The 57,671-nt window shown below is 61.0% G+C and carries 45 protein-coding genes and 1 pseudogene (1 of these 46 running past the window's edge); 39 read left to right on the top strand and 7 right to left on the bottom strand.

Annotated features, from left to right (window positions below; all coding sequences use genetic code 11):
* The 23 genes from A6A03_RS10050 to A6A03_RS09940 all read left to right on the top strand — a co-directional run.
* Positions 1–3,363: part of a LamG-like jellyroll fold domain-containing protein coding region (locus tag A6A03_RS10050; RefSeq protein ID WP_066787323.1), annotated on the top strand (this coding region is incomplete at its 5' end). Its footprint begins 5 nt before the window's first position; the window shows 3,363 of its 3,368 annotated nt.
* 103 nt (positions 3,364–3,466) lie between these two features.
* Entirely contained in the window at positions 3,467–4,525 is a 1,059-nt protein-coding gene (locus tag A6A03_RS10045) for a LamG domain-containing protein (protein ID WP_245668940.1), read from the top strand.
* Between the two features lie 7 nt (positions 4,526–4,532).
* Positions 4,533–4,856, top strand: a complete 324-nt coding sequence (locus A6A03_RS10040) for a hypothetical protein (RefSeq protein WP_066787312.1) — start codon at positions 4,533–4,535, stop codon at positions 4,854–4,856.
* Positions 4,849–5,553 (top strand): SDR family NAD(P)-dependent oxidoreductase, encoded by a 705-nt coding sequence (locus A6A03_RS10035; protein WP_066787309.1) that lies wholly within the window; start codon positions 4,849–4,851, stop codon positions 5,551–5,553. Before A6A03_RS10040 ends, A6A03_RS10035 begins: the two co-directional genes overlap by 8 nt.
* A 25-nt stretch (positions 5,554–5,578) precedes the next feature.
* Entirely contained in the window at positions 5,579–6,922 is a 1,344-nt protein-coding gene (locus tag A6A03_RS10030; protein ID WP_066787306.1) for an ANL family adenylate-forming protein, read from the top strand.
* Positions 6,923–6,933: 11 nt separating this feature from the next.
* Positions 6,934–8,391 carry a polysaccharide deacetylase family protein gene (locus A6A03_RS10025; protein WP_066787303.1) on the top strand — a complete coding sequence of 486 codons (1,458 nt, stop codon included), beginning with the start codon at positions 6,934–6,936 and terminating at the stop codon, positions 8,389–8,391.
* 629 nt (positions 8,392–9,020) lie between these two features.
* Positions 9,021–9,980 carry an acyltransferase gene (locus A6A03_RS10020; protein WP_066787300.1) on the top strand — a complete coding sequence of 320 codons (960 nt, stop codon included), beginning with the start codon at positions 9,021–9,023 and terminating at the stop codon, positions 9,978–9,980.
* A 3-nt stretch (positions 9,981–9,983) separates the two neighbouring features.
* Positions 9,984–11,066 (top strand): non-hydrolyzing UDP-N-acetylglucosamine 2-epimerase, encoded by a 1,083-nt coding sequence (gene wecB, locus A6A03_RS10015; protein ID WP_066787298.1) that lies wholly within the window; start codon positions 9,984–9,986, stop codon positions 11,064–11,066.
* A 171-nt stretch (positions 11,067–11,237) separates the two neighbouring features.
* Positions 11,238–11,969 carry an acyltransferase gene (locus tag A6A03_RS10010; protein WP_066787294.1) on the top strand — a complete coding sequence of 244 codons (732 nt, stop codon included), beginning with the start codon at positions 11,238–11,240 and terminating at the stop codon, positions 11,967–11,969.
* Between the two features lie 66 nt (positions 11,970–12,035).
* Complete coding sequence (locus A6A03_RS10005) at positions 12,036–13,271, top strand: glycosyltransferase family 2 protein (RefSeq protein WP_066787291.1); 1,236 nt, start codon at positions 12,036–12,038, stop codon at positions 13,269–13,271.
* Positions 13,272–13,285: 14 nt separating this feature from the next.
* Positions 13,286–13,819 carry a hypothetical protein gene (locus A6A03_RS10000; RefSeq protein ID WP_066787287.1) on the top strand — a complete coding sequence of 178 codons (534 nt, stop codon included), beginning with the start codon at positions 13,286–13,288 and terminating at the stop codon, positions 13,817–13,819.
* Positions 13,767–15,521 (top strand): B12-binding domain-containing radical SAM protein, encoded by a 1,755-nt coding sequence (locus tag A6A03_RS09995; protein ID WP_066787284.1) that lies wholly within the window; start codon positions 13,767–13,769, stop codon positions 15,519–15,521. Before A6A03_RS10000 ends, A6A03_RS09995 begins: the two co-directional genes overlap by 53 nt.
* A 527-nt stretch (positions 15,522–16,048) precedes the next feature.
* Positions 16,049–17,572: an ArnT family glycosyltransferase gene (locus A6A03_RS09990; protein ID WP_066787282.1), complete on the top strand. Its 1,524-nt coding sequence runs from the start codon at positions 16,049–16,051 to the stop codon at positions 17,570–17,572.
* Between the two features lie 18 nt (positions 17,573–17,590).
* Positions 17,591–19,084 (top strand): DUF2339 domain-containing protein, encoded by a 1,494-nt coding sequence (locus A6A03_RS09985; RefSeq protein WP_066787279.1) that lies wholly within the window; start codon positions 17,591–17,593, stop codon positions 19,082–19,084.
* A 4-nt stretch (positions 19,085–19,088) separates the two neighbouring features.
* On the top strand, positions 19,089–20,321 hold the full coding sequence (locus A6A03_RS09980) for a glycosyltransferase family 4 protein (protein ID WP_066787277.1): 1,233 nt from the start codon (positions 19,089–19,091) through the stop codon (positions 20,319–20,321).
* Positions 20,318–21,535 (top strand): glycosyltransferase, encoded by a 1,218-nt coding sequence (locus A6A03_RS09975; RefSeq protein WP_245668939.1) that lies wholly within the window; start codon positions 20,318–20,320, stop codon positions 21,533–21,535. Before A6A03_RS09980 ends, A6A03_RS09975 begins: the two co-directional genes overlap by 4 nt.
* Before the next feature lie 146 nt (positions 21,536–21,681).
* Positions 21,682–22,437 carry a glycosyltransferase family 2 protein gene (locus A6A03_RS09970; RefSeq protein WP_066787273.1) on the top strand — a complete coding sequence of 252 codons (756 nt, stop codon included), beginning with the start codon at positions 21,682–21,684 and terminating at the stop codon, positions 22,435–22,437.
* Between the two features lie 123 nt (positions 22,438–22,560).
* Positions 22,561–22,926: an EamA family transporter gene (locus A6A03_RS09965; RefSeq protein WP_066787329.1), complete on the top strand. Its 366-nt coding sequence runs from the start codon at positions 22,561–22,563 to the stop codon at positions 22,924–22,926.
* A gap of 34 nt (positions 22,927–22,960) precedes the next feature.
* Positions 22,961–23,563 (top strand): D-sedoheptulose-7-phosphate isomerase, encoded by a 603-nt coding sequence (locus A6A03_RS09960; RefSeq protein ID WP_066787271.1) that lies wholly within the window; start codon positions 22,961–22,963, stop codon positions 23,561–23,563.
* A 2-nt stretch (positions 23,564–23,565) separates the two neighbouring features.
* The gene (locus A6A03_RS09955) at positions 23,566–24,660 is read left to right on the top strand and encodes a DegT/DnrJ/EryC1/StrS family aminotransferase (protein ID WP_066787268.1); all 1,095 of its coding nucleotides are present in this window, start codon (positions 23,566–23,568) and stop codon (positions 24,658–24,660) included.
* Positions 24,661–24,743: 83 nt separating this feature from the next.
* Positions 24,744–26,099: an NAD(P)/FAD-dependent oxidoreductase gene (locus tag A6A03_RS09950; RefSeq protein WP_245668938.1), complete on the top strand. Its 1,356-nt coding sequence runs from the start codon at positions 24,744–24,746 to the stop codon at positions 26,097–26,099.
* Between the two features lie 8 nt (positions 26,100–26,107).
* Positions 26,108–27,586 (top strand): sugar transferase, encoded by a 1,479-nt coding sequence (locus tag A6A03_RS09945; protein ID WP_066787262.1) that lies wholly within the window; start codon positions 26,108–26,110, stop codon positions 27,584–27,586.
* A gap of 29 nt (positions 27,587–27,615) precedes the next feature.
* The gene (locus A6A03_RS09940) at positions 27,616–28,650 is read left to right on the top strand and encodes a Gfo/Idh/MocA family protein (RefSeq protein WP_066787259.1); all 1,035 of its coding nucleotides are present in this window, start codon (positions 27,616–27,618) and stop codon (positions 28,648–28,650) included.
* A gap of 45 nt (positions 28,651–28,695) precedes the next feature.
* Here A6A03_RS09940 and A6A03_RS09935 read toward each other — a convergent pair whose 3' ends face one another.
* The 5 genes and pseudogenes from A6A03_RS09935 to A6A03_RS20360 form a co-directional block, all read right to left on the bottom strand.
* Positions 28,696–30,261: an ATP-dependent acyl-CoA ligase gene (locus tag A6A03_RS09935; protein ID WP_066787256.1), complete on the bottom strand. Its 1,566-nt coding sequence runs from the start codon at positions 30,259–30,261 to the stop codon at positions 28,696–28,698.
* Positions 30,262–30,336: 75 nt separating this feature from the next.
* Complete coding sequence (locus A6A03_RS09930) at positions 30,337–30,762, bottom strand: hypothetical protein (RefSeq protein ID WP_066787253.1); 426 nt, start codon at positions 30,760–30,762, stop codon at positions 30,337–30,339.
* A gap of 6 nt (positions 30,763–30,768) precedes the next feature.
* Positions 30,769–32,414 (bottom strand): annotated as a pseudogene (locus A6A03_RS21035) (hypothetical protein).
* Complete coding sequence (locus A6A03_RS20855) at positions 32,407–33,519, bottom strand: HD-GYP domain-containing protein (RefSeq protein WP_245668936.1); 1,113 nt, start codon at positions 33,517–33,519, stop codon at positions 32,407–32,409. Before A6A03_RS20855 ends, A6A03_RS21035 begins: the two are co-directional and overlap by 8 nt.
* A gap of 17 nt (positions 33,520–33,536) precedes the next feature.
* On the bottom strand, positions 33,537–35,303 hold the full coding sequence (locus A6A03_RS20360; protein WP_066787251.1) for a PAS domain S-box protein: 1,767 nt from the start codon (positions 35,301–35,303) through the stop codon (positions 33,537–33,539).
* A 195-nt stretch (positions 35,304–35,498) separates the two neighbouring features.
* Here A6A03_RS20360 and A6A03_RS09910 point away from each other — a divergent pair, with 195 nt between their 5' ends.
* Genes A6A03_RS09910 through A6A03_RS09890 form a run of 6 tightly spaced genes read left to right on the top strand, consistent with a single transcriptional unit; the run spans position 35,499 to position 44,313 of the window.
* The gene (locus A6A03_RS09910; protein WP_066787249.1) at positions 35,499–36,935 is read left to right on the top strand and encodes a sensor histidine kinase; all 1,437 of its coding nucleotides are present in this window, start codon (positions 35,499–35,501) and stop codon (positions 36,933–36,935) included.
* Positions 36,936–36,937: 2 nt separating this feature from the next.
* Positions 36,938–40,570: a PAS domain S-box protein gene (locus tag A6A03_RS09905; protein WP_066787246.1), complete on the top strand. Its 3,633-nt coding sequence runs from the start codon at positions 36,938–36,940 to the stop codon at positions 40,568–40,570.
* Positions 40,571–40,583: 13 nt separating this feature from the next.
* Positions 40,584–40,982 carry a response regulator gene (locus A6A03_RS09900; protein WP_066787245.1) on the top strand — a complete coding sequence of 133 codons (399 nt, stop codon included), beginning with the start codon at positions 40,584–40,586 and terminating at the stop codon, positions 40,980–40,982.
* Positions 40,963–41,478, top strand: a complete 516-nt coding sequence (locus tag A6A03_RS20850) for an Hpt domain-containing protein (RefSeq protein WP_245668935.1) — start codon at positions 40,963–40,965, stop codon at positions 41,476–41,478. The genes A6A03_RS09900 and A6A03_RS20850 overlap by 20 nt, the downstream gene beginning before the upstream one ends.
* Positions 41,468–43,141 carry a GGDEF domain-containing response regulator gene (locus tag A6A03_RS09895; RefSeq protein WP_245668934.1) on the top strand — a complete coding sequence of 558 codons (1,674 nt, stop codon included), beginning with the start codon at positions 41,468–41,470 and terminating at the stop codon, positions 43,139–43,141. Before A6A03_RS20850 ends, A6A03_RS09895 begins: the two co-directional genes overlap by 11 nt.
* On the top strand, positions 43,138–44,313 hold the full coding sequence (locus A6A03_RS09890) for a CpaE/TadZ family protein (protein WP_066787242.1): 1,176 nt from the start codon (positions 43,138–43,140) through the stop codon (positions 44,311–44,313). Before A6A03_RS09895 ends, A6A03_RS09890 begins: the two co-directional genes overlap by 4 nt.
* Before the next feature lie 59 nt (positions 44,314–44,372).
* On the opposite strand, the gene A6A03_RS09885 is transcribed toward A6A03_RS09890, so the two are convergent.
* On the bottom strand, positions 44,373–45,269 hold the full coding sequence (locus A6A03_RS09885; RefSeq protein ID WP_066787239.1) for a hypothetical protein: 897 nt from the start codon (positions 45,267–45,269) through the stop codon (positions 44,373–44,375).
* A 75-nt stretch (positions 45,270–45,344) separates the two neighbouring features.
* On the opposite strand from A6A03_RS09885, the gene A6A03_RS09880 reads away from it, so the two are divergent.
* The 7 genes from A6A03_RS09880 (at position 45,345) to surE (ending at position 54,138) form a co-directional block, all read left to right on the top strand.
* Positions 45,345–46,079, top strand: coding sequence for a metallophosphoesterase family protein (locus tag A6A03_RS09880; protein ID WP_066787236.1), 735 nt, complete (start codon positions 45,345–45,347; stop codon positions 46,077–46,079).
* A gap of 5 nt (positions 46,080–46,084) precedes the next feature.
* Positions 46,085–47,422 (top strand): aspartate aminotransferase family protein, encoded by a 1,338-nt coding sequence (locus tag A6A03_RS09875; RefSeq protein ID WP_066787233.1) that lies wholly within the window; start codon positions 46,085–46,087, stop codon positions 47,420–47,422.
* Between the two features lie 313 nt (positions 47,423–47,735).
* Entirely contained in the window at positions 47,736–48,662 is a 927-nt protein-coding gene (locus A6A03_RS09870) for an undecaprenyl-diphosphate phosphatase (protein ID WP_066787230.1), read from the top strand.
* A 426-nt stretch (positions 48,663–49,088) separates the two neighbouring features.
* The gene (locus tag A6A03_RS09865) at positions 49,089–50,228 is read left to right on the top strand and encodes a tyrosine-type recombinase/integrase (RefSeq protein ID WP_066787223.1); all 1,140 of its coding nucleotides are present in this window, start codon (positions 49,089–49,091) and stop codon (positions 50,226–50,228) included.
* A 140-nt stretch (positions 50,229–50,368) separates the two neighbouring features.
* On the top strand, positions 50,369–51,685 hold the full coding sequence (gene bchY, locus A6A03_RS09860; protein WP_066787220.1) for a chlorophyllide a reductase subunit Y: 1,317 nt from the start codon (positions 50,369–50,371) through the stop codon (positions 51,683–51,685).
* The gene (gene bchZ, locus A6A03_RS09855; RefSeq protein WP_066787216.1) at positions 51,682–53,163 is read left to right on the top strand and encodes a chlorophyllide a reductase subunit Z; all 1,482 of its coding nucleotides are present in this window, start codon (positions 51,682–51,684) and stop codon (positions 53,161–53,163) included. The genes bchY and bchZ overlap by 4 nt, the downstream gene beginning before the upstream one ends.
* A gap of 195 nt (positions 53,164–53,358) precedes the next feature.
* On the top strand, positions 53,359–54,138 hold the full coding sequence (surE, locus tag A6A03_RS09850) for a 5'/3'-nucleotidase SurE (protein ID WP_066787213.1): 780 nt from the start codon (positions 53,359–53,361) through the stop codon (positions 54,136–54,138).
* 114 nt (positions 54,139–54,252) lie between these two features.
* Here the strand turns inward: surE and A6A03_RS09845 are convergent, their stop codons facing one another.
* The gene (locus A6A03_RS09845) at positions 54,253–54,807 is read right to left on the bottom strand and encodes a hypothetical protein (protein WP_156525310.1); all 555 of its coding nucleotides are present in this window, start codon (positions 54,805–54,807) and stop codon (positions 54,253–54,255) included.
* A 207-nt stretch (positions 54,808–55,014) separates the two neighbouring features.
* Here A6A03_RS09845 and def point away from each other — a divergent pair, with 207 nt between their 5' ends.
* The 3 genes from def (at position 55,015) to A6A03_RS09830 (ending at position 57,220) form a co-directional block, all read left to right on the top strand.
* Positions 55,015–55,581, top strand: a complete 567-nt coding sequence (gene def / locus A6A03_RS09840) for a peptide deformylase (protein ID WP_066787208.1) — start codon at positions 55,015–55,017, stop codon at positions 55,579–55,581.
* 537 nt (positions 55,582–56,118) lie between these two features.
* Positions 56,119–56,646, top strand: coding sequence for an HD domain-containing protein (locus tag A6A03_RS09835; protein ID WP_066787205.1), 528 nt, complete (start codon positions 56,119–56,121; stop codon positions 56,644–56,646).
* Positions 56,647–56,776: 130 nt separating this feature from the next.
* Positions 56,777–57,220, top strand: a complete 444-nt coding sequence (locus A6A03_RS09830) for an RpiB/LacA/LacB family sugar-phosphate isomerase (RefSeq protein ID WP_066787202.1) — start codon at positions 56,777–56,779, stop codon at positions 57,218–57,220.
* Positions 57,221–57,671 lie beyond the last annotated feature (451 nt).

The following is a 57,671-nucleotide window of genomic DNA, read 5'->3' as shown; positions in this document are numbered from 1 at the left end:
TCGTTTGCGATTGCCACCCCGCCTGCGGCAGACACCACCGTGCTGGTGCAGACCTTCGACAGCCGCGAGGTATTGGAGTATACCACGGTAACGATTACCGGCAGCGGTATCGTCCCTACTCCAACCCCAACACCAATACCGCCAACAGCGACCCCAACACCGATTAATTCGCCAACCCCGGCGCCAACAAATACTGCTACGCCTACGCCAACCCCGCCGCCAAGCGGCAACAATCAGCCTTGGACCTTCGTCACCGGCTCATGTGCCAGCGGAGCAATCTTCGGCGTCGCAGGCAGTGCCTGCGGCGGCGGCGGCACTAGCTTCGATGTTGACGAAATCTTCCCGCCGAGCGTTGTGTTTGATGAAGCATCGGCGCTCCGTCCCTGCGAGAACGGACGCACGAGCGGCGTCTGCTACCGGATGTGGTATGTCGGTGTCAGTGATGGAATCCGGCGGATTGGCTATGCCGTTTCACCTGATGGCATCGCATGGACACGGGTTCCCGGCCCACTTACTGGTGGAGCAGTTTTCGTGGGATCTGGCGTCCCCGGCAGCTTCGATAACCTTGGCGTGACAACAATGCATGTCATCCGCTATGGCAATGGCTTTCGGATGTACTACAGCGGGTTTGCATCATCGGGTATGATCGATGGCTTAGGCATGGCCGAATCAACCGATGGTATCACGTGGACGCGCGTGTCCGGCCCATTGGCCGGCGGCGCAATGATCCGTGCGTCGGGACAGGCCAATCAATTTGATGCCACGTATGTGGTTGCGCCAGTTGTCCTCGTTGATGAAGCGTCACCGATCGCACCCTGCGAGAATGGTCGCACCAGCGGCGTCTGCCACCGGATGTGGTTTGAGGGTGTGAACAATGTAAGCAGTTATCTTTTCCGCATCGGTTACGCTGTCTCACCAGATGGAATCAACTGGACGCGAATCGCAACTTTCAGCGACGGCTCGGTAGTGCAGCCTGCGCCCTTTGGCAACTTTGACGACAACAACGCCGGCGTGCCAATGGTCATCAAAGACGGCGCGATCTACCGGATGTGGTTCGAGGCCAATGGTTATAGCAGTGGTTACACCACCGGCTATCTGGTCTCAACTGATGGCCGCAACTGGACCCGTGCTGTACCGAACACGCCGGTGTGGACAGGCACAATGGACCCGATCAACGTGGGCTCGCCTGATGAAGTGTGGGCCGTGCGCGCGTTGAAGGAAGGGCCGTCGTACCGGCTCTATTACACAACCAGCACGCGGCCCAATTCGCGCCGCTTCGCGCTGGCCGCTATGACTCCCGGCACACCGCTGAGCATCAGCGTTGCGCAGACCGGTACCAGCTATACGCTGAATTTTACGACGGATGCGATTCCAGTAGGAGGCAGTGTGTTAATCACATTGCCACCGAGCATCCCAACCAATGCGCTGAGCGCCGGCGCAGTGAGCGGCTTTGGCAGTGGGGCTAACCTTGCGGTTGATCCCGCCGCCGTAACTGATGCGCTCGCTGGCGGTGTGGCCCGTGGCGCATTGCTGTTGCGCCTCCCTGCGGGGGCACCAGCGGGGGCGAAGAGTATTACCTTTACCATCACCGGTCTCAGCGCCGATACTAGCGCGCTGGTGCAAGTGTTCAATGCGCGTGAAGTGATGGGATATGCGACCATTACGTTAGCCGCTTCGACAGAACCGACGGCTACAGCGACCATTGGCCCGTCGCCGACGCCGACGGCTACAGCGACCATTGGCCCGTCGCCGACGCCGACGGCAACCAATACACCTGTACCGACAGCAACTCCAAGCCCGACGGCAACCGCCACCAACACGCCTGTCGCTGGCAGCAACTTCGCGCTCAGCTTCGTGAGCAACGACAGAGCGCGCGGCGCGGCGATCCCCGGCCTGAACGCCAGCCATACCCTCGAATTCTGGTTCCGCCCCAGCGCCACGGGCCAAACCGGCGTTATCGCTGCCAGCGATGCTACTGGCAACACCGGTTGGGCCTTGGAACTGGAGAATAACCGCGTGGTCTGGTGGGTCTTGCGCACTAATGGCCAGTGGGTTTCGGCAGCGCATCCCACCACCCTGACGGCCAATACGTGGCATCACATCGCCGTCACCTACGACGCTGCCGGCACGGCTCGCGTCTTCGTCAACGGCGCACCCAGCACCGCCGTCACCGTGGGAACAATTACCGCCGGCCCCGACTTCGTGCTCGGCGGCGTACCCGGCTACGGCTTCATCGCCGGCCAGATCGACGAACTGCGCGTCTCGAATACGATTCGCTACACCGCCGCCTTTACGCCACCCAGCGCCGCCTTCGCGACCGATGCCAACACAGTGGCCTTGTTTAGCTTCAACGAAGGGAGCGGCCAAGTCACCACCGACCGTTCCGGCAATAATCGCACCTTGACCCTTGGCACCACGCCGAACGCTGATGCTGACGATCCCCTCTGGGTGACGTCAACCGCACCAACTGGCGGTGCGCCGGGAGCAACGCCGGCTCCTAGCCCGACGGCAACCAACACACCTAGCCCGACGGCAACCAACACACCTAGCCCAACGGCAACAGCGACTGCCGGCCCGTCGCCGACGCCAACGGCAACAGCGACTGCCGGCCCGTCACCGACGCCGACAGCAACGGCGACTGCCGGCCCGTCGCCAACACCCACCGCTACGAATACACCATCACCAACCGCGACGGCCACCAACACCCCCGTACCAATCAGTAACTTCGCGCTCAGCTTCGTGAGCAACGACAGCGCACGCGGCGCGGCGATCCCCGGCCTGAACGCCAGCCATACCCTCGAATTCTGGTTCCGCCCCAGCGCCACGGGCCAAACCGGCGTTATCGCTGCCAGCGATGCTACTGGCAACACCGGTTGGGCCTTGGAACTGGAGAATAACCGCGTGGTCTGGTGGGTCTTGCGCACTAATGGCCAGTGGGTTTCGGCAGCGCATCCCACCACCCTGACGGCCAATACGTGGCATCACATCGCCGTCACCTACGACGCTGCCGGCACGGCTCGCGTCTTCGTCAACGGCGCACCCAGCACCGCCGTCACCGTGGGAACAATTACCGCCGGCCCCGACTTCGTGCTCGGCGGCGTACCCGGCTACGGCTTCATCGCCGGCCAGATCGACGAACTGCGCGTCTCGAATACGATTCGCTACACCGCCGCCTTTACGCCACCCAGCGCCGCCTTCGCGACCGATGCCAACACAGTGGCCTTGTTTAGCTTCAACGAAGGGAGCGGCCAAGTCACCACCGACCGTTCCGGCAATAATCGCACCTTGACCCTTGGCACCACGCCGAACGCTGATGCTGACGATCCCCTCTGGGTGACGTCAACCGCGCCAGCAGCGCCGTAAAGGAGGAAGGTAAGGGATGCAGCCCTACCACGGATACCATCTCAACCGAGCCACGTTCAAACTCACGTTGGCTGGGCTGCTATGCCTTACGATGTTGTTCGATATGCAGAATCTGGTTAAACCGCTGCAAGCACAGCGAGGGTCATCGCTACGCTTCTACGGAAGTGGCGCTACTGATCACGATCGTGTTAAGATTCCGCTTGGTTCGCTCGACTCTAGTGGCCGTCTGACTACATCATATCCCGTCAATGTAAGCAGCACATTCACGATTGAGTTCTGGATGAAAGCGACGGCTACCAACAACCCTGCCCCGGCCTGTCCCGGCGGTTGGTATACTGGCAACATCCTCATCGACCGCGATGTGTTTGGCGCTGGCGATTACGGCGATTACGGCGTCGCCATCTGCAATCAGCGATTGGTGGTGGGGGTGAGCATCGGCAGCGATGACCGCCTCTTGACCGGCGCCACGATCGTGACCGACGGGCAATGGCATCACATCGCAATCACCCGCGCCGAGAGCGGGCAGGTGCGCTTGTTTGTCGATGGCCAGCCTGATGGCGTTCTTGCCGGCCCAGCCGGACGGATCGATTACCGGCTCAATCGCACCACCGCGTACCCCGCTAGTGACCCTTTCTTGGTGCTGGGAGCCGAAAAGCACGATTACCCCGGCAGCCGGCATTACAACGGCTTGCTCGACGATCTCCGCCTCTCGCGGGTTGTGCGCTATACTGACGCCTTTCTCCGGCCAACCGCACCGCATCCGGTTGATGCGGATACGGTTGCGCTCTACCGGTTTGATGAAGGTGTGGGGACGGTCATCACCGACAGCGCACCGGGAGGGGTCAGCGCTGGTGAGATCAAACCACGCGACGGCGACCCGACCCAACACTGGTCAACCGATACGCCGTTTGGCGGCGGGATCACTCCTACCGCTACCCCGGTGAGCACCGCGACCAACACCCCGGTGAGCACCGCGACCAACACCCCGGTGAGCACCGCGACCAACACCCCGGTGAGCACCGCAACCAACACCCCGGTGAGCACCGCGACCACGACGCCAACAATAGGAAGCGCACCGCCGGAAGGCGACCACGAAACCCGTATCTACCTACCTCTGATTAGCCGTTTGCACAGCGTACAAGCATCATCGATACAGGAGTAACCAGCGTATGACCAGTCTACCCGTGAGCCGAACAAATCTCGCCAACCTCGTCATCACCAGCTTGCGCGACGTGCTCGAACAGAGTGGACGCCCCTTGCCGGCAACGATTGACGAGTCCACGCTCCTCTTCGGCAAGGGAGCACTGCTCGATTCTTTGGCGCTCGTGACCATGGTGGTCGATCTTGAGCAACGGCTCGAAGAGGAGTATGGCTTGGCGTTGACCTTAGCCGATGATCGGGCGATGTCACAGCGCAACAGTCCATTCCGTAGCGTTGGAGCCTTGGTTGATTACCTCGAGCAATTGATCACCGAGGAGCACGGACGTGACTGAGCAGGAAGTGGTGCTGATTACCGGCAGCAGCCGCGGAATCGGGCGCTTTCTGGTTGAGCATTTTCTGCAACGCGGCGCATTGGTTGAAGGATGCGCGCGCAGCGCAGTCGATTGGGAACTGCCCGGCTACACGCACCATCAAGTCGATGTCAGCAACGAGGGGCAGGTCAAAGCGATGTTGAGCGCCATTCAGCGCCGGCATGGCCGGCTTGATATCGCGATCAACAATGCTGGGATTGCGGCAATGAACCATGCCCTACTGACGCCGGGAGAAACGGCCAGCCGTATCTTGAATATTAACGTGTTGGGCAGTTTTCTAGTTTGCCGGGAAGCGGCTAAGCTGATGCGCCGGCGCAACTATGGTCGTATCGTTAACTTTAGCACCATCGCGGTGCCGCTGCGACTTGAGGGAGAGGCGCTCTACGCCGCTGCGAAGAGTGCGGTCGAAATGCTGACCCGCGTGCTGGCGCGTGAATTTGCGCCCTTTGGGATCACGGTCAACGCGATTGGGCCAACGCCGATCGAGACCGATCTGATCCGGGGTGTGCCGCGCGAGAAGTTGCAGCATATCATCGATACGCTTGCGATCCGGCGCTTTGGCACCTTTGCCGATGTGGCCCATGTGATTGACTTTTTTACCAATCCGGCCAGTGATTATATCACCGGCCAAGTGATCTATCTCGGCGGCGGCGGCTGACGCCGGTTACCGCATGGAGGCTGCTATGAGCATCGCATGGCTTCGTGAACGGATGGAACAGTTCGCCGATCATCCGGCCATTGTCTGGAACGACCATCCCTACCCATACCGCGACCTGCTGGCACGCATGCAAGCGTGGCACGCGGCGCTCGACCAACACGATGTCGGCCCCGGCCATGTCGTGACGATCGAAGGCGATTATTCGCCGAACGCGGTGAGTTTGCTCTTGACCCTGATCGAGCACAACACGATTGTCGTGCCGCTGACCCGCAGCGTTGCTGCGCAGCGCGACGAGTTTCTGGCCATCGCCGAAGTGCAGGTCGTGGTCAGTTTCGACGACAATGATCAGTGGCGGATCGAGCGCCGCGCTGTTGCTGTGACCAATCCGCTCACCCGCCAGTTGATCGAACGCGGCCATCCGGGGTTGGTGCTCTTCTCGTCGGGTTCGACTGGCAAGAGCAAGGCTGCCTTGCACGATTTCATCCCGCTGTTAGAGAAGTTCCAAGTGCCGCGCCATCGCCGGGTGACACTGACCTTTTTGCTGCTCGACCATATCGGCGGGATCAATACGCTCTTTTATACGCTGGCCAACGGCGGCACGGTGGTGGCGGTGCAATCGCGCGATCCCGATGTCGTTTGCCGCGCCATCGAGACGCACCGGGTGCAGACCCTGCCAACCTCGCCGACCTTTCTCAATTTGTTGTTGATTTCGGAAGCCTACCGGCGCTATGACCTCTCGTCGCTTGAGCTGATCACTTACGGCACCGAGGTGATGCCAGAGAGCACCTTACACCGGATTCACGACCTCTTCCCCAATGTGCAGCTCTTGCAAACGTATGGTCTCTCGGAGCTCGGCATCTTGCGCTCAAAGTCACGCGATTCCAATTCACTATGGGTCAAAGTCGGCGGCGAAGGCTTCGAGACCAAGATCGTCGATGGCGTGCTGTGGGTGCGGGCCAAATCGGCCATGCTCGGCTACCTCAACGCACCGAGCCCGTTCGACGAAGAGGGTTGGATGAATACGCAGGATGTGGTCGAAGTTGATGGCGAATACATCCGCATTTTGGGCCGGCGGAGCGAGATCATCAACGTCGGCGGGCAGAAGGTCTACCCGGCAGAGGTCGAGAGCGTGCTCTTGCAGATGCCAAATGTGAAAGACGTGGCCGTAGTGGGTGAGAGCAATCCCATCACCGGTCAGATCGTTACCGCTCGCTTCAACCTGTTCGAGCCGGAAGACCCAAACGAGTTTAAGCGACGGGTGCGCGCCTTCTGCCGCGACCGGCTCGCACCGTACAAGATTCCGGTCAAGATCATCATCACCGAGAACGAACAGCACAGCGCCCGGTTTAAGAAGATGCGGAAAGCGTAAGCATCCAGACCATGATTCCAACCATCACGCTGGCCATTGACCCATCACTGGCGGCGCATCGCGCCGAAATCGGCTACATCTGGCGCACCTTGCTCACTGGCATGGGGTACGGTTGGCGCGAACAACCGTGGGACAGCGAGCGGGTGACGATTGCGTACACGGCCGGGCCGGCCCAACCCCCACCGGCCCAGATCGTGATCCACGCGCGACCCGACCGGTGGGCCAACCCGGCCCAAGCGCGCCTGCTCGGTGCGAAGCAGTGGGATGGATATGATCTGCCGTTGCTGGCGGGTGATCAGGCCAATGCCCAGCCGGCAACCAGCAACGGCACCCTGCACATTCCTGATGACCCCATCTTTGCCGCGTTCTGGTTGCTCAGCGGTTACGAAGAGGAGCAATACCCGACGGTCAAACACGGCTACCGCGATCTGACTGGCGCGCCAATGCTCGAACAGGGCCTGCTGCGCCGCGCCTTGGCATCGGCGGTTGGTTGCTGGCTGGCCGATCTGCTCCAGCACTACGGCTTGCCACCCGGCTTGCCGCGCTGGCCAAATGGGGCAGAACTCGCCGCCACCTGCGGCCACGATGTCGACTACCCGGAAGTAGTGCGCTGGCTCGAACCGCTGCGCATTCTGCTGCGGCAAGGTGCGCGCGGCCTCGGCGCGGCGGTTGATGTCATCAGCGGACGCCGCACGCACTGGCACTTTCGTTCATGGATGGAGCTTGAAGAGCGGATCGGGGCGCGCTCGGCGTTCTACTTCGTCGCTCGCCAAGGCTCGTTGTTGGAATACGCGACCGGCCTGCCCGATCCCTTCTACGACGTGCAAGCGCCTCACTTTCGGGCGTTGTTTCACGAACTGAGCGCAGCGGGTTGGGAGATCGGGCTGCACGCGAGTTATCGCGCCTACACCGACCGCACGCTCTTTGCCGCCGAACGCGTCCGTCTCGCTGCGGCCAGCGGGCAGCCGGTCGACGGCAACCGCCACCACTACTGGCACCTCGACCCGCACCAACCCGAACAGACCTTGCTGATGCACGAGCAGGTCGGCTTTCGCTACGACGCCTCGCTGACCCACAACCGTTACCTTGGTTGGCGGCGCAGCAGCGTATGGCCCTTTTTCCCATGGCACCGCGGGTTGCGCCGTGAGATTCGCACCCTGCAACTGCCCACCGGCTGGATGGATGACCATCTGTTTGGGCAGAAACCGTTTAATCCCGGCGATCGCCAGACCTTGCTCGGCGAACTGCGCGAGACGGTGACGCGACAGGGTGGCTTACTGCTCGTTGACGTGCATGATTATGTCTATGACGACCGGCTTTTTCCGGGATGGGCGGCAACTTATCGTGCGTTATGGGAAGACCTAGCAGCACGAGGGAGAGTCTGGTTCGCCACACCGGCAACCATCGCCGAACACTGGCGGCAGCGCGCAGCGCAGATCGCGGCAGCGAGCGAGGGGTTAGGGCCGTGAACGCGCCAATGCCGGCGAAGCGCGGGCGCTTCGCCCGCACCCGGTGCGTACCGGCATGCTTGCCGCTCGCCGCTTGTCATTGCGAGCCGAGCGCAGGGGCAGCCTGCGGGCCGGCGGCCCGCGCCCCGGCACCTAGGTGGAGCACGGGCGACTCGCCCGCACCCGGTGCGTACCGGCAGCGGTTCCGCCAAAGCGGGAGATTGCTTCGGGGGCTGCGCCCCCTCGCAATGACAGACTGGCTTGCCCGCGAGCTAGGCGGGGCGCGGGCGGCTCGCCCGCACCCGGTGCGTACCGGCATGCTTGCCGCTCGCCGCTTGTCATTGCGAGCCGAGCGCAGGGGCAGCCTGCGGGCCGGCGGCCCGCGCCCCGGCACCTAGGTGGAGCACGGGCGACTCGCCCGCACCCGGTGCGTACCGGCAGCGGTTCCGCCAAAGCGGGAGATTGCTTCGGGGGCTGCGCCCCCTCGCAATGATAGACTGGCTTGCCCGCGAGCTAGGCGGAGCGCGGGCGGCTCGCCCGCACCGGAAGGGACATAGGAGGGAGCGCGAGCGGCTCGCCCGCAGACGTGTTCAAGGACACAGCGGCGCTGTGTCCCTGCGCCCCCTCGCAATGACAGATATGGTATCTTTATGAACTTGTATCGCACCATCATCTTCATCGTGCTCTTCATCGCGCCGCCGGCGGCCAAGCCGGCGATCTTGCGCATCTGCTGCGGTGCGCAGATCGGGCGCGGCGTTTCGATCGGCTGGTTCGCCACGGTGATGGGCCGGCATATCAGCATCGGCGACTACAGCGCTATCCGCGCGCTAACGGTGATCAACTGCGGTGGCGACATCAGCATTGGCCGCTACAGCATCATCAGCAGCTTTACGCTGGTGTACGGCGCTGATGGCTTGCGCATCGGCGATCACAGCTATATTGGCCCGCAGTCGCTGATCAACACCGAAGAAGAGGTACGGATCGGTCACTGGAGTGCGCTCGGCGCGCGGTGTATGGTCTATACCCACGGCTCGTTCTTGCCGTACACTGAAGGCTACTGGGTGCGCTTCGCGCCGGTCGTGGTCGGCAACCGGGTTTGGTGCGCTGCTGGGGTCTTTTTGCATCCCGGCGCGACGGTCGGCGATAACAGTTTTGTGAACTCGCGATCGGTGGTGAGTGGCGAGATTCCGCCCAATTCGATCGTGGAAGGCAACCCGGCGCGGGTGGTCAACGCGATGAGCCGCATGCAACGCGCCATCACCCCGCGCCGGCTCGACGCGATCGCCGGGCAGATGGTGCGCCATTTCGTGACGCTGGCGGCTGCGCATGGCGATCTACGGGTGCTGGCCGAACAGCCCCACCCGCTCGTGCAATCCGGACGGCAAATCTACCAACTTGCGATTGCGCCGGCAACCAGTGACGTGCCAGCGGTTGATCCCGCCCACCCTACCATCTGGCTGATTTGCCGGCGCGACTGGCGGCCACCGTCGGATCTGTGGCTCGACCTGACCGCCAACCGGCGCAGCGCGCACCATGCCGCGCCGCTCGATGCGCTCTGCACCTTCTTGCAGCGATACTACGGCATTCAACTCGAATACGAAGAGAGGTAAGCTATGGCTCGTGTCCTCACCGTGCTCGGCACCCGACCTGAGATTATCAAACTCTCACCACTCATTCCGCTGCTGGAAGAGCGGTTCGATCATATTTTGGTGCATTCCGGCCAGCACTACTCCTACGAAGTTGACGCCATCTTCTTCGAGGAGCTGAGCTTGCCGGCGCCGCGTTACACCCTCGGCGTCGGTTCGGCCCAGCACGGCGAACAGACGGCGCGCATTCTGGCCCGGCTCGAGCCGATTTTGCTGCAAGAACGGCCCGATCTGGTGCTGGTGCAAGGCGATACCAACACAACCATGGCTGGCGCGCTCTGCGCGGCGAAACTCGGCTTTCCGGTGGTGCATTTGGAAGCGGGGGGACGGTCGTTCAACCGGGCTATGCCCGAAGAACTCAACCGGATCATTGTCGATCATATCGCCGAGATTCTGTTGGCCGCCGACGAGATTGCCGCCAACAACCTGCGCGCTGAGGGGTTGCCGGAGGAGCGGATTCACGTGATCGGTTCGACTGCGATTGACGCGGCGCTGCTGCACCGTGAGCGGGCCAAACAGAGCGCGATCTTAACCCAATTAGAACTCCAGCCGGGCGAATACCTCGCGCTCACCCTGCACCGGGCCGAGAATACCGAACCGGCGGTGCTGCCCGGCATCGTGCGCGCGCTCAACGAACTCGCCGAAAGCCACCGGATCGTCTTCCCGGTGCATCCGCGCACCGCCGCAGCACTGGAACGGCAAGGGTTGCAACTCTCGCCACGGATCCTGACCACGCGCCCGCTTGGCTACCTCGACACGCTCTGCCTCGTGCAAGCGGCCCAAGCCCTCCTCACCGATTCAGGCGGGTTGCAAGAAGAGGCCGCCGTGCTCGGCACTCCCATCTTGCTGGTGCGCAACGAAACCGAATGGCGCTATCTGGTCGACGCAGGGGTTGCGGTGCTGATCGGCAACCGTTATGAAAGCATCCTCGCCGGCGCCGCGACGTGGCTCAGTCCCGCTGGACTTGATCGCCTGCGCGCGGCGCGATCGCCGATTGTCAGCGGGGCCGCCGAGCGAGCTGTGGCGATTATGGCTGCATACGCGCAGTAATCACCCCGCTTAACCCGCTATTCAGAGCGACGTTGCAATGCAACGTCGCTTTAAGATTCCTCATTACGTTTTTGTCACACTTACGCCTACCGGTAGTTAGTCAAAGTTCAGACCTGCCGGTTATGCTGGCAACACCTAGAATAACGATGTGTGGGTGGATGAGTACAAACCATGACCGATCGATTGCAGCTCTACCTCAGCCGGCAAGCCAATTCTCTGCCACGGTACGTTGCCGAGCAGCTCGTGCAGAGTGTGTTCGGCTGGATACCGAGCGTGATCGGGATTGGCATCCGCGCGATTGCCTACCGCGCCATGATGCCCATGGACGGCATCGCTGCCATTGAAGACGGCGTGCGCATCCGTTTTGCCAGCAATGTGCGGCTAGGAGCGGGAGTGTACCTCGATCATGGCGTCTACCTGCACGCTTGTCCGGGTGGCATCACCATCGGCGCCGAGAGCATGGTGATGAAAAACGCCATTCTCCACGTCTACAACTTTCGCAACCTCCCCCATAGCCATATCACCATCGGACGGCGATCGCTCATCGGCGAGAGCTGCATTCTGCGCGGTCAAGGCGGTATTACCATCGGCGATGATGTCTATCTGGGGACGCTCGTGCAAATACTGGCAGTCAATCACGTCTTCAGCGATACGACTCGCCCGATCAGCGCCCAAGGCATCACCGCCCAAGGGATCAGTATCGGCGACGGCTCGTGGATCGGGAGCGGCGCCATCATTCTCGACGGTGTGCGGATTGGGAAGAATGTCGTGATTGGCGCGGGTGCAGTGGTGACGAAAGACATTCCCGATTACTGTATTGCGGTGGGCAATCCCGCCCGGGTGGTGCGTAATCTGAGCACCGATCCGTTACCGATCGAACAATTGGCAATACCCGTGTATTAAACAGTGAGACGCACGAAGATGCGTCCGGTAGGGTTGCAACTATGCGACCAAAGGGAGGGGGAAGACATGACCACGCTTTCCGTTGTGATACCGGCCTACAATGAAGAGGACGGGATCGCAGCCATTGTCGAACGAGTCTTGGCGATCCGGCCGGCATTGCAAGAGGTTGGCGTTGACGATCTTGAGTGCATTGTGGTTGACGATGGCTCAAAGGATCGCACCGCCGCGATTGTGCAGAGCTTCGGCGACCGGGTGCGGCTGATCCGGCAGCAGAATCGCGGCTATGGCGGCGCCTTGAAGACCGGCTTCAGCCAAGCGCGCGGCGAGCTAATCGGCTTCCTCGACGCCGACAGCACCTACCCGCCTGAATACTTCCCGCAGATGTGCAAAGTCGCGCTAGAAGGCGCCGACATTGTGATCGGCAGCCGCATGGCGGGCGCGCACAGCGAGATGCCGTTGGTGCGCCGGATTGGCAACACGATCTTTGCGACGATGCTCTCGCTGGTGGCCGGCGTGCGGATCAGCGACAGCGCCAGCGGCCAGCGCGTGTTGCGCCGCTCCATCTTGCCGGTCATCTACCCGCTGCCCAACACCCTCGATTTCACCCCGGCGATGAGCACCCGCGCCCTCCACGAAGGGTTGCGAATGGTCGAAGTGCCCATCCCGTACAAAGAGCGGTCGGGTCGCAGCAAGCTCCACGTGATTCGCGATGGTCTGCGCTTTACCAAGTCGATTGTCTGGACGGCGCTGACCTATAACCCGGTGCGGATCTTTGGCGGGGTCGGGCTGGCCTTGCTGGCACTGGCCTTACTGATCACACTGGGGCAAAGCATCGGAATCGGGCTAGGGCTACTCGCCGGCTGGTCATTCCCGCAGCTCTTCGGCGCGCTGGTGCTGGCCGTCGCCGGTGTCACACTCTACACCACCGGCACCTCGTTTAGCTATCTGGTTGCCCTCTTCCACAAGCGCGCCATCCGGCAAGGCTTGTTTGGCCGGCGCGGCAACGGGCGCCGGATCGAGCGCCATTACTGGTGGTTGGGATTGCTGGCCATCCTTGGCGGAATTGCCACCTACATTGCCGCAGTCGCGTTTGATCTGACCAATCCGGCGCTGGCTAATTCGTGGTTTGCACCGGTGGTCAGCGCGATGCTGGTGCTGATGGGAGTACAACTGGTCAGCGCATGGGGACTGGCGCGAGTCTTGGCCGAACTAAGCCGGCGCGAGAGCGAGCAAGCCGCTGATCTCAACTGGACATATACGCCGCTGACAACGCCGGTTGAGCCGGTAGCGCAAACAGCCTAGCGCGAGGAAAGGACGTGGAACAGTTTTACGTATGGAGTGAACAGAACCTCGGCCAGACGCACTATGTGATCGGTTATCTGGTCGTCTTAATCAGCCACAACTGGCCGATTATGGCTGCACTGGCAGCGGCGCTGTTCTTCAGCCTCCAGCTCTACCGGCAACCATCACGGGCTAATGCCGTCTGGCTGTTTAGCGCGCTGCTATTTGGGTTAGGGTACGAATACGAAAAACATGTGGCCGGCGAACTCCATCACGCGATCGATATGCTGTTCGGCTTGGAAATCGCCCATTGGAATCGACCGCTGCACTTCATCGTCGGCCCAGTCATCAATACGGGATTCGTGCTGACAACCTTTCTGATGGTGTTTCACGGTCTGCACCTGTCATTCGGATCGTCTATGATGAACGCATTCCGCCGCTTCTACCCTGCCCGCACCAATGCGACAACAAGCGGCGCTACCGCATCACGTGATGCCAAACCACAAGAGGAGAACCATGAGCGAGCAGGAAACGACGCCAACTCAACGCAAACAAGCGCCGGGCGATAAACCGACCGGCATTAAGCTGGTCGCCCCGGCCCGGCCTAACGAACGCGCCGGCGAGATCCGCTTTGTCGAAATGCCGCGCGAGAAGACGCCCCGGCTTGATGTGCTGGTGTTGAACCCGCCATCGCCCGACGGTGATCTCTTCTTGCGTGATATTGCCCGCGTTGGCCGGCGCACCCGCGACGGTATTATCTGGCCGCAAACCGCGTTGGCCCAAATCGGCGCGGTGGTGAAGGAAGCCGGTTATACGGTCGAGGTGATCGATGCGATCGGCCTCATGATGGATTGGAAGTCGTTCGAGAAGTATATGTGGGAAAAGAAGCCGCGCTACATGATCATCCACGCGACGGCTCCCACCTTAACGAACGACATGCGGACGACGTTCATCGGCAAAGCGGTGGGCACCATCACGATGGCGATCGGCACCCACGTCACACCGATGACCCGCGAGACGCTCGAAGCCTACCCGACGCTCGACATCGTGGTGCGCGGCGAACCAGAGCTGACCATTGTTGATGTCATCCGCACGATCGACCGCGTGGTTCAGCAAGAGCACGCCGATGAGACGGTGCCGGTCGGCAACCCCGATCTCACTGCACCGTGGCGCAAATTGCCCTTCCCTGACGCTTCGTACCTGACCACGCGCGGACGGTTTCTCGGTGTGCATCCCAAGATTATCGCCAAAGCCCTGCGCGAAACGCTCGGCGTCGGCTACCGCGACGAGCACGGCGAGGTACAGATCAATCCTGACCGGCCATTTATTGAAGATCTTGACACCTTGCCCATCCCGTTGCACGACCAGTTGCCGTGGCAGCGCTACAAAGTGCCGATCGTCGGCGGCCCCTACACCTTCGTGCTCACCAGCCGAGGCTGCCCCGCCGGCTGCCGCTACTGCATCAAGCACGTGACCTACCAATCGAGTGTGCGCCACCGCAGCCCGCATCACGTCTTGCAAGAGATGATCATGCTCAAAGAGATGGGCATGCATCACATCCACTTCGAGGCCGACCTGTTTACGGTCAAGAAGGAGTTTGTCTACGACCTCTGCAACACGATCATCAAAGAGGGGATCAAGCTGCGCTGGAGCTGCAACAGCCGGGTTGATTTTGTTGATGAGGATGAGCTGCGGTTGATGCGCAAGGCCGGCTGCTTTATGATCGCGTGGGGTCTTGAGAGCGGTAGCGAAGAGGTGTTGAAGCGGGCACGCAAGGGCACCACCGTCAAGCGGATCGAAGAGACGATTGCTGCCAGCCACCGGGCCGGGATTATGAACTGGGGCTATTTCATCATCGGCCTGCCGGGTGAGACGGTCGAGACGATTCAGCAGACGATCGCCCTCTCGAAGCGGTTGCCACTTGATATCGCCCTCTTCCATATCGCGACACCCTACCCCGGCACGCCTTTCTATTACGAAGCGGTGGCCAACGGCTGGATCCGGATGAACCAGTGGGAAGACTACGATATGTACTCCCACACGGTGCTGAACTACCCGCACCTCAGCTCGGCTGATCTGGAGTATTGGGCCAAGCGAGCGGCGCGCGAGTGGTCACTGCGGCCACGCCCGATCATGACCTTCCTCAAGGGCGCAGCCAACCCCGAAACATGGGGCCAGCTCTGGCAGATCGGCGTCAACCATCTGAAGTGGATCGGCGGCAGCCTGCGTAATGAGGGTCTGCGCCGCCTGAGCGGCAGCGGCACGATGTAGCTCACCGCCGTCTCGCTCACAAGGTGGGAGAGGGGCGATCATGGAACGGTATGCGCGGCATGCGCCGCGTCCTTCATCTCTCGCCCCTCTCCTGCCTCGCGGGAGGGGGGTAGACGGAACCGCGCATCCGGCACCCGGCCCTGAAGGGCCGGGCTTGGGTTACAAAGCCCGCTACGCGGGCTAATGACCCTCACCCCCAGCCCTTTTCCCACTGGCGCGGGAGAGGGGAGTGTAGCACTAGGTGTTGAAGCATTGCACAGCGATCAACGGTTGTGATCGACCACATGTTCTGTCCGCACCTCAACTATCGCGGGAGAGGGGTGGACAGAACCGCGCATCCGGCACCCGGCCCTGAAGGGCCGGGCTAGGGTTACGAAGCCTGCTACGCGGGCTGATGACCTCCAGCCTCGCTCCTACGAACGCGGGAGAGGGAACGTACAGCACCGCAGCGCGCAGCGTACTGGGCCGCCACCAGAGCCGCCGAGCACAATCCTGCCGGACGCCATTGACGTTAGCAGCGGGGGAGTATGAATAAACCCATCGCCACCCAACCACGGAGCTCGCCAGCCACACGTATTCACTATGGCGAGCGGATTGCAGCGTTGATCGTCGTCGTTCTCATCGCGATGCTCGCCTTGATCAACCTGCCCTACGCACCCCGCACGTGGTTCGATGAAGGATCGCACCTGCACGTGCCAGAGACGCTGGTGCGCTATGGGGTCTATGCCGATATCAGCAGCGAAGGGTTTCGCTACTTTGGGCCGACGATTGGGGTCGGGCCGACGGTGATGTTGCCGGTAGCGGCGGTCTTTGCAGTGGTTGGGGTTGATCTGCTGCCAGCGCGGCTGGTGATCGTAGCCTACCTCTTTGCCGCCCTGCTGATCTTTTATCAACTGGCCCGCCGCCTGCACGGGGGGCGCTTGGCGCTGCTGACGATGTTGTTACTGCTCGCCTCACGCACCCGCGGCTTTGAAGGCATGGTCGAATATGGCCGGCAAGTGTTGGGTGAAGTGCCGGGAATAGCGTGGCTAGGGGCTGGTCTGCTGGCGTACACGGTAGCCATCTTTCAGCCCGCGCAACGCCGGCGCTACGCGCTGCTTGCCGGGGTTGGCTTTGGCTTGGCCCTGATCACCAAAAACCAGTTTGCGTTGATTGTCGCGCCGGGTTTAGGGTTGCTAGCCCTACTCGACTGGCGCTACTTCCGGGTGGGTGATTGGTGGTTGCGCTTGGCGCCACCTATCATTGCCGGTGGGATGTTTGCCGGATGGTTGTTGATCATGCTGGCCTTCCTCGGCCCGGCTGATTTCAGCGCCAATCTTGCCAAGACCCGGCAAGCCGCTGGCGGCGCTATCTTTGTGTTTGATCTGGAAGCGACCCTGCGCGCGGTACGCTATCTGGTGCAGGTGTACGGAGGTTTACTCGTGCCGGCGCTGGTGTACAGCCTCTGGCGCTGCCGGCGCGGGGGTGCTGCCGCCTTCGCCGAACTGGCGCCAACCCTCTTGGCGGTGCTCTGGCTGGCTTGGTACCTTGTGTCGCTCGGCTGGCCACGCTACGCCTTCCCGGCAGTGGCCCTCGGCGCGCCGGCGGTGGCGCGGATGATCGCTGACCTGATCGGTTGGCTCTGGCAACGCCGGCAACCACTGCTGGCCGGAGCAGCCGGAGTGTATCTAGCGTTGGTGATCGGCTTCTCACTCAGCCTAACTGCGCGGGTGGTGTTTACGCCCGATGATTCAGCGCACCGGATGGCAGCCTTCCTCAACCAGACCGTTCCCGCTGACCGCATCATCGAGACGTGGGAACCGGAATTAGCTACCTTCACCGACCACACCTACCACTACGTGCCCACCGAACTGCTTGATCCGGCGGTGCGGCAGGCATGGTTGGGCGGGCCGCCGGTAGCTTACGATGGCCTCGCTGCCCAGCCGCCATACGTGCTGACCGGGCCATTTAGCGCGTATACCGGCATCTATTCTGTCGATGCTTTAGCGCGTGAATACACCATCATCTACAGCGCCGGGCCGTACACGCTGTGGCAGCGACGGGAACCATAACCCGACGAAAGGATCGCTATGCGTCGTTTTTGGCTGATCGTCTTTCTGCTGTTCTTCAGTTATGCCTACGTCTTGCCGCGCTGGTCGGATTGGAACCAGAACTCGCGGTTAAATTTAGTGTTAGCGCTGGTTGACGATGGCACGCCAAAAATTGATCGCTATGTTGCAAATACCGGCGACTATGCACTGTACAATGGCCACGCCTACACCGATAAACCGCCGGGTTTGTCATTTCTCGGCATCCCGGTCTACGCCGCTATCAGGCCATTGCTTGATGCGCCGCCGGTGCAAGCCCAATTCGATCGGATCGGCAGCCGGTTTGAAGAGACGCTCAAGCCCGATGGCAGCGGCTTACGGGCTGACAAGATCCGGTTTGCGTTGGTGCAGTACCTGCTCACGCTGGTCGTGGTTGCGTTGCCGGCGGCGTTGTTTGGCGGCTTCTTCTTTCTGGTGCTGCAACGGCTCGGCGTGGCGCCGGCGCCGGCCAGCATCGGCGCGCTGGGGTATGGGTTAGCCACCAGCGCCGCTCCGTACGCCGGCAACTTCTACGCGCACCAGTTAGTGGCCGTGCTCCTCTTTACCGCCTTTGCCTTGGCGTGGTCGCCACCAGTGCGCTGGTCGCCGTGGGCCAGCGGTGCGCTGGTTGGCCTGCTGCTTGGCTGGGCCGTGATCAGCGAATACCCGGCAGCGCCGGCAGCCGCCATGATCGGGTTGTACGCGCTCTACCGGCGTGGCTGGCGCTGGCTGCCAGCGATGGCAGCGGGAGGCGCGTTGCCGGGAGTATTGTTGATCGGCTATGACCTTGCCGCCTTTGGCACGCCATGGCCGATCGGCTACGCCTATTCTGCGCTCTGGCAAGAGCAACACCACACCGGTTTCATGAGCCTCACGGCACCCCAATGGGAGGCTATCTGGGGCTTGACCTTCAGCGAGTTCCGCGGTCTCTTTTTCCGCGCGCCATGGCTCTTGCTCGCGTTGCCAGCCTACTGGATCGGCTGGCGCCGGCGTGAACAGCGGGCCGAGTGGTGGGTATTGGTGCTAGTGCCACTGGCCTTTCTGCTCTTCTACGGGTCATCAATTATGTGGTGGGGCGGATTTGCCGCTGGGCCGCGTTACATTGTGCCGCTGATCCCCTTCCTTGCTCTGCCGGCGGCGCTCTTGATCGGGCACGGCTGGGGCCGGGTCGGGTGGCGCCTTGGCGCATTCGGCTTGCTCAGCGTCTCATTTGTCCTTATTTGGATGGAGGCAACGGCAACCCAGCTCTTCCCCAGCGACGCCATCCGGGCCACGTGGCGCGAGTATGTGATTCCGGCATGGCAACAAGGCGATATTGCCCGCAACGCCGGCATGGTCTTGCAACTTGAGGGAGCGGCCAGCTTATTGCCGTTGCTCGTCGGATTGGTCGCCGGCATTATCATCCTATTGCGCCCTTTGGAAACGTCCGAGCGCACGGCTGCACGCCCAGCCGCTACGCCGCCCACCACACCCGTGGCGCCGCCTGCTCAGAGGTGAACTCATGCGTATTTTGATGCTGACGCTGATCGCGCCCTACCCGCCCGACAGCGGCCCCAAGATCAAGACCTACAACGTGTTGCAGTACCTATGCGAGCGCCACGAGGTCACGCTGGTCTCGCTCGTGCGGAACGAGCAAGAGCGCGCCCATGCCGAATCGCTCCGCCGGATCTGCCGTGACGTATACACGGTGCCGTTTCAGCGTTCGCGTTGGAAAGATGCGCGCTTTTTGCTCAAGAGCGCCCTCACCGGCGAGTCGTTCATTCTCAGCCGCGACGCCTCGCCGGAACTGCACCAGTTGCTGCGCCACCTGACGGCGCGTGAGCATTTTGACATCATTCACGCCGACCAGCTCAATATGGCGCCGTTTGCGGTTGATGTGCCGGGAGGGGCGCGGATCATTGACCAGCACAATGCCGTGTGGACGATCGTCGCCCGCATGGCGGCCCGGTCTGATCTGATCCGGCGGATCGGGTTGCAGATCGAAGCACGCCGGCTGCGGCGGGCCGAGGCGCGGTTGTGCGCACGCTTTGATGGCATGCTAGCGGTCAGCGAACCGGATTATGCGTTTCTCAAGCTAGCCGCCGCCGATGCTGGGGTCGCATTACCGCCCACGGCGATCATTCCAATTGCGATCGATGCGCGCAGTGAAGCGCCGGTGCAACGGCACAGCGCGCCCGATACGATCCTCAGCATGGCGACGATGTTTTGGCCGCCCAACGTTGATGGCGTGCTCTGGTTTGCCCGCGAAGTCTGGCCGTTGGTGCGGCAAGCCGTACCACAGGCACGGGTGGCGTTGGTTGGCTCGCGACCGCCAGAGACAGTGCGCCAATTGGCCGCCGATCCCGCGATTGAAGTGCCCGGCTACGTCGCCGATCCGCGCCCATACCTCGAACGGACGGCAGCCTTGATCGTGCCGGTGCATGCCGGCGGCGGCATGCGGGTGAAGATTTTGGAAGCTTTAGCCCGCGGCTTGCCGATCGTCTCAACGACCATCGGGTACGAAGGGATTGACCTCACGCCGGGAGAGCACCTGCTGGTGGGTGACACACCGCAGGCGTTTGCCGAAGCGTTGATCCGGCTCCTGCGCGATCCGGAGCTCGGACGACGATTAGCTGCGCAAGGGCGGCGCGTCGCCGAAGAACGTTACGACTGGCGGGTGGTCTGCCCAGCTATCGATCACCTGTACGCCACTGCACTGCAACGAGCCAATTCTCTGCCAGCGGGGCAGCGATGATGAACATTTTGTTTGTTTCGCCCTACACCCCATCACCGATTCGCGTGCGCCCGTACCAATTCATCCGGCATTTAGCCCAACGCGGGCATGCGATCACGCTGGTGTGCGCCGCCGACAATGCGGCTGCCCTCACCGAATTGCGCGCGATCTGCCGGCAAGTGGTAGCGGTGCCGGTACGGCGCACCGATCACCTGCTGGCATATATGCGCGCCTTACCGGGCGCATTGCCACTGCAAGCGGCGCACTGCCTCACCCCGGCGATGGTCGCGGCAGTCGCGCACGAAATCAAGCAGGGTAAACATCACGTCATCCACATCGAACATCTCCGCGCGGCTGAGATCGTCCGCGCTGCCTTGCGCCAGTGCGGCGACGGCCCCCCCGCCGTACTCGATGCGGTTGACAGCATCACCCTGTTATTCGAGCGCACGCTGCGGCGCGGCGCCAACCTGAGCAGCCGGCTGCGCGCGCTAATCGATCTGGCCCGCACCCGGCATTACGAAGCCGCCTACCCGCACCGCTTCGCCGCGATCGCAGTGACATCGCCGGAAGACCGCTGGGCATTACTCACGCTCAATCGCGCCCTCGACCGTCCGGGAGGCTGCCCGATCATCGTCGCGCCAAACGGGGTCGATCTAACCTACTTTCAAGCCTACACCGGCCCGCGCCAACCGCATCACCTTGTCTTCACCGGCAAGATGAGCTATCACGCCAACGAGGCCGCTGCCCGCTACTTGATTGAAGACATTATGCCGCTGGTGTGGGCCAAACGGGCCGAAGTGACCGTCACCTTGGCCGGAGCCGAGCCGGGGCCGCGCCTGCGCGCCTATGCCCGCGATCCGCGGATCACCGTGACCGGCGCCGTCCCCGACCTACGACCCTATCTCACCGAAGCCACTGTAGCGGTTGCACCCATCCGTTACGGCGTAGGGGTGCAGAATAAAGTGCTGGAAGCCATGGCCACCGCCACCCCCGTCATTACCGCCCGCCAAGCGACGGTTGCGCTCAGCGCGCAACCCGGACGCGATCTGGTGGTTGCCGGCGATGCCAGCAGCTTCGCCCACGCCATCCTCACCTTGCTCGATGATGATGAGCGCCGCGCTGCGATTGGGCAAGCGGGGCGGCTGTACGTCGAGCGCCACCACAACTGGCAGCAGAGTGTAAGCCGGCTGGAAACTGTCTACGCTTCAGCCGGCACCTCACTGCATCACCGCTAGCGATGAAAGAATATTCATTTTTTCTACGCTAATCTTCAGATCATCTTTAGCTCATGCGCAGATAATTTGAGTGGCATTGTAGTAGCGCGTTTCATTCAACACCACGCTCTCGCTCATCAGCGGCGCCTGTTTACGAGGAGAAGGTCATGACCGGATACGATATATCGATTGTGATCCCCTGTTATAACGAAGCTGAAGGTATGGATGCAATGCGCGAGCGGCTCACGCAGGCGCTAGCCACCCTCCGCGAGCGCGGGCGGATCCAACTGGTGCTGGTTAATGATGGCAGCCGTGACGGCACCGGCGAATTACTCGAACAGACCTTTGGCGGCTGGCCCGATACGGTTATTGCGCATCACGCCACCAATCGCGGCCTAGGGGCCGCCTTACGCACCGGCTTCGCGCATGCCACGGGTGATGTAATTGTTACCTGCGATAGTGATGGCACCTACCCGTTCAGCGAGATTCCGGCGCTGCTCGACCGGCTCACGCCCGATGTCGATCTGGTGACAGCGTCGCCGTACCACGCCGGCGGCGGGATCGAGAACGTACCGGCCTACCGGGTCTTCATCAGCAAATCCGCTTCGCTCTGTTATCGCGTGCTGGTCAATCCGCGCATCCACACCTACACCGCCCTCTTCCGCGCTTGCCGGCGTGAAGTCATCGAACGGGTCACCACCTCTGCCGACGGCTTTTTGATGGTGACTGAATGGTTGGTTGAAGCGCTCCTCAGCGGCTATCGCATCGCCGAATACCCCACTACGCTGCGGGTACGCCAGTACGGGCAATCGAAAGCGCGGGTGTGGCAAATCACGAAAACCCACCTCCGGTACATGGCTGGCATTCTGCGCCGCCGGTTAGGGGCGCAACCGCGAACCAAAGCGCTACCGCGCAGCCACTAACCAACGGCTGCGAGATGATGGGAGAAACGCATGCAACAGGTGGAAGAACGCACAATTGTAACGACCGCACTTGCAGACGCCGCAGAAACTGAGCAACCAATGCCACGAAAGGGCAAACTGGCTATGAGCACGATTATGCTGATTTTGATTGCCACTGCGCTGGGTGTGATCGGTCAGATGATGCTAAAGCAGGGAATGGGCGCGATGGGGCCATTGGCGCTGACCTTAGACTCGACTCCCAGCATTATTTTGCGCATCGTCACCTCGCCAATGGTCATTGGCGGCCTGCTCATCTATGGCATTGGCACCTTCTTCTGGCTGATCACGCTCTCGCGGATCGACCTCAGCGTAGCCTACCCGTTCGTGAGTCTCAACCATATCATCATCTTCCTGTTGGCGTGGCTCGTGTTGCACGAACAGGTCAACCCGCTGCGCGCCGCCGGCGTCATTGTGATCTGCGCCGGTATGTTGATGGTTGCGCGTTCCTAGCTATCGTTCACATCACCGCATTGGGGGGAGGATCATGAACACACTCACGTCATACTTTAGCCAAATCCGCCAGACGCTCGAGCAACTGCCGCAGGCGTCGCTGCAACAAGTGGCTGATGCGCTGTGGGCAGCGTATGAGCGCGATGCCACCATCTTTGTGTGCGGGAATGGCGGCAGCGCCGCGACTGCCTCGCATTTTGTCTGTGATTTGGCGAAGTGGACGATCAAACCAGCAGCGCGCCGGGTACGCACGATCGCCCTCACCGACAATGTACCGCTCATTACCGCATGGTCGAACGATCAAAGCTACGCCGATGTCTTCGTTGAGCAATTAAAGGCGCTCTATCGCGATGGCGACGTTATCGTCGCCATTTCGGGCAGCGGCAATTCGCCGAACGTAGTGCGCGCCATCGAGTGGGGTAATGCGGTTGGCGCCGTCACGATTGGCCTGACCGGTTTCAACGGCGGGCGCCTGCACCAGATTGCCCAGATCGGTCTGCACATCAACAACCACGTGATGCCGCAAGTGGAAGACATTCATAGCACCATCTGCCACGCGCTAGCGGTCAACTTGGGCCAGCAGATTGAACTGTCGCTCCAGCCGGCAATCTTGCAGACAGTTGCAATAGGAGGTTAGCTATGATCCCGGTTGCCCGTCCTCTGATTGGGCGCGAAGAAGAAGAGGCCATCCTGACTGTGCTACGGTCGGGCATGATCGCGCAAGGGCCGGAAGTGGAGCGGTTCGAGACTGAATTTGCCGCGTTGTGCGGCACGCGCCATGCCGTTGCCGTCATGAATGGCACCGTCGCGCTGTACCTCGCGCTCTTGGCCCACAATATCGGGCCAGGTGATGAAGTGATCACGACGCCATTCAGCTTCATCGCCACCGGCAACAGCATCTTGATGGCAGGCGCGACGCCGGTGTTCGTCGATATCGATCCGCACACCTACAACATCAATCCCGATCTGATCGCGGTTGCGATCACCTCGCGAACGCGGGCGATCATGCCAGTGCATCTCTACGGGCAACCGGCTGATATGGCGCCGATAATGGAGTTAGCGCAGCGGTACCATCTGGCCGTGATCGAAGATGCCGCGCAAGCGATTGGCGCGACCTACCGCGGCCAACCGGTCGGCAGCTTTGGGGTTGGGTGTTTCTCGCTCTACGCAACGAAAAACGTGACCAGCGGCGAAGGCGGCATGATCACGACCAACGATCCGGCCATTGCCGATCGGTTACGGTTGCTGCGCAACCATGGCAGCCGGGTGCGCTACTACCACGAACTGCTTGGCTATAACTTCCGGATGACCGACTTGCAGGCGGCGATTGGCCGGGCCCAATTGGCCAAGTGCGATCGGTTCAATTCACAACGGATCGCGAACGCCGCGTTTCTGAGCGAACATATTCGCCACCCAGCCGTCATTACGCCCTTTGTCCAACCCGATGTGCGGCACGTCTTCCACCAGTACACTATCCGGGTGTTAAGCGATCGCGACGCGGCGATCAAACAACTGAATGCAGCCGGCGTCGGCACGGCGATCTTCTACCCGCTGCCGATCCCGCAACAACCGCTATACCGCAAGTTAGGCATTGAAGCTGAAACCCCGGTAGCTGATCGGGTGGCGCGGGAAATTATCGCTTTGCCGGTGCATCCGGCGTTGAGCAACGACGAGCTACACCAGATCGCAGCGGCGGTCAATGCGTTGACCGTGAGCGAGCCAGTGACCGCCTAGCGCCGTCGTGACACCAGTACCTGCGATGACCGGTCTTGCCGCTGCTGGCGGCGGGACATGGGTAACGGGGTCAAGAAAGGGAGATGCAATCAATGGTCGATATTATCGGCGGCGGCATTCTCGGGCTCAGCCTTGCGTATGAGCTGCTCAAGCGCGGCACACCGGTACGGGTGTGGGAGCGCGCCAGCACGCTCGGCGGGCTCATGGGCCGCACGCGCTTTCCTGAGCTTGGCGGGATGGAGTGCGATCGCTATTATCACGCGATCCTCAGTAGCGATCGCACCCTGATGAACCTGTTCGATGAGCTTGGATTGCGCAGCCGCTTGCGCTATACCGCGACCAAGATGGGCTTTTACCACGACGGCGCCATCTACCCGATGTCAACGCCGCTCGAGTTTCTACGCTTTCCGCCGCTGCGCATGATCGATCGCCTGCGCCTCGCCTACACTATTCTTGCCTGCCGCCAGATCAAAGACTGGCGCCGCCTCGAACAACTCCCGGTCGCCGAGTGGCTCACCCGCCTGAGCGGTGAACGCACAGTGCGCCATGTGTGGGCGCCGCTGCTGCGGGCCAAGTTCGACGGCGATTTCAGCCAAGTGCCGGCCACCTACATCTGGTCGCGGCTGGTGCGCACAACCGATACCCGCACCAAAGGCGGCAGCCAAGAGTTAATGTGCTACCTGCCCAACGGCTATCAAGAGCTGATCGATGCGCTGGCGGAGGCCATCCGGCAGCGCGGCGGCCAGATCGAGCTGAACGCGACGATTGACACGATCAAGGTTGAGGATGGGCGCGTCAGCGGGTTGGTGGTCAATGGTCACGAAATTCCAGCCGACCATGTGGTGATTACGGCCCAAACCCCGATTGCCCGCCGGTTGTTGCCGCCGGAAGCGGCAGCCGTATCAGCGCGGTGGGGCCAACTCGACGGCTTTTTGGGCATCGTCTGCATGCTGGTCGTGCTGCGCCGCCGGCTGACACCCTACTACACGCTCAACATCACCGACGAGCGCATTCCGTTCACCGGCGTCATCGAGACGACCAACTTGATCGATCCGCAGCATGTAGGCGGGTATCACCTCGTCTACCTGCCGAAATATGTCGCTGCTGACAGCCGGTTTGCCCGCATGCCTGACGATGAGTTGCGGCAGGTCTTCCTCGGCTACCTGCGGCAGATGTTCCCCGATCTGCGCGACGATGACATCGCCGCGATCCGGATCGGGCGAGAACGGTATGTGGAACCGATTCACCCGATTGGCGCAACCGACCTGATCCCGCCGATTACCACAGACATTCACGGTCTGTTCCTTGCCAATACCGGCCAAATCTACCCGCAACTCACCAACGGCGAATCGGTCTGCGCCTTTGCGCGCTCGGTAGCAGAACAGATCCAGCCGATCGTTACCCGGCATCCGCCGGCAGCCGCTTTATCACTCGCCTGAGGTGACGTATGAGCCTGACCAGTGTTGAGCTAACCAAACCAACCGCCACCCATTTTGATCGCGAGGCGATCTCGTACCGGAAGCTGGCGCTGATCGGCACGCTGATGGCAGGCGACGCAGCGGTGATTACCTTGAGCTTTGTGCTCGCGTATGCGGTGCGCTTTTTCACCAACTTGCCCATCTTCGCTGAAGGCGCCATGCAACCAGAGTTTTATAGTCTCTTGATTGCAATGCTGGTGCCCGGCTGGATCGCACTGTTTGCGATGCATGGGTTGTACCAGCGCACGGCCCTGTTCAACGGCACCCATGAATACAATCAGGTTTTTAACGCCGCCAGCAAAGGGATGCTGTTGGTCGTGCTGCTCACCTTTTTCTTCCCTGATATTGTCGTGGCCCGCGGCTGGCTGGTGATGAGCTGGATCCTCTCGTTTAGCTTGACGATCGCGTGGCGGTTCGGCTTTCGCCGCATCGTGTACTGGTTGCGGCGGCGCGGCTACCTGCTTGAGCGCGTCTTGTTGGTCGGCGCTACGGAAGAGGGCCGGGCGATTGCCGAGCAGTTGCTGGCCGAGCAACGGGCCGGTGCGCAGATTGTGGGCTTTATTGATGACCGGTTGCCGGTGGGCAGTGAAGTGATTGCCGGCAAGGCGCGTGTATTGGGGACAACCGCTGATTTTGCCCAACTGGTCAAAGAGCAACATGTTGAGACGATTATTATTGCCGATACCAACTTGATCCGCGAACGCCTGATCAACCTCAACGGCGCTATGGATCTGCTCAACCAACTGGAAGTGCGGTTGGCGCCGGGGTTGTTTGACCTGCTCACGATTGGCGTGCAGGTGCGCGAGCAAGGCGCGGTGCCGCTCTTGAGCCTCAACAAGACGCGCATTACCGGCTTGCATGCGATCGGAAAGACGATCATCGATCGGGTAGGGGCGCTAGTTGGCCTCATCTTGCTCGCGCCGCTGTTTCTGGTTGTTGCCATCGCGATTAAGCTCGATAGCCCCGGCCCGATCTTCCACCGCCGGCGCGTGATCGGGGTCGGCTACCGCGAGTTCGATGCCTTCAAGTTCCGCACCATGTACGTTGACGGCGACAAGCGCCTCACGCCGGAACAGCGGGAAACATTGCGCACCCACGGCAAGCTGAAGGACGATCCCCGGATTACGCCGATCGGTCGCTTTTTGCGCCGCACGAGCATCGATGAGCTTCCGCAACTCTTCAATGTGTTGCTGGGCCAGATGAGCTTGGTCGGGCCGCGCATGATCACCGCCAGCGAGATGCATCACTTTGGACGCTGGCAGCATAACTTGTTGACCGTGCGACCGGGCTTGACCGGGTTATGGCAGATCAGCGGGCGGAGCAATCTTGGGTATGAGCATCGCGTCCGGCTTGATATGCACTACATCCGCAACTATTCGATCTGGTTGGATCTGTTGATCATCTATCGCACCATCCCGGCGCTCTTGAAGGGCGAAGGGGCCTATTGATCATACGTCATAGCATGGGGAGGGGAGCAATGGAACAACGAACACTACGGGCAGCGGTGATCGGAGTTGGTAGCATGGGTCGCAACCATGCCCGCGTCTACGCGAGCCTGCCGGGGGTCGAACTGGTTGCGGTCTGCGACACCAATCTTGCGGCTGCGAACAGTCTGGCCAGCATCTACCGTTGTCACGTCTACACCGATTACCACGACATGCTGAGCAACGAGGATCTCGATCTCGTGTCAGTAGTGGTGCCGACTAAATATCACTTTGCGGTGGCGAGTGCGGTGATTGGGCATGGCGTGCATGTGTTGATTGAGAAGCCAATCGCCGCGACCGTCGAGCAGGGTTGGATGCTGATCGAGGCAGCGCAGCGGCAAGGCGTGATCCTCACCGTCGGCCATATCGAGCGGTTTAATCCGGCGATCATCGCGCTGAAAGAGCAATTGAACAACCACGAGTTAGGCAACCTGTTTCAGATTATGTCACGCCGGGTCGGCCCCTTCCCGGCCCGGATTATGGATGTCGGCGTGGTGGTTGATCTCGCGACGCACGAGATCGATATTCTCAACTACCTGATCGGTTCGCCGATCACGCGGATGCATGTCGAGTTGCACCGCCACCTGCACCAGAGCCACGAAGATATGCTCTCGGCGCTGCTGCGGTTTGAAAATGGCATGATCGGCGTGCTCGATATTAACTGGCTGACGCCGACCAAAATCCGCGAACTGAGCGTCGTCGGCGAGCGGGGGATGTTCGTGGCCAATTACCTCACCCAAGACCTGACCTTCTACGAGAACGACTCGTGCCAAGGGCGAGCGTGGCCGGAATTGGCGCTGATTGGGGTCAGCGAGGGGCGCAGCATCCGGCTGAAGGTGCCACGGCGCGAGCCACTGTACGAAGAGCTGCGCAGCTTCTGCGAAGCAGTGCGCAACGGCACCGAACCGGTCGTTAGCGGTGAGGCAGGCGTGGCGGCGTTGGCGATCGCTAATCAGATTGTCGAGGTCGGCTTGCGCGAGCAACCGGCAGCAGCATTGATCGAGCGGGCATTGGCTGTGGGAATGTAGGACGAGGCTGGTACGGGCGGGTGGGCAACCCGCCCGCACCCTCTCTCAGTGCGATCGCTTGATCCGGTAGCCAGCCGCCTCACGATCCCACGCCGCACCCACCCCCTCAGCTTTGAGCTTGTACTTCTCGACCCGCTCGGTCGCCGTTTTAGGCAAGCTGTCACGGAATTCGATGTAACGCGGCACGGCGAAATAGGCCAGCCGTTCTTCGCACCAGCGCACCAACTCGAGCGGATCGAGCGTCGCGCCGGGGCGCAGCACCACCACCACCTTGACCTCTTCTTCACCCAATTCGCTCGGCACACCGACCGCGGCGCTCTCCAGCACGGCTGGGTGCGCATTAACTGCCCGTTCAACTTCCCACGACGAAATATTCTCGCCGCGCCGCCGGATCGACTGCTTGAGCCGGTCGATGAAGATCGCATACCCCGCCTCATCGAGCCGGCCAAGATCGCCGGTATGGAACCAGCCGCCGCGCATTGCGGTCGCGGTCTGCTCAGGCTGCCGGTAATACCCCATCATGATGAGATTGTCACGCTGCGGGCGAATCGCGATCTCGCCGGGAACGCCGGGCGGGAGCGGGGTGTCGTCGGGGCCAACGATCGCCAACTCAAACCCCGGCATCGCGATGCCGAAGGTACCCACTCGCACTGCGTCACGCGGATTGGCGACGCAAAAACCGGTGGTTTCGGTCAGGCCATAGCCTTCGATGATGGTCAGGCCAAACCGCTCTTCAAACGCGCGCCACAGATCGGGCGGGGTGGCCGCGCAGGCCGCGATGCGCACCCGGTGGGTACGGTCATCGGGCGAGGGCGGCTGTTTCATTAAGATCGGGATCATCGCGGCCAGCAGATTGCAGATGGTCGCGCCGAGATCGGCCAATTGCCGCCAGTAGCGCGAGGCGCTGAAGTGGTCGAGCAGCGCGATCGTCGTGCCGCGGTAGATCGCCGGCAACACGGTATGGGCCTGCGCATTGATGTGGAAGAGCGGCAGACTGGTGCCAAAGACATCATCCGCTGTCGCGCCGATCATGACATCGGCGAAGAGCGCCGCCGAGTGGAGGTAGGCGTGATGATTGAGCATCACCCCTTTGGGTGGTCCGGTAGTGCCGGAGGTGTAGAGAATGCTGTGCAGATCGGTCGCATTGCCGGGAGCAGGAACGGCGTGCTGAGCTGCGGCAAGCAGCTCGTGCCATGCGAAGCTGCCCGGCGCTGTCGCCATACCCCGCACTACAAGATGGCGCAACGCCGGCAAGCGATCGCGCATCGCCTCGACGCGATCAACGAACGGTTGCTCGATCACCAGCACTGTCGCGCCGGCGTGGTCAAGGATGTAGTGCAACACATCACCCTTGAGGTGAATGTTGATCGGCACCGTCACAGCGCCGAGACACGCGCAACCAAACCATGCCCACAGGTAATCAGGCGTATTACCGAGCATCAGCGCAACCCGATCACCGGGACGCACGCCAAGCTCGGCAAAGACACCAGCGGCGCGCCGGGCTAGTCCGGCTGCTTCGGCGTAGCGCCACTCTTGATCGGCAAAACGCAAGAAAACGAGATCAGGCTGGCGTTCGGCTTGCGCATCGAGAGCGTGCCAGAGTGTCTGCATAGGCGGATTCGTGCAACTTAACGCGGATGATTAAGGTTATTGTACTGCATGTTAAGGGCGACGCATGCATCGCCCTTACGGACGTTCGTATTCGCCCATCGCGGCCAGTAACTGCTCATCGCGGCAATCGCTGCTGATGCTCAGAAAGGCCAACCAACCCACACCGGCAACCACCAGCGCCAACGGCAGCCACGATGCATCGAGCGCCGGCCAGAACGCGTTGAGGGTAGCGACCGCGCCGCTGCCGTGCAACTGGTACCACTGCACGCCAAGGCCCATCACGCCAAACGCACTGACTTGCAACGGGCGCAGGCGCGGGCCATCGATCCGGCACGAGATAGCAGCCCGTTGGCGCCAATGAGTAATCACGCCGCCGCCGATCAAGCTTAAGGCCACACCCATGCCGCCACCACCAGAGCCAAGCGCCAGCTCTAACCCGATCGCGACTATCAACCCCACTATGATAGCTATACTCCAACGCACCCATCGCTTGGCAAACATCGTATGCTACTCCAATTTCACCGGCCCCAACTCAGATTCAAGCACATGCACTGCTGTGCGCAAGACCTTAATGCGGGCATACTTCTTATCTTCCGCCTCGACGATCGTCCACGGCGCAACTGGTGTACTCGTACGGAGCAACATCTCATTGGCTGCTTCGAGATAGAGCGGCCATTTATCGCGGTTGCGCCAATCTTCATCGGTCAGTTTCCATGCCTTATACGGCACATTCTGGCGCTCTTCAAACCGGCGCAGTTGCTCTTCAGGACTAATATGCAGCCAGAACTTGGCGATAATCGCGCCGAAATCGACCAACTGGCGCTCGAATTGATTGATCTCGGCATAGGCCCGCCGCCACTCATCGGGCCGGGCAAAGCCTTCGACTCGCTCAACCAGCACCCGGCCATACCACGAACGATCGAAGACGGCAAACTGGCCGCGGGGCGGCAAGCGACGCCAGAAGCGATAGAGGTAGTGGCGCGCTTTGTCGTCGCCGGCAGGCGCGGCAATGGCATGCACCGTATAGGCGCGCGGATCGAGTTCGGCGGTCAGGCGTTGGATAGCGCCGCCTTTGCCGGCGGCATCCCAGCCTTCAAATACGAATACCACTGGACGTTTTTGATGGTAGACCTGCAAGCCGAGCAGATACAGTTTGGCCTGCAACTGCTTCAATTCGCGGTGATACGTATCGTCATCAAGGCGCAAACTCAGATCGATGCGCTGCAACGGCCCCGCAGCGCGCAGCAGCGGCGCAGCGGGCGTGGTGACGACTGGCGTCGGGGCCGGTTCGAGCTGGTGGTTCGGCATAGCAGCAGGCATAGCCACCACTGCTGCCGGTTTGCCATCAGCCGCGCCCAGCGCTGGCATCCGGATTGCCATATTATAGCGTCGCAACCCCACCCCACTATCGTCAATGCTGGCGCCGCGATCGGCGGCAGTGATCCCTAACCGGCTTTCCAATGCCCCCACAATAATTTGCAGCACTGTCAAGCGTGCATAGCGTTTAAGCGTTTATCAGCGGCCGGAATGATATGCCACGGCGCAAAGGCGGTATCGGTGCGAGCCAGCATCTCTTCGACCGCGCGATACACGCGCCGGTAATGCCGGTTCTGCCAGCGATCCTCTTCGGTCACGCGCCACGCATTGAGCGGATCGGCCAACAGCTTGGCAAACCGGCGCGACTGCTGTTTTTTGGTAATGTGCAGCCAAAACTTGAGGATCAGCGCGCCATCGTCAGCCAATTGGCGCTCGAAGATCGCCGCGTCTTCGCAGCGAGTGCGCCACTGATCGCGATCGCCGTTGGTGGTGTAGGCAGCTAGCAACTCACGATACCACGAACGGTCAAAGAAGGTCATCTGGCCATAACTCGGCACCTTCAGCCAGAAGCGGTACAACCACGGATACTGTTGTTCATAGGTGCGGGGAGGCGTGATCGAATGCACGCGAAAACCGCGCGGGTCGAGGCGGCGGGTCAGGGTGGCGATCGTGCGGGCCTTGGCGGTGCCGGCCCAACCTTCAAAGACGAAGATGGTCGGGATGCGGGCATCAAGCAACATCTGCTCAAGATCAAAGAGCCGCACCTGCAATTCGGGAGCAGTCTGCTGATATTCCTCTTTGCTGAGCGTCACATCGGTATTACAGCGATCAAGCATGGCATGATTCCTCGCGGGTAAACCCGTCCCACGAATACCCATTCTCGACATAGAGCGCCAAAAACACCTCAACCACGTGCGGATCGAAATGGCTGCCGGCCTGTTCACGGAGATAGGCCAACGCGCGTTCCGGCGACCAAGCCGCCCGGTACGGGCGATCGCTGGTCAGCGCATCGTAGACATCAACTACGGCAAAGATACGCGCGGCCAAGGGAATATCGGCGCCGCGCAGACCACGCGGATAGCCGGTACCGTCCCATTTCTCGTGATGGCACCACGGGATGGCCAGCGCTGGGGCAAGGAAGGCGATCGGGCGCAGCAATTCAACCGCCAGCGTGGGATGGGTGCGCATAATTACCCATTCCCGCTCATCGAGCGGGCCGGGCTTATTCAAAATCGCATCGGGAATGCCCATCTTGCCAATATCGTGCAGCAACGCACCCCGCCGGATATGCACCAACTCTTCGTCTGCAAACCCCATTCGCTCGGCGATGCGCATTGTCAATTCCGTTACACGGCGCGAATGGCCTTCGGTCTCGTGATCACGCAGGTCGAGGGCCCGGGCCCAGCCTTCGATGGTGGCATCATAGGCCGCGCGCAATTCGTCATTGGCGCGCTGGATCTGCTCGAACAACTCGGTGCGGCGCAGCGCGTTGCCGACCCGTTCGGCGGCGGCAACCAAGAGATCAACCATTTGTTCCGAGATAGGATGAGCGCAGACCAATGTCGCCACTGCGTGGCAATGATCGTTCGTGCAATCGACGCAGCGGAATGGAACGACAACGATTTCACCGTTGGGCATCAGATCAGCCGGAGCCGATTCGCGCAACAAGAAGCAATTGCCCCACTGCGCCTGCCACTTTGGCAACTGTTCGGCCAAACGATCAAAGCGAACAGCATCGCCGCACACCTGCTCGATCCGCCATTCATCGTCCAGCTTCCGCCACAAGGCCACCGCATCGGCTTGGGTTATTTCATGCAATTGCTGCACCAACACCCACGCCAGCTCGGCCCGATTTTGGGCCGGACGCATCGCCTCACCCAACGCATCAATCACCGCCTGCTTCCGTTCGCGTTGCACGCGCTCGGAAATATCTTGCTTCACGGCAATGAAATGCTCGATCAGCCATCGCGCTTGACCGGCGTAATGGTCATCTCTTCATGGTACAGCGAACCGTCTTTACGACGGTTGATCAACTCGCCCCGCCACGGCTGGCCGCTAAGAATTTGCGCCCACATCGCGGCGTAAAACGACAGATCATGCTTGCCTGAGCGCAGCAGACGGGTATGCCGGCCAATGGCTTCGGCAACTGGATAGCCGGTCAACACGGTAAATGAGGGGTTCGCCCATTCAATCACACCGTGAATATCGGTAATCACAATCGCTTGCGCCGATGCATTCAGCGCCGTGCGCAGCAGATCGAGCTCAGCTTGGGCTTTTCTGCGTTCGGTAATATCGCGGATCACGCTCAGCAGCACTCGTTCGTTGCCAATATCAGCGCCAACCGAACTCACCTCAACCTGAAACATGCTGCCATCGCGGCGCAGATGCGTCGTTTCAAACAAAATCCCCTGCGTATTAGCCTGCGTCATCTGATCACGCACGATCTGGCGCGTCTCAGACGCGCGTAAGTCAAAAATCGTCTTGGCGCAGAGTTCGGCCCGGCTATAACCATACGCGCGTTCGGCAGCGGTATTGGCTTCGAGGATTTGGCCGTCACGCGCCCGGACAAACAGGACAATATCACGGGCATGGGCGCTCAGCAGCTCGTAGCGCGCCAGCCGGGCCGCCGCTTCGACCTGCGCCGTCACATCGCGCGCAATCCCTTCGATGGCGCCATCAACCACCACAAAGCGCACATCGAGCCAGACATACTGGCCATCGCTCCGGCGGGTGTGCAACAGAATCTGGCCGCGGCCTTGGGCGATCAAGCGTTCAACTTGCTCGATCTGCGGTTGATCAATGAATTCGCTAAACGCCGGCATCTGCGCGAGCAATTGTTCCGGCTCATAGCCAAGAATAGCGCGCACCGCCGGATTGACGAGATCAAGCTGTGGCTGTGGCACGAGCACATAGCGAAAGATAATATCAGGCGCTTGTTCAGCCAAGCGGCGAAAACGGGCTTCGCTCTGGTGAAATGCGGCTTGAGCCGCATCCCGTTCCATGGCGCGTTGGCGCGATTCGACGATCCGGGCCAAATTCCCGGCCAACAATATGCCAATATCAATCACTATGTCACTGAAAAAGTTCGGCTGCCCAGCATACAGATTCAGCGTCCCGATCACCCGGCCATCAATATGCAACGGCAACGCCGCCGACGATCGCAACCCGCGCGGCAAGGCTTCATCACGCCATGGCTTCATTCGTGGGTCAGTCGCAATATCGGCGGCGACTACCGGCTGGCCGAGCCGCAACGTCATTCCGGTCGGGCCCCGACCTCGCTCAGCGTCATTCAACCGGATCTGCACCAAATCTACATAATCGCTGGCCGGCCCCCAGCGCGCTACCGGCACAACCTGCTGCGTTGCCGGATCAACCAGTCCAATCCATGCGAGACGCAAACCAACTTCTTCGACCGCCAACCGGCACACTTCCTGCTCAAAGATCGGTGACGGCGGCGCGTTAATGGATAGTTGATGCAGCCGGGTGGCTAACCGGCTCAAGCCGCGTTGCAAATCGATTTGATGCCAAAGCTGGGTAATGAAGCTATAGCCGAACAAGGCACTGGCGGCGATAAAGCCGATATCGAGCGGCAATCGCTTCCAAGACGGTAGCGCTTGATCTTGCTGCATCCAGAGATGCACGATTAAGAGCCATATCGTCGCGAGCAGGATATAGCTGCCAGTGAAGCGAACACGGTATTGGACTGGAAGTGATTTATTCTTCATAGCATCACCAGCGCAAGGTGAGTGCTTGCGTGATAGTATTGTAACAAATTCATGTAGCGAAAAGAGTACCAATTAATCGGTTATGAGCGCAATTGTCGCAACTTGCGCCTTTCGTAGCTAAACAGCAATGTTATGGAAAGGTTAGTGACGTATAATACACCAAAGAGTCGCCGTACCACTCCGAGGAGCCGCGCTATGACATCAATCACCGATCACACCGCCGATGAGATCGAACGGCTCGTCGAAATTGCCGAACACCTGCGCGATGGCGACTTCGCGATTGAAGTACCAGCAGTGCAGAGTCGCGACGAACGGATCAGCCGGCTGGCGGCCTCGCTCCGTGAATTGGCCGCCAGCCTTGCCCGCCGCCAGCGCGAGATTGAGACGCTGCACCGCATTACCACCCGCATCAATGCCGGTCTCATGCTCGATGAGATCCTTGATGGCGTCTACAACGATTTTCGCGAGGTCATTCCCTACGAGCGGATCGGGTTTGCCCTGCTCGAAGACGGCGGTAAGGTGTTGCGCGCGCGCTGGGCTCGCACCAGCTTGCCAGCAGTTCATCTGAAACGCGGTTACTCAGCGCCGATGGCTGGCAGCAGCCTTGAGGCGATCATGCAGACCGGCCAACCCCGGATTATCAATGATCTGGTGCAGTATTTGCGCCGCAAGCCCGAATCGGAATCAACCCGCCTGATCGTCAACGAAGGGATTCGCTCGTCGCTGACCTGCCCACTGATCGCCAACGGCGTACCGGTCGGCTTTATCTTCTTTTCGAGCGCCAAAGCCAACACTTACACCAACGAGCACGTCGAACGCTATATGCAGATCGCCGAACAATTATCGGTGATCGTGGAAAAAGGCAACCTCGTCTCGCAACTCGCAGCGCAGAAAGAGCTGCTCGAAAAGCAGAACGCCGAACTCCGCCGCTTGTCGGCGCTCAAGAACAACCTGCTCGGCATGGTGGCCCACGACTTGCGCAACCCGGTGGCGATTATCCAGATGATGGCCGCCATTCTGCGTAACCAACAACTACAGCGCCCGCCGGAAGAGCGCCAGCGCATGCTCGATGACATCTATCGCCAAACCGAACACATGCTGGCAATGCTGAATGATCTGCTCGATCTGAGCCAGATTGAGAATGGCACGGTGACGATTTCACCCGAACCAGTGGCGATCAAGCCGTTGCTGGAAGAGACGATCAACCGCCACCAGTTATTAGCGAACCCGAAACAAACCCGCATCGAACTGGCGACGTTAACTGATGGCACGGTATATGCCGATCCCCTGCGGCTCCGCCAAGTACTCGACAACCTCATCTCGAACGCGGTGAAGTTCTCGCCTCCCGGCAGTACCATTACCGTGAGCGCCGAACGCGACGGCGACTGGTGGAAATTTGCGGTCTCTGATCAAGGGCCGGGGATTAGTCCCGATGAACGCAGCCGGCTGTTTGAAGCGTTTAGCCGGTTGTCAGCCCGGCCAACCGGCGGCGAAAAGAGCACTGGTCTTGGGCTTGCCATTGCCCGGAAGGTGGTGATGGCCCACGGCGGCGTGATCGATGTCTCGTCTACACCGGGACAGGGCGCAACCTTTTGGTTCACCCTCCCTGCCGCCCTTCGCGAAGAGGCTTGACCATGGCGCGCACCTCACCGATTCAACGACTGACGCGCACGTATATCGGCGGTCTGGTGATGATCGCCTTGCTCGCGATCGGCGGCTACGCGCTGCTTGCGATCAATTCGCAGCGGCTCTCGCAGTACGATACGCTACTCGATCTGACCCACCGCCAGCAGATCCGCGCCCAGCAAACGGCGCTGCTCGCCACCGAGCTGGCCCTGTTTGCCAATGCCTCGCAGGCGGCTTCGATCCGGGCCGAACTGCGCACGCTGAGCGCTGAACTGCGCCAGACCCACCAACGATTGCTAGAGGAAGCGCCGGCAACCCCAATTGATCATCTGACGCCGGCGCTTGAACGCTTTCTGTTTTACGTCAACAACTTAGTTGAAGCGCCACCCGATCAACTCAACCGGGATAACCCCGATCTGCGGGCCATTCAGACCAACCTGATCACAGTGCAAAGTGATCTCAGTGCAACCAGCAGCCTCTTACTGATGCAAAGCCAAGCCTTGCGCGATCAGGTTTCGCTGATGCAAGCGGGTGTACTGGTGATGATCCTCTTGCTCTTGACGGCTGGCGGGTTGCTGGTCATCCGTCCCTTTGCTCGCAGCGCCCGCCGCGAGGCCGACCAACTGCGTATGCTGTCACTGGTGGCTCGTTATACCGACAACGCGGTCATCATCACCGACCGCACCGGCGTGATCGAATGGGTCAACGAGGGCTTTACCCGTATTTCTGGCTACACGCTCGACGAAGTGCGCGGGCGGAAACCGGGTGAGTTTTTACAGGGGCCGGCAACTGATCCGGCCACAGTGGCTGCGATCAGCCAAGCCCTGCGCAACGGAGAGTCAATCAAAGTCGAGATCGTCAATTATACCAAGCAAGGCCGGCCTTATTGGCTCGCCCTCGACATCTCGCCGGTTTACGATGACCAGCACAATCTGACCCGCTTTATCGCGATCGAGTCAGACATTACCCATCAAAAAGAGATGGAGCGCATGCTGCGCGCGGCCCTGAAAGAGAGCCGTGACGTGATGAACGCGCTTGATCAATCGGCGATCCTGTCGATTGCCGATCCCGAAGGTCGCATTCTCGAAGTGAACGAACGGTTCTGCGCGATCACCGGCTACCGGCCCGATGAGCTGATCGGGAAAGATCACCGCATCTTTAAATCGGGTGTGCATCCGCCGGAGTTTTTCGCCGAGATGTGGAACACGATCAAATCCGGTCACATCTGGCGCAACGAGATCTGCAACCGGGCCAAAGATGGCCGCCTCTTCTGGGTGGATACGACCATCGTGCCGTTTATCGGCGAAGATGGCCAGCCCGAACGCTACCTTTCAGTGCGTTTTGACATCACTGCGCGCAAGAAGAGCGAGGAAGAGCTGCGCGCGAGCGAAACCCGCTATCGCTCGGTGATTACCGCGATGAGCGAGGGGATCGTGGTGATGAATAAGTCAGGCGTGATCGAGACCTGCAACGCCAGCGCCGAACGGATTCTCGGCCTGACCTACGACCAACTGGTGGGCCGCACCAGTTTCGATCCGCGCTGGCAGGCGATTCATGAAGACGGCAGCCCCTTCCCCGGCGAAGAACACCCGATCATGGTTGCGCTCACCACCGGCCGCCCGCAGAGCGATGTGATTATGGGGGTGCGCAAACCAAGCGGCGATCTGACGTGGATCTCGATCAACTCGCAGCCGCTGTGCGATGATCATGGGCAGGTCTACGCCGCAGTCGCCAGCTTCCACGACATCACGGCCCGCCGCTTGGCCGAACAAGAGCTGCGCTTCCAGAAAACGCTGCTCGAATGCCAGACCGAAGCCTCACCCGACGGCGTGCTGGTCGTTTCGCCCGATCGGCGCTGCCTCTACGCCAACCGTCGTTTCCGCGAGATGTGGGGTCTCGAAGATCTTCCGATCGAACAGGCGACTTGCGCGGCTAGTATGGAAGCTATGCTGGCCCAAGTCTGCGACCCGGAACGAGTGCGCAACGAGATTGAGGAACTCTACGCCAACCCGCACCTGACCGGCAAAGCCGAGATCGAGCTGAAAGATGGCCGCACTTTCGAGCGCTACAGCGCGCCAGTGATCAGCACCGAAGGCGATTACTACGGTCGAGTCTGGTTCTTCCGTGATGTGACCGAACGGCGAGCGGTCGAGCGGATGAAGAATGAGTTTGTAGCGGTCGTTTCGCACGAACTGCGCACGCCGCTGACCTCGATCCGTGGTTCGCTTGGCTTGCTAGCAGGAGGGGTGGCCGGTGAATTGCCGCCCCGCGCCGCGGCGATGATTGACATCGCACTGAAAAACAGCGAGCGGCTGGTGCGGCTGATCAACGACATCCTCGACATCGAGAAGATCGAGTCGGGCAAGATGGTGTTTAAACTGCAACCGGTCGTGCTTGACGAACTGGTACGGCAAACGATCGAAGCCAACCGCGGCTTCGGCCAGCAATACGATGTCAAGATTGAATTGACCGCCACCCTGCCCAATGTGCAGGTGTACGTCGATCCCGATCGAATGACGCAGGTCTTCACCAACCTGATCTCCAATGCGGTGAAATTCTCGCCGGCGGGTGGCAAAGTGGAAGTGGCGATCGGGCGCGAACCACAGGGTCGGGTGCGCGTGACCGTTACCGACCACGGGCCGGGGATTCCGATCGAGTTCCGCGATCGCATCTTCCAGAAATTCGCGCAGGCCGACTCATCAAACACGCGCCAGCAAGGCGGCACTGGCCTTGGCCTGAGCATCAGCCGGGCCATCGTTGAGCGGCACGGCGGCCAGATTGGCTTCGTCACCGCTACCGGCGTCGGCACAACGTTCTATGTTGATTTGATCGAATATCGGGCGAACACTCCTGCCTTGCCGATACCGGCAGCACCGAAGGATGCACCGCGGATCTTGATCTGCGAAGACGATCCCGACATCGCGGCGCTGCTGTCACTGATGTTGCAACAAGCCGGCTATGCCACTGACGTGGCCCACACCTTAACCGAAGCGCGCGAACTCTTACAACAACGCGACTACCGGGCGATGACGCTCGATCTGATGTGGCCGAACGAAGACGGCAGCGCCTTTATCCGCGAAGTGCGCGACAAAGCGCGCACGCACAATCTCCCGATCGTGGTGGTATCGGCGCGAGCTGACGAAGAACAAACGATCAGCGGGGAAGGCATTAATGTGGTAGACTGGTTGCCAAAGCCGATCGATCAACAACGGTTGCTCACCGCGTTGCGCCGGGCAGCGCGCCACGCCGGCGCGAGCCGCCCCCAAGTGCTGCATATCGAGGATGACAGTGATGTGGTTGCCGTCGTGCGGCTGTTATTAGCTGATATTGCCGAGGTACAACAGGCGGCCACCATCGCTGAAGCGCAGCACTTGTTGCGTAACCAAGCGTTTGATCTGGTGATACTCGACCAGAATTTGCCTGACGGCAACGGGATCGATCTCTTGCCGCTGATCGAGCACCAGCAACCGCCGCTGCAAGTCATTCTCTTCTCGGTACGCGATCGCGACCCGGACATTGCCAATCGCGTCGCCGTCACGCTGGTCAAATCACGCACAACGAATACCGAACTCTTGACTGCCGTGACGCGCTTGCTTGATCAGGCTGCTCCAGCCGCGTCCTCGCCCACATCGCCTAGGTAAGGGAGAACCACGTATGGCATCGCTCCAGAAAATCCTCTTCGTCGAAGATGATCCGGATATTCAAATGGTAGCCCAATTAGCCTTAGAAGCCGTCGGCGGCTACACCGTGCAGATATGTAGTTCAGGCGCTGAAGCGTTGGCGGTGGCCGAACAATTTGCGCCTGATCTAATCCTGCTCGATGTGATGATGCCGGGGATGGATGGCCCAACGACACTGGCCGAACTGCGTAAGAAGCCGGCACTGGCACAGACGCCAGTGGTCTTTATGACGGCGCGCGTCCAGCGCCACGAAGTCGAGCAATACTTGGCGCTCGGCGCAGCCGATGTCATCTCGAAGCCATTTGATCCGATGACGTTATCAGCGCAGGTGGCTGCAATCTGGACGAAAGCCTATGAAACCCGATCCCGCTGAACAGTTTGAAGCGTTGCGCCGGCGCTACGCCGCACAGATTAACGAACGGGTCGAGGCAATTGTGGCGGCTTGGCGCCAGCTCGAGCAGAGCCAGTGGGACAAGACGGCTGGGATAGAGACTCGCCAACTTGCCCACAAACTGGCCGGCTCGGCGGCGATGTTCGGTTTTGCCGATTTGGGTGCGGTTGCCCGCGAGATTGATATTGGCTTGAAAGAGTGGCTCGAACATGACCAGCCGCTCGATATCGCTGCGCGCCACGCGTTAGCCCAGCAAATAATGCTATTGCAGCGGATGGTGAAGGAAGGCAAAGTTACGACCGTCTTGCCGGAATCGGCATCGGAACCAGCGCCGGCGCCAGCGCCCCCCCCCCGCCGCTCAACCATCGGCGCCATTACCGCCACCGGCAACACCATCCCAGCCGCCAGTCATCCCATTCGTATCATCATCGCGCGAACCGAACGGTCGCCCGCATACGATTATCTTGGTGGAAGATGATCAGGACTTTGCCACCAATTTGAGCGAACAGCTTCGACTCTTCAACTACGATGTCCATCTCGTCAATGATCTAGAGGGATTGCCAACGCTGGTGCGTGCGCTCAACCCGGCGGCGATTATGATGGATGTCGTCTTTCCCAGCGGCGATCTTGCCGGCACCGAGGCGATTGCCGCCATTCAGCGCGAGCGCACGGCGCCGGTGCCGGTCATTTATATCTCGCAACGTGATGATTTTACGGCCCGGTTGGCCGCAGTGCGCAGCGGCGGGCATGCCTATTTTGCTAAGCCGGTAGACGCTGGCCGGCTGATCGACGCCCTTGATCGGCTGACTGGCGCGGAAGAGAACACACCGCTGCGGGTGTTGATCGTTGATGATGATCCCGATTTTGGCCAACGTTGCGTGCAGAGTTTAGAATCTGCCGGGATGTACGCACGCGCCATTGCCGACCCGCGCGAGACGCTCGACCAGTTGCAGGCCTTTCAACCCGACTTGATCATTCTCGACATGTACATGCCGATTTGCAGCGGCAAAGAGCTGGCCAGCGTCATTCGCCAACAAGATCGCTACGTTGGTATGCCGATCGTCTTTCTGTCAGCCGAAACCAACCGCAGCCAACAGCAATCAGCCCTCTCGCTGGGGGCGGATGACTTTCTTGCGAAACCGATCACGCCAGAGGATCTGGTTGCCGCAATTTCGGCTCGCGCCGGCAGAGCACGCTCCATCCAGCGTTTTCTCTTACGCGATGGTCTGACCGGCCTGCTCAACCATCAGGCCGTCGAGGAGGAATTGACACGCGAATTTGCCCGCGCCGAACGGTTGCAACAACCGCTGGCGATTGCGATTATCGATATCGATCATTTCAAGCGCGTGAACGACAGCTATGGCCACGTGGTCGGCGATCAGGTATTGCGCAGCTTTGCCCGGCTCTTGCACCAACGGTTACGGAAGAGCGATCTGATCGGGCGGCACGGCGGCGAAGAGTTTTTGGTGGCTTTACCCAATACGTCCGTCATTGAAGCGCGCACGCTGATTGACAGCATTCGCAACAGCTTTGCCGCCCTGCGCCACTACGGGCCAGCAGGTGTATTCAGTGTCACCTTTAGCGCCGGCATTGCCGGCTATCCGCAGCATCGCAGCCAGATCGGGGCGATGCAGGCCGCTGACGCCGCCCTGTACCAAGCGAAACGGGCGGGACGCAACCGGGTGGTAGTTGACGCGACCAGCAGCGAAGCCCCTTCGGCAATCACCATAGCCGCAACCGTTCCCGCAACTGCCGGCCAGCAACTCAATTGGCGCGCGCTGATTATCAGCGCCAATGGCATTCAACGCCGGTTGCTGCGCCAAGCCCTGACCGAACACAACATCATGTACGATGTGATCGACACAGTGGAACATGCGCTCAGGTATGAATCGCCCATACCGCCCAACCTGATTCTGGTCGATATGACGCAGATCGAAGGGGTGCGAACTCCGCACCTCATGTCGCTACGCGATTATTTTACTGCGGCGCGGGTCGTGACGATTGCGCCGGCGGCGGCTGAACCGCGCGCTGCTGCCACAATCGCCTTCGGCGCCGATGACTATCTCTTGCTCCCGCTAGCAGCAGGGGCTTTGCCAGCCCTGCTCGATCGCCTGTCTGCATCCGAGAGGAGTCATTCATGAAACTGCCAACACTGCTCATCGTTGATGACGACGATGTTGTCGCCGAGATGCTTGAGGTGATGTTGCGCAATGCCGGCTACGAGGTGCGGCGGGCAGCTAGCGGCGAAGAGGCCTTGCAGCAGATTTACAAAGCCCCGCCTGATGCCCTCATCTGCGATGTGCTGCTACCCGGCATTGATGGCTATACCCTCTGCAAGCGCGTGCGCCAGCACCCGTTGACCAAAACGCTGCCGATCTTGATGTTAACGGCCCAAGGCGATATTAGCGCCAAAATCGCTGGCTTTGAAGCAGGCGCGAATGATTATCTCGCTAAGCCGTTTGAACCGCCAGAGCTGGTCTACCGGGTGAAAAACTTGCTTGCCCGCACGGCCAGCGAAGCGCCGAGCGCACCATTGCGGCGGGGCAAGATTATCGCCGTCTTTGGCGCGAAAGGCGGCGTCGGCAAAACCACGATTGCGGTATCGTTGGCGCTCGCTATTCGCTTGCGCACCCGCCAGCGCGTGATCATCGTCGATGCCGATCTCACCTTCGGCGACATTGCCGTTCACCTCAATATTGCACCAACCCGCAGCATTGTGGACATTGTGCGCAGCGGCGATGAGATCGAGCGCGAAATGGTCAATCAAGTGCTGCTGCCCCACCCTTCCGGCTTGCAGGCCCTACTGGCGCCGCCTCGTCCCGAAGAGGCGGAATTGGTGAGCCCCGATCACATCACCCGGATCCTTGATTTGCTGGCCGTTAGCGCCGATTATGTCGTCGTTGATTGCCAAACCAGCTATGACGATCGCACGCTGTCGGTATTTGATCGAGCTGATCACGTCTTGCTGGTGATTACGCCTGAAATTGGCCCGCTCAAGAACACGAGTCTGTTCCTCAACTTGGCAAACCAGTTAGGCATCAACCCCAACGCGATCAGCGTTGTTTTGAATCGGGCTAACTCTGGCGTCGGGATCGGCGTCGGCGAAATCGAGCGCGTCTTGCGACGCAAAATCAACTTCCATGTTATCAGTGGTGGCCAACCGGTCGTGACATCTGTCAATCGGGGCATGCCGCTAATCCTCGACCAACCGAAACATCCCTTTGTGCAGCAAATGTTGTACCTTGGCGACCAGTTGGTGAAGCAATTGGGAGGAGCACCAGCGCCGCAAACAACTGCGCCGGCGGCAGGGTAAAGACGCAGCCATCCATGGAATATGGAGTGCGGCAGTTGAACTGCCGCACTCCATATCACTTACGGAGTTGCCGTAGGCGGTGGCGCTTCGGTCGGCACTTCCACCGGCGCTTCGGTGGGTGCTTCGGTTGGTGCTGCTGTGGGCGCTTCGGTTGGTGCTGCTGTGGGCGCTTCGGTTGGTGCTGCTGTGGGCGCTTCGGTTGGCAGCATCGTTGGTGTCTCCGCCGGTGGGATGTCTGGCGTGGCAGACGGCAGCTCTACCGGTGGCAATTCCGGCGACAGCGTCGGGGTGGCCGTGAAGAACACCGGCGGCGGTGGGATAATAATCGGGATCGTCGGCGTGTTGGTCACCGGGATCAATTCGTACGGCGTAGCTGTCGGCGACGGGATCAGCGTCGCGGTTGGCGAAGCAAGCACCGTCGGAGACAATGTTACCGTGGGCGAGGGGGATTCGGTAGCAGCCGGTGAAGGCATGGTCATGGTCGCCGTCGGTGGCGGCGCGACCGTGGGGCCGGTCGTAGCCGGAGCTGCGGTTGGATTGAGCATTGCGCCAACAAAGGCCATGCTGCCCAGCGCATACCCGAACAAGACCAACAGCAACACTGCTAATAACACACCGTAGATGAAGCGATCGCGCGGCGCTAGGCCGGCGAGCCATGCCCGCAGACCGCTCGCAGGTGAGGTTGAGACCGGCGCTAGCACCGCTGGCGCTGCCCCAGCCGGCGCCGTCGCTGCCAGCGGGGTGGACGTTGTAGGTAATGGCATCCCCATGTATAATGGGCAACGTACATGGGACGCCGACAAACAATAGCGCACTTGATAGTCAGGTTCAATTTGCGGGATTTCTTGCGCCTGCCCGGCTGCATAGCAGCGATGCTCTGGCGTCGGCGACGCAAACCGGATCGCTTGATTCTGTTTTAATCCAAGGTACGGGCAGTGTCCTGACGGTTCAACCATAACGGCGACGCTCCTGATAACCGGGTCGCTGCCAATTATACGATCTGGCTGCGAGCATCGTCAAAACGTAACGATATGCGGATTCTGATCCTCTCTGATATTCATTCCAACATCGTCGCACTTGAAACAGTGCTAGCCGATGCCGGTTCGTTTGATGCGTTGTGGTGCCTTGGCGACACGATCGGCTACGGGCCGGCGCCGAATGAGTGCATTGAATTGATGCAGCAACACGCCACGGTGATCTTAACCGGCAACCATGATTTGGCCTGTCTGGGCAAAATCAGTCTCAACGACTTTAACCCTGATGCCCGGCGGGCTAATCTCTGGAACGGATCCCAACTCAAGCCGGCGAATCGTGAATGGATGCTGCCGCTCCAACCCTCCCACACGGTTGACAATCGTTATCATCTTGTGCATGGCAGCCCGCGCGAACCGATCTGGGAATACTTGCTCATGCCATCGCAGGCGCTCGCTAACCTCGAATGGTTTCACGAACCAGTCTGCTTCATTGGGCATTCGCACGTCCAGTTTGCCTTTCGCTGCCCCAACGGCGAAGATCGGTGCGAGCGGATCATGCCGGAAGGGACTAGCCAAATCACGCTCACCAGCGATGCGCGCTACTTTATCAACCCCGGCAGCGTCGGCCAGCCGCGCGATCACGATCCACGCGCCGCCTACGCTATATTCGATACCGACAAGCAGATCCTGACATTCAAGCGGGTAGCTTACGACGTCCAACGCACCCAAGAACAGATGCGCAGCTATGGCTTGCCGGCGGCGCTGATCTACCGCCTCAGCGTAGGGATGTAATGCGTATGTCACTCGAACAACTCTACCGCCAGCGATTCGCTGGTTCGGCTGTCTTGGCCCAACGCGCCTTGCAACGCTTTCCCGGTGGCGCGACCCACGATGGTCGCTACGCCGATCCCTTCCCTCTCTTCATGGAACGCGCCAACGGGCCGTATAAGTGGGATGTGGATGACAATCGGATGATCGACTATTGGTGCGGCCACGGCGCGCTGTTGCTCGGCCACGGCCACCCGGCGATTGTCGAGGCGATCGAACGGCAAGCGCCGGTGTCAACCCATCTTGGCGCCAGCCACCGGCTGGAGCTGGAGTGGGCCGATCTGATCGCCGAGCTGATTCCGGGAGCTGAGCGCATCCGGTTTACCGCTTCAGGCAGCGAAGCGACGACGCTGGCCCTACGCCTTGCCCGCGCCGCTACCGGCAAGACGACGCTGATCCGGTTTGCCGGCCATTTTCACGGTTGGCACGACGCGCTGGCCCCCGGAGCCGACCCCGATGATCCCAATCGCGGCGTGTTGCCAGAGACGTTGGCGAGCTTGATCATTTTGCCAACCGATCTTGAGCAGGTGGAAGCAACACTAGCCTCGCGCAATGATGTGGCGGCAGTGATCCTCGAACCAACCGGCGCGTCGTATGGTTCAATCCCGTTGCCCGCCGATTTCCTGCCCGGCCTGCGCGAGCTTACCCATCGCTACGGCGTCTTGCTCATCGCCGACGAAATCGTCACCGGCTTTCGCGTCGCTCCCGGCGGGGCCTGCGCACGGGCCGGCATTACGCCCGATCTGGTCTGTCTGGCGAAGATTGTGGCCGGCGGCTTGCCCGGCGGCGCGCTGGCCGGCAGGGCCGAGCTGCTCGACCTGCTGGCCCACGACGAGCACGGGCCGCGCGGACGTATTCGCCAGCAAGGTACTTTTAACGCCAACCCGCTCTCGGCGGCGGCAGGGATCGCAATGCTGCGCGCCGTCGCGACCGGCGAACCCGGCGCGATCGCGGCGCAACGCGGCGAATTGCTGGTCAAGATGCTAAACGAACTCTTTGCCAGCAAGGGTCTGCGCGGGTGGACGGCCTTCGGCGATGGCTCGATTTTCCACGTGTTTGTCGATCCAGCTACTGATCTTGCTCCCGGCGACATCCCGCGCAATCTGCCGCTCGCAACGCTGAAGCGCGGCGGCGATGCCCGGTTCTTGCGCCGGTTGCGCATGGCGCTGCACCTCAACGGTGTCGATCTGATGCGCGGACGGAGCGGGTTTGTCTCGGCGGTGCATAGCGAGGCGGATATTCGCGCAACTGTCGCGGCAGTGGCGGCGTCAATTGAGATGGTGCTGAGTGAGGACGAGGGTGTGTAGCGATCGATGGAGTGCGGCAGTATCATTGCCGCACTCTGTAGAAACCCTCCCATCCAGTAGGATGCGGCAGTATCACTGCCGCACTCCGTAATAGAGCAGTCGACTCAGCGGATGGTGGCAGTATCACTACCGCATTCCATAGGTAGAGCAGACCATTTTATTGAGCAGGATGCGGCAGTATCACTGCCGCACTCCATAGGAGAACATTTCATTCAGCGGTAGACACCCTCTCATATACTGAGCATTGCGCTCTGTTGGCACAGGTCTTCGATCCATCGTTCTTTCACGTAATCAATAAGGTTTGAATTCCACCATGCAAACACAATCCATTTCGCTCCCCCGTTCTAGTCTCTTTATCGGGTTTGCTGTCTTGCTCGCCTTCGCCTTGCTCATCACCGCGCCTGCCAACCCCGATTGGTGGCAGGTGGTGGTGTTGGGGATCGTGCAAGGCATCACCGAATGGCTACCAATCTCTTCAACTGCACACCTCTTGCTGACCAGCCAATTGCTCAACTATCAGGGCAGCATCGGCGGCACCTTTGAGATTGCGATCCAGTTTGGCACCGTCTGCTCAGTGTTGCTTTTTTACTGGCGTGATCTGCTTGACCAAGCCAAGGCCCTGATTGGGCGCGGTGACCCGGTGACGATCGCCACCGCGCGCAAGCTCTGGCTCGGTGTGATCATCGCTTTTGTGCCGGCGGCAGCGGTAGGCATCGTGGCCCGCGACTTCATCAAAGCAGTGCTGTTCGAGTCGCCGTTAGTCATTGCAGCGGCGTTGATCATCGGCGGGATTATCTTTCTCTGGATCGAACGGGGTAGCGCCAAGGGCCGCGCCAGCACCGCGGTTGACTTTGCCACCGTCTCGAACCGGCGGGCCTTGACGGTCGGCATTGCCCAAATCTTCGCGCTGGTACCGGGAGTCTCGCGCTCTGGGGCGTCGATCGTTGGCGGGTTGCTGGCCGGCTTCGACCGGCCCACCGCGACGGCGTTTTCGTTTTACCTTGCCATCCCGACGCTTGGCGCGGCGACGCTGGTTGACTTGATCGGCAGCCTTGACCAGATTCAGACCACCGATTGGGGCCGGCTGTTGCTCGGCGCAACGGTGGCGATGATTGTCGGGTATGGCTGTATCGGCTGGTTGCTGCGCTATATCGCCACCCACAACTTCACCGTGTTTGGTTATTACCGGATTGTGGCTGGGGTGCTGATTATTGGCGCAGTCGCGCTGGGGGTGTTGTAGGAATAGCCACGAAAAGACACAAAACACACATAAAACTGTTGTGCTTCTTGTGGCTTTTGGTGGCTAGGCTCACACTCCCCTCCCCCAGCGGGGGAGGGGCTAGGGGTGGGGGCACTTCCCCGCAGCGGTGGAGGTAAGGGAATAGCCACGAAAAGACACAAAAGACACATAACACTTTGTGACTCTGGTGGCTTTTGGTGGCTAGGCTCACACTCCCCTCCCCCAGCGGGGGAGGGGCTAGGGGTGGGGGCCATATCCCCCCTCCCCCAGCGGGGGAGGGGCTAGGGGTGGGGGCCACATCCTAGCAGCAGTGGAGATAAGGGAATAGCCACGAAAAGACACAAAAGACACATAAAACTTTTGTGACTCTTGTGTCTTTTTGTGGCTATTCCATGTTGCGGCTATTCCATCTTCTATGGCGCCATTATGACCGAACTCGCCGAACAACCACTCACACCCGAAACGTCGATCGCCGTCGCCGGCGCGATCTGGCTGGCGCGGCTATCCAGCGCCGGCCTCGCCGAGAGCGATGACGACGACGAACTCGATGAGGATACCCGCGAGCGCCAACGCCACCATGCGCGCCAGACCATCGCTAGCTACGAGACGGCGGTGCGCATCTTTACCCGCTGGGCCGAACGCAACGGGAAACACCGGCTGGGAGATTTGCAGATCGGCGATCTGGTGGCATACGCGCGTGCGCTGCGCAAACGTAGCTACGACCTCTCGCAGCGCGCGGCGACGGCGCGGGCCGGCGGTCAGAGCGAACGGCTCTCTGAGCGCACGGTGCATGCCTACGTGCGCCCGCTGTTTGGCTTTCTGGCGCTGGCTGACTCGCAAGGGGCGATCCCGTTTCGCGTCGCCGCGGCTCGCCCCGAAGTGAGCCGGGTCTTGCCGCGCCTGCCCACCCCGATCGCTCCCACTCCACCCGATCTACGCCGGTTAGTGCGTTTTTATGACAAGCCAGCCGGAGAGGAACGTGAGCGGCAGATGCTGACCCGTCTACGCAATGCCGCACTGCTGCACCTGCTCTTTTCCAGCGGGGCGCGCATCTCCGAGGCGCTCAGCCTCGATGTCGGCGATGTGGCGCGCGACCGGCGCATCTTGGCGCGAGTGATCGTGCGCGGCAAAGGCCGGCGCGAAGGCACCCTCTTTATCCGCAAACACGCCGAACAGGCCCTGCACCGCTACCTCGCTGCGCGGAACTGGCCGCCGGCCCGCGAACCGCTGTTTGTGGCCTTCGACCCACGCACCGGCGGCGGCAGGCTGTCGCGGATCAGCGGCTGGCGGATTGTCACCGGTGCAGCCAATGCGCTGGCCGATCAGCTCGGGTGGGAAGGCAAAGCTGACGAGGCTGAATTGTTACGTCAAGTCACACCGCACACCTTCCGCCATTTTGTCGGCTATCATCTGCTCAACGAAGGGGTTGCTCTCGCCGAAGTATCGCAAATCTTGCGCCACCGCAGCGTGGAAGTGACACGCAGCTTCTACGCTAGCTACGCCGATGTGCAACTGCAAGAGGTGCATGACCAGTTTAGCGCCGATCCGTGGCCGCTGGATGAGTAGGGCACGGATAGCCGATCCGTGTCTCATCCCCGTTCATAGCAATTAAGCAAGAAATTTGTTGTATAATACCAACCATTCGCGTCCCTGTTTGATCATCCCGGCATGCAGTAGAGCGGCTGTGTCCGGGCAGAGGAGTTGTTATGGCCGAGATCATTCCCCTGACGCCGGCCGGCGCCGAGGCCCCCGCCGAACCGTTTCGCGGCGGCGCGTGCAAGCTCCATCCGCAGACCATGTGCCCTGCGTTTGGCGCGTTGCGCGTGCTGACCCGGATCGAGGGCGCGCAGCCGGCAATGGTGACCGATACCGGCTGTCTGTACGGGTTGACGTTTGTCACCCACTTTTACGCGGCACGCAAGAGCATCGTCGCGCCGGCGCTCGGCACGGCTGAGCTGTCGAGCGGCAAGGTGCAAGAGGCGGCCAACGCGGCGATTGCGGAAGCGGCGACGGCGGCCAATACGTCGTTTATCCCGGTCATTTCGCTCTGTGTGGCTGAAACGGCCGGCTTGGCCGAGGAGCTGCTGCCGAAAGAGGTTGACGGCAAGCCGGTGATTTTGGTGCGAGTGCCGGCCTACGCGATCCATTCTCACCCCGAAGCGAAGGATGTGGCGCTAGCGGCGGTGATGCGGCGGTTTGTCGATACCAGCGGCGAGCACGAACCGGGCACGCTGGCCCTGATCGGCGAGGTCTTTCCGGCTGATCCGTTGTTGATCGATGGTGTGCTGCGCAAGATGGGCGGACGGGTGGTGACGACCCTCCCCGGCCGGCACGTTGATGAGATTAAGCAGGCCGGTCGGGCAGCGGCAGTAGCGGCGCTGCACCCCTTCTACCGCGAGACGATCGGCGTCTTACGCGAGCGGGGTGTGGCCGTGGTCAGCGGCGCGCCGATCGGCGCTGAGGGGAGTGCGGCGTGGCTGCGCGCCATTGGGGCAGCGCTCGACCTTGATGAAGATGTGGTCGAGCGGGTGGCCGCCGAAGAGGAAGCCGCCGCACGCGGCTTTTTGGCTAGCAAGCCGCTGCAAGGCGCGACCATTCTCGTTTCCGGCTACGAGGGCAACGAGATGCTCTATGCTCGCTTGCTGATCGAAGGCGGTGCGCGGGTGCCTTATGTGAGCACCAGCATCGGCCCTAGCGCCCTCACCGCCGCTGATGAAGCATGGCTGAAGGCCCACGGTACCGAGGCGGTGATCTACCGCAAGACGCTCGAAGACGATCAGGCAGCAATGGCGCGCTGGTCGTTCGATCTAGTGATCGGCACCACCACGCTGGCCGCCTACGCCAAAGAAAAGGGCATTCCGTCGGTCTACTACACCAACATTCTCAGTGTGCGCCCGCTCTTCCTCGCCGGCGGCATGGTCGCGTCACTCAGCTTTGTGCGCGACCTGCTCAACCGCAAACCGATCTACGACCGCATGCTGGCGTTCTTCGAGGGTGATGAGGGCCGGGAGGCGAACCGATGAGCATTACTTTGATCCGTGATATTTCCGATACCAGCAGCTACTGGGGCGCGTCGTGGGTGTTTGGCTGCTTCCCCGACGTGCATATTGTCTGCGATGCGCCGATCGGCTGCTACAACCTGCTCGGTATGGCCGTCACCGATTATACCGATGCGCTGCCGCACATGGCCAACCTGACGCCGACCTCCATCCGCGAAGAGGATGTGATCAACGGTACGGCCAAGGCGCTGATCCGCACGATTGACGATCTGCGCACGATGGGGATGCTGGCAGGCAAACGGCTGCTGGTGGTTTCGACCGCCGAGAGCGAGATGATCAGCGCCGATCACGCCCAACTAGTGGCGCAGATCGATCCCGAAGCGCGGTTCTTCTGGAGCCAATCGCTCGAACAAGACGAGTGGACGGGGCGCGAGCGAGCGTTGTTGTTTGCGTGGGAACAGTACGGCAAACCGTTTGTGCCGGCGGATGTCCAACCCCGCCCGCGCACGGTCAATATCATCGGCCCCTCGTTGGGATGTTTCAACGCGCCCAGCGACCTCTACGAACTTAAGCGGTTGATCACCGGCATCGGCGCCGAGATTAACCTCGTTTACCCTTACGAAGGCAGCATCGCTACCACCCCCAAGCTGGCGGAAGCGGCGGTCAACGTGGTGATGTACCGCGAGTTTGGTCAAGGTCTGGCCGAAGCGTTGGGCCGGCCCTACCTCTTCGCACCGTTCGGCGTCTTTGGCACCACCGCCTTCTTGCGCGAACTCGGCCAACTGCTCGGTATCGAACCAGCGCAGGTTGAGGCGTTCATCGCGCATGAAAAGCGCACGACCCTGCAACCGGTGTGGGATCTGTGGCGCGGCCCGCAGAGCGACTGGTTTGCCACCGTCGATTGCGCGATCGTCGCTGCGCGCAGCTACGCCGACGGTCTGCGCAGCTTCCTCGGCGACGAGCTGGGCATGAAGATCGCGTGGGTGTCGGGCCGGCCCCGCCGCGAAGACGAGCCGGACAACATCGAGATCCGGAAGCGGCTGCACGCCAAAGCGCCGGCGTTTGTGTTCGGCAGCATCAACGAGAAGATCTATCTGGCCGAGGCCAATGCCCGTGGCACCCACTACATCCCGGCCACCTTCCCCGGCCCGGTGGTGCGGCGCACAACCGGCACGCCGTTTATGGGATACGCCGGCGCGGCCAACCTGATGCAAGAGCTAGTCAACCGCTTCTACGAGACGGTGATCAACTTCTTGCCGGTCGAGACGGTCACGCCGGCAGCCGGCGGCCCGCCCAAGCCGAGCGGGGCCGAGACCATGCCGTGGACGAAGGAGGCGACCGACCGGCTGAACGCGGCGCTCGACGCGGTGCCCTACCTTGCCCGCATCAGCGCCAGCCGCTCGTTGCGCGCCGCTGCCGAGCAAGCCGCCCGCGCGCGCGGCCTGAAAGAAGTCACGCTCGAAATCATCGAAGCGGCAATTGCTCAGGGAGCCGCCTCGTGATATGCTGAGAGCGGAGCGCGGTGGTAAAGTGCATCACTGATGCGAGGATACCGAGCATTGGTGTGCATGACGCATAGCTCCAAGCGGCGACAATTCGCCTTTGGAGCACAAAACGGCTGATCACCGGCTACCAATGCCAGAGCCGGCCAGCGCTCCGCTTGACGCCACCGATCACGAGAAATGCGGAGTCTCTGCATGCATATCTTAGCCACCAACGACGACGGCATCGACAGCCCCGGTCTGTGGGCACTGGCCGGGGCCATGCGTGCCGCCGGCGCGCAGGTCAGCGTCGTTGCTCCCGCCGAAGAGCAGAGCGCGATGAGCATGGCACTGCCACCGCAAGCGAATCGCGAACTGCGCGCCATCATCCCGCCCGCCGAATTCGATGGCATGCTCGCCTTTGCCCATAACGGCTCGCCGGTCGCGTGCGTGACGATCGCTATGTTAAGCGGCGTGCTGCCACCGATCGACGCAGTTGTTTCAGGGATCAATCGCGGCCTCAACAGCGGCACCAACGTCATGCTCAGCGGCACCGTCGGCGCGGCCATGATCGGCGCGATGTGGGGCTTGCCGGCGATGGCAGTCTCACTGCAATACCGCGGCCCGGAACCCATGCCGTGGCACACCGCCGCCTACGCCGCCCAACGCCTCTTCCCGCTGCTGGCCCAGATCCGCGGGCAGGCGCCGGTCGTGCTCAACGTCAACGTTCCCCACGTCGCTTCACCCGCCGAACTGCGCGGCTTTCGCCAGACCCGGCTCTCGGAATTCTTCTTCGGCCACTACCTCGACATCGCCCTCACCCCACCCGGCCCTGCCGAGCGCGCGCAGATTGCGTTCCACTTTGCCCGCGAGCGCATCCCGGAATTCGCACTTGACACCGACGACGGCGCAGTGCTGGCCGGTTACGTCTCGGTGACGCCGTTGCGACCAATGATCGACGGCAGTCCGGTACGGTTGGAATTGCCAGACCAGTAACAACCACGGCGCGAAGTTGGCTGATCGCCCTTCGCGCCGCTTGCTTCATCGGTCAGAGAGTAGCGCATCCGCCGCCATCACCGCCGGCAAAGAAGCGCAGCAATGTACCTTGCCTCACGGCACATACGGCGGCAGACCGATGACGACAAAGGTCTGATCAGCGCGCTTCATCACCAAATATTCAAACACTGACCGCGGGGGAAATTCTTCTAGACTAGCGCCACAACACGGGCCAAACGTGAAAACGCCACCTTCAGGATCCTCCAGTTGCACACCGATCAAGAAGTAATCATCACGCCATTGCAGGCTGCTGACGATCTGCTTGACCTTGAGACACTGGTGAATGTTGCACATGCCCTGCAATAGCGCCGGATAATCGGCAGGATCAACGTTGGGGACGTAGGCGATGATCGACTCATACGAACCGCCGAATAACTCAACGGCAGCCGCATAATCACCGCGGTGCAAGCGATCAAAAAACTCAATCAAGGCTTGCTGGGCAAGCTGTTCGTCGGTAACGACCGGCGTGGGTGAAGCGGTCGCGGTTGGCGTAGGCAGCACGGTGGCAGTCGCGGTTGGCGTAGGGGGAAGCGCAACCGGTTGCGCGGTACAGGCGAGCACGTTCACGATCACTATGCCGGCCAGCATAAGGGCTATGCGCTTATTCATCGAACCCGCCTAGCACAAACAACTGATCGTTTCTAATAATGTTATATGGCTCCGTTCCTCGATAGTCAATGAGCAGCAGCGCCACATTCAACGCCATGACCCCAACCGCTTGTTTGACCTATTTTCACCTTGCCCCTCGCGCCGCGCTGTCGTAGAATAGAAAGAGTAACCGCAACAAACGCCTGCGGGCAAGGATAGAAATGTTCTATGGCTATTCGACGCATTCTCCGCATTGATGACGCCGAGGATCGCAAGATTCTCAAGATGCAGTGCCGCCCGGTCAAGCTGCCCGATCGCAATCTCAAGCAGTTGGTGGCCGATATGTTCGAGACGATGCATGCAGCCAACGGGGTGGGGCTAGCTGCGCCGCAGATCGGCATTCCGATCCAGCTCTGCATTATCGAAATTCCCGCCGAATACGAAGAGCGCCCCGACGGCAGCCTCGTTGAAGTAGCGCCAGCGGAACCGTATGTGCTGATCAATCCGCGCATCGTCAAGATGAGCGGCGAAGAGGTCATGCGCGACGAGGGATGCCTGAGCTTGCCCGGCTGGTACGGCATGGTGCCGCGCCAGACGTGGGTGACGGTCGAGTTTCAGGATCTGAGCGGCAAGCATCACCGGCTGCGCCGGGCCGACGGCTTGTTGGGTTGGGCCATCCAGCACGAGGTTGATCACCTCAACGGCATTCTCTTCACCGAGCGCATCCGCGACCTGAGCACCCTGCGCGACATCACCAAAGAGCGCGAACCACAGCCGGCAGAAGCGCAGGGCTAATAACACGGCTTTCTCCCTCCCCCAGCGGGGGAGGGCTGGGGTGGGGGCAACAGCCCCCGCTGGGGTGCCCGGCCCTGAAGGGCTAGGCTATGGTTACGAAACCCGCTGCACGGGCTGATGGCCCTCACCCCCCGCCCCCCTCTCCCACCTGACGGCGGGAGAGGGGGAGTTGCATCGTTTGCAGGCAAGGCATCGGCGAGCGAGCGGGAGCAGCGCCCCGCTCCCGCGCCGAGGGGATGAGGGTCAGATCGGATTCACCGCCGAGGGCGCGGAAAAAAGATCGCCATACCAATCATCTTTGCGTGCTTTGCGTTTACCATCTCTGCGCCTTTGCCTCCTCTGCGCCTCTGCGTTGACGCCCTCACCCTCCGGCCCCCTTTCCCACCTGACAGCGGGAAAGGGGGAGCTGCGTCGTTTGCGGGCAGGGTAGCGAGCAGGTCATTGCCTTTGAGCAAGGCATGTGACTCCCTCCCCCAGCGGGGGAGGGCTGGGGTGGGGCAACATCCCCATACCGGATCGAGAAAGGAGCAAGTAGCGATGGACGACCTCGTGCAAGCTGCGCTCTACTTTGCGGCACGAGCGCACAACGGCCAACAACGTTACGGCAGCGACTTGCCGAAACTCGTTCACCTCAGCGACGTGGCGCTAGAGGTAGCGGCGGCGCTTACCGATGAACCGAGCTATGATCAGACGCTCGCCCTCTGCTGCGCACTCCTGCACGACGTACTCGAAGACACCGGCGTTGATGAAGCAACGCTAGTTGCACACTTTGGAGCAGCGATTACCGATGGCGTGCGCGCACTAACCAAAGACCCCACACTCCCAGCGCTAGAGCGCATTCCCGATAGCCTCCGCCGGATTGTGCAACAACCTCGCGAAGTATGGCTAGTCAAGCTCGCTGACCGGATCAGCAATCTCTCAGCCAAGCCACCGGCCCACTGGTCACCGGAACGGGTCGCAGGCTACCGCTCCGAAGGTGAACTCATCCTCACCACTCTCGGCGCCGCCAGCCCGCGACTAGCGGCCCGCCTGCGCGCCAAAATCGACCAGTATGGGATACAATAATGGCGCACCGGTGCAGTCTTGCAAGCCTAGCCACGAATGAAGGCAATGTTGCTGGCTTCGCCGGTAGGGAATGGATTTCAATCCTTCCATCGGCAATGACACAGAACTACCCCATGTGGGAGGACGTGTTATGCGGATAGCGGTAGGCAGCGATGAAAAGAACTACCTCACCGATGCCCTGATCGCCGAACTAGAGCGGCGCGGGCATGAACTGATTCTCTTCGGGCCACTAGCCGGCAACAACGATCCGTGGCCCGACGTCGGGCGGGCCGTCGGCGAAGCGGTCGCCTCCGGCCAAGCCGATCAAGGGATTGTCTGCTGCTACACCGGCACCGGCGTCAGCATCGCCGCCAACAAGGTACCCGGCATCCGCGCCGCGCTCTGCCACGACGCGCAGACGGCAGCCGGCGCGCGCAAGTGGAACGATGCTAATGTACTGGCGTTGAGCCTGCGCCTGACGACACCCGAACTAGCCCGCGAGATGCTTGATGCGTGGTTTGCCACCGAATGCCCGCCGGAAGAGCAGGCGACGATCGACCGGCTGCGCGCGTTTGACCGGGTGGCTGGGGCATAGGAACCTCAGAGCGCACCGCTCCCGCGCTCCTACTGTCATTGCGAGGGCGCAACGCGCCCGAAGCAATCTCCCGCTTCAGCGCACACCATGCCTGAGGACACCGCTCCCGCTCTTGCGGGAGATTGCTTCGCCGCCGCTGGCGGCTCGCAATGACATGAGGGATGCGGGACTCGTGCCTGAGCACACCCCTCCCGTGCTCGCAGGGGATTGCTTCGCCGCCGCTGGCGGCTCGCAATGACATGAGGAGAGCAGGGGCGCACCCCAATTGTCATTGCGAGGGGGCGCAGCCCCCGAAGCAATCTCCCGCGTCAGCGAGAACGATGCCTGAGCACACCGCTCCCGTGCTCGTGGGAGATTGCTTCGCCGCGCATAGCGCGGCTCGCAATGACATGAGGAGAGCAGGGGCGCACCCCAATTGTCATTGCGAGGGGGCGCAGCCCCCGAAGCAATC

Source organism: Chloroflexus islandicus (assembly GCF_001650695.1).
GTDB lineage: Bacteria > Chloroflexota > Chloroflexia > Chloroflexales > Chloroflexaceae > Chloroflexus > Chloroflexus islandicus.
Note: the sequence above shows the minus strand (reverse complement) of the source record. Positions and strands in the feature narration are given on the sequence as shown.

Excerpts from the sequence above, each read along its gene's own strand:
- A6A03_RS09995 (WP_066787284.1), top strand. The coding sequence starts at position 13,767 with ATGAGCGAGCAGGAAACGACGCCAACTCAACGCAAACAAGCGCCGGGC.
- A6A03_RS09940 (WP_066787259.1), top strand. The coding sequence starts at position 27,616 with ATGGAACAACGAACACTACGGGCAGCGGTGATCGGAGTTGGTAGCATG.
- A6A03_RS10010 (WP_066787294.1), top strand. The coding sequence starts at position 11,238 with ATGACCGATCGATTGCAGCTCTACCTCAGCCGGCAAGCCAATTCTCTG.
- A6A03_RS09900 (WP_066787245.1), top strand. The coding sequence starts at position 40,584 with ATGGCATCGCTCCAGAAAATCCTCTTCGTCGAAGATGATCCGGATATT.
- def (WP_066787208.1), top strand. The coding sequence starts at position 55,015 with ATGGCTATTCGACGCATTCTCCGCATTGATGACGCCGAGGATCGCAAG.
- wecB (WP_066787298.1), top strand. The coding sequence starts at position 9,984 with ATGGCTCGTGTCCTCACCGTGCTCGGCACCCGACCTGAGATTATCAAA.
- A6A03_RS09885 (WP_066787239.1), bottom strand. The coding sequence starts at position 45,269 with ATGGTTGAACCGTCAGGACACTGCCCGTACCTTGGATTAAAACAGAAT.
- A6A03_RS09985 (WP_066787279.1), top strand. The coding sequence starts at position 17,591 with ATGCGTCGTTTTTGGCTGATCGTCTTTCTGCTGTTCTTCAGTTATGCC.
- A6A03_RS09935 (WP_066787256.1), bottom strand. The coding sequence starts at position 30,261 with ATGCAGACACTCTGGCACGCTCTCGATGCGCAAGCCGAACGCCAGCCT.
- A6A03_RS09845 (WP_156525310.1), bottom strand. The coding sequence starts at position 54,807 with ATGAATAAGCGCATAGCCCTTATGCTGGCCGGCATAGTGATCGTGAAC.
- A6A03_RS09910 (WP_066787249.1), top strand. The coding sequence starts at position 35,499 with ATGACATCAATCACCGATCACACCGCCGATGAGATCGAACGGCTCGTC.
- A6A03_RS10045 (WP_245668940.1), top strand. The coding sequence starts at position 3,467 with ATGCAGAATCTGGTTAAACCGCTGCAAGCACAGCGAGGGTCATCGCTA.
- A6A03_RS09970 (WP_066787273.1), top strand. The coding sequence starts at position 21,682 with ATGACCGGATACGATATATCGATTGTGATCCCCTGTTATAACGAAGCT.
- A6A03_RS09865 (WP_066787223.1), top strand. The coding sequence starts at position 49,089 with ATGACCGAACTCGCCGAACAACCACTCACACCCGAAACGTCGATCGCC.
- A6A03_RS09835 (WP_066787205.1), top strand. The coding sequence starts at position 56,119 with ATGGACGACCTCGTGCAAGCTGCGCTCTACTTTGCGGCACGAGCGCAC.
- A6A03_RS09950 (WP_245668938.1), top strand. The coding sequence starts at position 24,744 with ATGCAATCAATGGTCGATATTATCGGCGGCGGCATTCTCGGGCTCAGC.
- A6A03_RS20360 (WP_066787251.1), bottom strand. The coding sequence starts at position 35,303 with ATGAAGAATAAATCACTTCCAGTCCAATACCGTGTTCGCTTCACTGGC.
- A6A03_RS09830 (WP_066787202.1), top strand. The coding sequence starts at position 56,777 with ATGCGGATAGCGGTAGGCAGCGATGAAAAGAACTACCTCACCGATGCC.
- A6A03_RS09945 (WP_066787262.1), top strand. The coding sequence starts at position 26,108 with ATGAGCCTGACCAGTGTTGAGCTAACCAAACCAACCGCCACCCATTTT.
- A6A03_RS09930 (WP_066787253.1), bottom strand. The coding sequence starts at position 30,762 with ATGTTTGCCAAGCGATGGGTGCGTTGGAGTATAGCTATCATAGTGGGG.
- A6A03_RS09960 (WP_066787271.1), top strand. The coding sequence starts at position 22,961 with ATGAACACACTCACGTCATACTTTAGCCAAATCCGCCAGACGCTCGAG.
- A6A03_RS10040 (WP_066787312.1), top strand. The coding sequence starts at position 4,533 with ATGACCAGTCTACCCGTGAGCCGAACAAATCTCGCCAACCTCGTCATC.
- A6A03_RS09875 (WP_066787233.1), top strand. The coding sequence starts at position 46,085 with ATGTCACTCGAACAACTCTACCGCCAGCGATTCGCTGGTTCGGCTGTC.
- A6A03_RS09905 (WP_066787246.1), top strand. The coding sequence starts at position 36,938 with ATGGCGCGCACCTCACCGATTCAACGACTGACGCGCACGTATATCGGC.
- A6A03_RS10020 (WP_066787300.1), top strand. The coding sequence starts at position 9,021 with ATGAACTTGTATCGCACCATCATCTTCATCGTGCTCTTCATCGCGCCG.
- A6A03_RS10005 (WP_066787291.1), top strand. The coding sequence starts at position 12,036 with ATGACCACGCTTTCCGTTGTGATACCGGCCTACAATGAAGAGGACGGG.
- surE (WP_066787213.1), top strand. The coding sequence starts at position 53,359 with ATGCATATCTTAGCCACCAACGACGACGGCATCGACAGCCCCGGTCTG.
- A6A03_RS09990 (WP_066787282.1), top strand. The coding sequence starts at position 16,049 with ATGAATAAACCCATCGCCACCCAACCACGGAGCTCGCCAGCCACACGT.
- A6A03_RS09880 (WP_066787236.1), top strand. The coding sequence starts at position 45,345 with ATGCGGATTCTGATCCTCTCTGATATTCATTCCAACATCGTCGCACTT.
- A6A03_RS09980 (WP_066787277.1), top strand. The coding sequence starts at position 19,089 with ATGCGTATTTTGATGCTGACGCTGATCGCGCCCTACCCGCCCGACAGC.
- A6A03_RS09870 (WP_066787230.1), top strand. The coding sequence starts at position 47,736 with ATGCAAACACAATCCATTTCGCTCCCCCGTTCTAGTCTCTTTATCGGG.
- A6A03_RS09955 (WP_066787268.1), top strand. The coding sequence starts at position 23,566 with ATGATCCCGGTTGCCCGTCCTCTGATTGGGCGCGAAGAAGAAGAGGCC.
- A6A03_RS10025 (WP_066787303.1), top strand. The coding sequence starts at position 6,934 with ATGATTCCAACCATCACGCTGGCCATTGACCCATCACTGGCGGCGCAT.
- A6A03_RS09890 (WP_066787242.1), top strand. The coding sequence starts at position 43,138 with ATGAAACTGCCAACACTGCTCATCGTTGATGACGACGATGTTGTCGCC.
- bchY (WP_066787220.1), top strand. The coding sequence starts at position 50,369 with ATGGCCGAGATCATTCCCCTGACGCCGGCCGGCGCCGAGGCCCCCGCC.
- A6A03_RS09965 (WP_066787329.1), top strand. The coding sequence starts at position 22,561 with ATGAGCACGATTATGCTGATTTTGATTGCCACTGCGCTGGGTGTGATC.
- A6A03_RS20850 (WP_245668935.1), top strand. The coding sequence starts at position 40,963 with ATGAAACCCGATCCCGCTGAACAGTTTGAAGCGTTGCGCCGGCGCTAC.
- A6A03_RS10030 (WP_066787306.1), top strand. The coding sequence starts at position 5,579 with ATGAGCATCGCATGGCTTCGTGAACGGATGGAACAGTTCGCCGATCAT.
- bchZ (WP_066787216.1), top strand. The coding sequence starts at position 51,682 with ATGAGCATTACTTTGATCCGTGATATTTCCGATACCAGCAGCTACTGG.
- A6A03_RS09975 (WP_245668939.1), top strand. The coding sequence starts at position 20,318 with ATGATGAACATTTTGTTTGTTTCGCCCTACACCCCATCACCGATTCGC.